Origin of the sequence: Nocardia anaemiae NBRC 100462 (assembly GCF_001612725.1) — a bacterium.
In the GTDB taxonomy this organism is placed as follows: Bacteria; Actinomycetota; Actinomycetes; order Mycobacteriales; family Mycobacteriaceae; genus Nocardia; species Nocardia anaemiae.
Genome location: NZ_BDAZ01000006.1, coordinates 57,672 through 109,550, shown reverse-complemented (window position 1 = coordinate 109,550; position 51,879 = coordinate 57,672). Strand labels below are relative to the sequence as shown.

The 51,879-nt window shown below is 65.9% G+C and carries 32 protein-coding genes and 3 pseudogenes (1 of these 35 cut by a window edge); 10 read left to right on the top strand and 25 right to left on the bottom strand.

The genetic code is table 11. The features are described 5' to 3' along the window. Positions 1–317 (bottom strand): annotated as a pseudogene (locus NA5_RS05495) (DUF3887 domain-containing protein); the annotation flags it as partial. Between the two features lie 58 nt (positions 318–375). On the opposite strand from NA5_RS05495, the gene NA5_RS05490 reads away from it, so the two are divergent. Further along, positions 376–915, top strand: a complete 540-nt coding sequence (locus NA5_RS05490) for a helix-turn-helix domain-containing protein (RefSeq protein WP_062982568.1) — start codon at positions 376–378, stop codon at positions 913–915. 89 nt (positions 916–1,004) lie between these two features. Here NA5_RS05490 and NA5_RS05485 read toward each other — a convergent pair whose 3' ends face one another. The 5 genes from NA5_RS05485 to NA5_RS41230 all read right to left on the bottom strand — a co-directional run bounded on the left by NA5_RS05485 (position 1,005) and on the right by NA5_RS41230 (position 3,727). Beyond that, on the bottom strand, positions 1,005–1,619 hold the full coding sequence (locus NA5_RS05485; RefSeq protein ID WP_062982589.1) for a maleylpyruvate isomerase N-terminal domain-containing protein: 615 nt from the start codon (positions 1,617–1,619) through the stop codon (positions 1,005–1,007). A 322-nt stretch (positions 1,620–1,941) separates the two neighbouring features. Beyond that, complete coding sequence (locus NA5_RS05480; RefSeq protein ID WP_062982562.1) at positions 1,942–2,175, bottom strand: hypothetical protein; 234 nt, start codon at positions 2,173–2,175, stop codon at positions 1,942–1,944. A gap of 159 nt (positions 2,176–2,334) precedes the next feature. Beyond that, a complete protein-coding gene (locus NA5_RS05475) occupies positions 2,335–3,099 on the bottom strand; it encodes a hypothetical protein (RefSeq protein ID WP_062982560.1) in 765 nt (254 codons plus the stop codon). Further along, positions 3,096–3,332 carry a LuxR C-terminal-related transcriptional regulator gene (locus tag NA5_RS43120; protein ID WP_157110246.1) on the bottom strand — a complete coding sequence of 79 codons (237 nt, stop codon included), beginning with the start codon at positions 3,330–3,332 and terminating at the stop codon, positions 3,096–3,098. The genes NA5_RS05475 and NA5_RS43120 overlap by 4 nt, the downstream gene beginning before the upstream one ends. A gap of 227 nt (positions 3,333–3,559) precedes the next feature. Next, complete coding sequence (locus NA5_RS41230) at positions 3,560–3,727, bottom strand: hypothetical protein (RefSeq protein WP_169811266.1); 168 nt, start codon at positions 3,725–3,727, stop codon at positions 3,560–3,562. 189 nt (positions 3,728–3,916) lie between these two features. Between NA5_RS41230 and NA5_RS05470 the strand changes: the two genes are divergently transcribed. Further along, positions 3,917–4,120, top strand: a complete 204-nt coding sequence (locus NA5_RS05470; RefSeq protein ID WP_062982558.1) for a hypothetical protein — start codon at positions 3,917–3,919, stop codon at positions 4,118–4,120. 76 nt (positions 4,121–4,196) lie between these two features. Here NA5_RS05470 and NA5_RS41225 read toward each other — a convergent pair whose 3' ends face one another. The 9 genes from NA5_RS41225 to tal all read right to left on the bottom strand — a co-directional run bounded on the left by NA5_RS41225 (position 4,197) and on the right by tal (position 14,966). Further along, entirely contained in the window at positions 4,197–6,356 is a 2,160-nt protein-coding gene (locus tag NA5_RS41225; protein ID WP_062982556.1) for a hypothetical protein, read from the bottom strand. 931 nt (positions 6,357–7,287) lie between these two features. Beyond that, the gene (locus NA5_RS05460) at positions 7,288–8,568 is read right to left on the bottom strand and encodes a family 2 encapsulin nanocompartment cargo protein terpene cyclase (RefSeq protein ID WP_218020056.1); all 1,281 of its coding nucleotides are present in this window, start codon (positions 8,566–8,568) and stop codon (positions 7,288–7,290) included. A 175-nt stretch (positions 8,569–8,743) separates the two neighbouring features. Next, the gene (locus NA5_RS40150; RefSeq protein ID WP_062982554.1) at positions 8,744–8,995 is read right to left on the bottom strand and encodes a DUF418 domain-containing protein; all 252 of its coding nucleotides are present in this window, start codon (positions 8,993–8,995) and stop codon (positions 8,744–8,746) included. Positions 8,996–9,503: 508 nt separating this feature from the next. Further along, positions 9,504–9,935 (bottom strand): TraR/DksA family transcriptional regulator, encoded by a 432-nt coding sequence (locus tag NA5_RS05450; RefSeq protein WP_062982552.1) that lies wholly within the window; start codon positions 9,933–9,935, stop codon positions 9,504–9,506. 305 nt (positions 9,936–10,240) lie between these two features. Continuing rightward, positions 10,241–10,828, bottom strand: a complete 588-nt coding sequence (locus NA5_RS05445) for a CBS domain-containing protein (RefSeq protein WP_062982585.1) — start codon at positions 10,826–10,828, stop codon at positions 10,241–10,243. Between the two features lie 15 nt (positions 10,829–10,843). Beyond that, positions 10,844–11,368 carry a GreA/GreB family elongation factor gene (locus tag NA5_RS05440; protein ID WP_063813210.1) on the bottom strand — a complete coding sequence of 175 codons (525 nt, stop codon included), beginning with the start codon at positions 11,366–11,368 and terminating at the stop codon, positions 10,844–10,846. Positions 11,369–11,732: 364 nt separating this feature from the next. Further along, positions 11,733–13,256, bottom strand: a complete 1,524-nt coding sequence (locus NA5_RS05435; protein ID WP_062982550.1) for a PucR family transcriptional regulator — start codon at positions 13,254–13,256, stop codon at positions 11,733–11,735. 86 nt (positions 13,257–13,342) lie between these two features. After that, on the bottom strand, positions 13,343–13,627 hold the full coding sequence (locus tag NA5_RS05430) for a hypothetical protein (RefSeq protein WP_063813212.1): 285 nt from the start codon (positions 13,625–13,627) through the stop codon (positions 13,343–13,345). A 223-nt stretch (positions 13,628–13,850) separates the two neighbouring features. Continuing rightward, positions 13,851–14,966 carry a transaldolase gene (gene tal, locus NA5_RS05425; RefSeq protein WP_218020055.1) on the bottom strand — a complete coding sequence of 372 codons (1,116 nt, stop codon included), beginning with the start codon at positions 14,964–14,966 and terminating at the stop codon, positions 13,851–13,853. A 607-nt stretch (positions 14,967–15,573) separates the two neighbouring features. On the opposite strand from tal, the gene NA5_RS05415 reads away from it, so the two are divergent. The 5 genes from NA5_RS05415 to NA5_RS05395 all read left to right on the top strand — a co-directional run bounded on the left by NA5_RS05415 (position 15,574) and on the right by NA5_RS05395 (position 20,533). Beyond that, on the top strand, positions 15,574–16,056 hold the full coding sequence (locus NA5_RS05415; RefSeq protein ID WP_084483905.1) for a cation:proton antiporter regulatory subunit: 483 nt from the start codon (positions 15,574–15,576) through the stop codon (positions 16,054–16,056). Positions 16,057–16,060: 4 nt separating this feature from the next. Beyond that, complete coding sequence (locus NA5_RS05410; protein WP_084483904.1) at positions 16,061–17,350, top strand: cation:proton antiporter; 1,290 nt, start codon at positions 16,061–16,063, stop codon at positions 17,348–17,350. A gap of 700 nt (positions 17,351–18,050) precedes the next feature. Then, a complete protein-coding gene (locus tag NA5_RS05405; RefSeq protein WP_062982541.1) occupies positions 18,051–19,028 on the top strand; it encodes a hypothetical protein in 978 nt (325 codons plus the stop codon). Between the two features lie 150 nt (positions 19,029–19,178). Beyond that, positions 19,179–20,231 carry an endonuclease/exonuclease/phosphatase family protein gene (locus tag NA5_RS05400; protein ID WP_157110240.1) on the top strand — a complete coding sequence of 351 codons (1,053 nt, stop codon included), beginning with the start codon at positions 19,179–19,181 and terminating at the stop codon, positions 20,229–20,231. Between the two features lie 65 nt (positions 20,232–20,296). Next, complete coding sequence (locus NA5_RS05395; RefSeq protein ID WP_062982540.1) at positions 20,297–20,533, top strand: helix-turn-helix domain-containing protein; 237 nt, start codon at positions 20,297–20,299, stop codon at positions 20,531–20,533. Between the two features lie 52 nt (positions 20,534–20,585). Here the strand turns inward: NA5_RS05395 and NA5_RS05390 are convergent, their stop codons facing one another. Beyond that, entirely contained in the window at positions 20,586–20,852 is a 267-nt protein-coding gene (locus tag NA5_RS05390; protein ID WP_062982537.1) for a hypothetical protein, read from the bottom strand. 66 nt (positions 20,853–20,918) lie between these two features. On the opposite strand from NA5_RS05390, the gene NA5_RS43450 reads away from it, so the two are divergent. Beyond that, positions 20,919–21,044 (top strand): Rv1535 domain-containing protein, encoded by a 126-nt coding sequence (locus NA5_RS43450; protein WP_443093734.1) that lies wholly within the window; start codon positions 20,919–20,921, stop codon positions 21,042–21,044. Positions 21,045–21,067: 23 nt separating this feature from the next. Here NA5_RS43450 and NA5_RS05385 read toward each other — a convergent pair. The 3 genes and pseudogenes from NA5_RS05385 to NA5_RS05375 form a co-directional block, all read right to left on the bottom strand. Beyond that, a pseudogene (locus NA5_RS05385) lies at positions 21,068–25,345 on the bottom strand (cation-translocating P-type ATPase); the annotation flags it as partial. A 9-nt stretch (positions 25,346–25,354) separates the two neighbouring features. Further along, a complete protein-coding gene (locus NA5_RS40145; protein WP_062982532.1) occupies positions 25,355–25,783 on the bottom strand; it encodes a hypothetical protein in 429 nt (142 codons plus the stop codon). 358 nt (positions 25,784–26,141) lie between these two features. After that, positions 26,142–27,107 carry a hypothetical protein gene (locus NA5_RS05375; protein WP_245672105.1) on the bottom strand — a complete coding sequence of 322 codons (966 nt, stop codon included), beginning with the start codon at positions 27,105–27,107 and terminating at the stop codon, positions 26,142–26,144. Positions 27,108–27,181: 74 nt separating this feature from the next. On the opposite strand from NA5_RS05375, the gene NA5_RS42810 reads away from it, so the two are divergent. Next, positions 27,182–27,310, top strand: coding sequence for a hypothetical protein (locus tag NA5_RS42810; RefSeq protein ID WP_281201693.1), 129 nt, complete (start codon positions 27,182–27,184; stop codon positions 27,308–27,310). A gap of 98 nt (positions 27,311–27,408) precedes the next feature. Here the strand turns inward: NA5_RS42810 and NA5_RS05370 are convergent, their stop codons facing one another. The 4 genes and pseudogenes from NA5_RS05370 to NA5_RS05360 form a co-directional block, all read right to left on the bottom strand. Then, the gene (locus NA5_RS05370) at positions 27,409–29,355 is read right to left on the bottom strand and encodes a glycoside hydrolase family 15 protein (RefSeq protein ID WP_174555197.1); all 1,947 of its coding nucleotides are present in this window, start codon (positions 29,353–29,355) and stop codon (positions 27,409–27,411) included. Between the two features lie 46 nt (positions 29,356–29,401). Continuing rightward, positions 29,402–29,549: pseudogene (locus NA5_RS40140) on the bottom strand (helix-turn-helix domain-containing protein); the annotation flags it as partial. 134 nt (positions 29,550–29,683) lie between these two features. After that, a complete protein-coding gene (locus tag NA5_RS41750) occupies positions 29,684–46,189 on the bottom strand; it encodes a non-ribosomal peptide synthetase (RefSeq protein WP_084483903.1) in 16,506 nt (5,501 codons plus the stop codon). Between the two features lie 232 nt (positions 46,190–46,421). Beyond that, positions 46,422–46,832, bottom strand: coding sequence for a hypothetical protein (locus NA5_RS05360; protein WP_062982524.1), 411 nt, complete (start codon positions 46,830–46,832; stop codon positions 46,422–46,424). Positions 46,833–47,461: 629 nt separating this feature from the next. Here NA5_RS05360 and NA5_RS05355 point away from each other — a divergent pair. Next, entirely contained in the window at positions 47,462–49,564 is a 2,103-nt protein-coding gene (locus NA5_RS05355) for an acyltransferase family protein (protein ID WP_245672106.1), read from the top strand. Positions 49,565–49,576: 12 nt separating this feature from the next. Here the strand turns inward: NA5_RS05355 and NA5_RS05350 are convergent, their stop codons facing one another. Both NA5_RS05350 and NA5_RS05345 read right to left on the bottom strand, forming a co-directional pair. Continuing rightward, positions 49,577–50,479, bottom strand: a complete 903-nt coding sequence (locus NA5_RS05350; protein ID WP_062982575.1) for a class I SAM-dependent methyltransferase — start codon at positions 50,477–50,479, stop codon at positions 49,577–49,579. A 48-nt stretch (positions 50,480–50,527) separates the two neighbouring features. Next, positions 50,528–51,879: the 3' portion of a serine/threonine-protein kinase gene (locus NA5_RS05345; protein WP_062982522.1), read on the bottom strand. 904 nt of this gene lie beyond the right edge of the window; 1,352 of the gene's 2,256 nt are visible here — the last part of the coding sequence; the start codon falls outside the window, past its right edge — the gene reads right to left on this strand; its stop codon occupies positions 50,528–50,530.

Sequence of the window (51,879 nt, the reverse complement as noted above, 5' to 3'; positions counted from 1 at the left end):
GGCGGCGCGAGCCGCAGGCCGTGCAGCCTGCCGGTCGAATCGACCGCGAGCCGCACCTCCAGTCCGCCGTTTTCGCAGTGCACCGGCAGGACTACCCGGGTGAGGTCGCCGTCGAGTGGCGCGGTAGTCACCTCGCCTAGCGTGCGGATCGCACCGGTCTTCGCGATCTCACCGGCCCAGCCAGTCCGGACGGTGTCACCGGATACCGCCGCCGCCAGTGCCGGTGCGAACAGCTTCTCGAGTTCGTCGAAGCGCCCCTCGCGCAGCATCGCCACCACGGTCGTCGCCACTGTTGCCGGGTCGGTATGTGTCGCCATCACGTTACAACCTTTCTCGTTTTGTGAGAACGGTAGCAGGATATGAGAACATTGAGTAGTGGATATTTTGGAACTAGTGGCACACCCCGCCCGGATGCGGATCGTGCATGCCTTGCGCGGTGGCCGAACCCTCACTACGGCCGAGCTGTGTGCCCTGGTGCCCGGGGTTTCGAAGGCGATGGTGTACCGACATGTCGAGGCGCTGGCCGGGGTCGGAATCCTGGAGGTCGCGCGGGAACAGCGGGTGCGCGGCGCGGTCGAACGGCACTATCGGCTGCGTGCGGACCGGGCCGCGATCGGCGCCGAAGAGGCCGCGGCGGCCACGGTGGAGGATCATCGGCGGATCTTCGTCACGGCGATGGCCGTGCTGATCTCGGAGTTCAATTCCTACCTCGACCGCGAGAATGCCAACCCGACAGAGGATCTCGTTGGCTACCGGCAGCACGCGCTATGGCTGGACCACGAGGAGCTGCAACAGCTCATTCTGGAACTGCGCCAGGTGATCGTGCCCCGCATGACCAACGAACCCTCCCCCGGACGCGGGCGATATCTGCTCAGCCCCATCCTTTTTCCGGTCGAGGAGGCGCCGGAGGAGTAGCAGTGCTGGTGGTGCTACACGCGAAAACGTAGTGAACTCCAGCACCAGTCGCGCCACGACGATCACCAGCGACCAGGGCGATGCCCGGCTTACACCACAGAGAACGACCGCGTCAACGCGGTCCTACCGGTCAATGACATCAGCATAGTTGTGCCACTGCCGATCGCCACCGCGATCCGAGCCGCCAACACTGCCGCCTCGTCGAGGACATCACGAGGAAGCTCGAAGTCGACATCCGCGGCAGCGGCAATGTCGAGACTGTGAACGGCAAGCTCGAAGCTCCGCGTCGGCAGATACGAATGCAGCCGCATACCCAGACCTCCGATCACCCGAATCAACCGATCTTCACCAGCACCGAGCCGATCGAGCACAGCGGCCACCATGGCCTCGACCGAGGCGGCCGGGTCGGCGCCGAGGTCGATACCGGCCTGGCGGCCACGATCGATCACCCCGGCCGGATCGACAGCCGACGCAGCGGCCTTCGCGCGAGCGTAATACTGCTCTGGACTAGCGATGTCTTCGTTCTCCGCTGCGCTGCCCAGATACGTCCCAACCGTGGTCAGAGCTCGCGACGCATGGCCCACGAGAGATCGAAGATCCCACTCACCCAAACCAGGTCCGTCCCAACAGCCGCCCGAGACATCACGAACCAATCGCGCAAAACTAGACGCTGCGGACATATACGTTGCCACCGTTGTCACCATCAACACTCCTGATGCGCTCGCTACCCGACCAGACGTCGATCTCTGCCAGGTTCCTACGTGCGAAAACATAGGGACACCCCCCAGATCAACCGCATCACAAGACAAGCGACGGGCGGATCAGTGCTCACCCGAGCCAGCCAGTTGGACATCACGATCTACTGCGGGAGTGCCAACAATGGAGCATGTTGCCGCACTTCGAGAATCAGCGAACCTTGGCAGAAACGTTTCTCAGCACCAAGAGATTTTTCATAGGTCATGCGTTAGCTTCTTGACCGGGCGTCGCGCAATCGTCGACCGGCCGAGAACTCGGCGATTGGTTTCGTCAGAAGCTGGACGAACCGGTGACGACGCAAATCAGGGCCGTGCCCGGGTTGGCCAGTACTCCAGGAAGATCACACGCACTCGCGTGGTCCCCGATCGGGTCATCGGCACGGCTATCGACGGTGGGCGAAACGATGGCACCCGTCGCCGCGACGCCCTCGGTGTGACTTGGTGCAGCGCCGAAATTCATTGCTGCGGCGATTGCGACGGCGGCGGAGACGTTAGCGATATGCATACTGAATCTCCTTTTGTCCTAACGAAATAGCGGTATCTCCTAAGCTAACGCTGCACTAGGTGACGGTCGAGCTATGTTGCCAGCAGTGGTAAAGCGGTGCATAGCGGCTTGGCCGAGTGGTCCGATGAGCCCAAGTGGTTGGGGCCCAGACACGCTCACTCAGATCGGTTCCGACGGGCCGTCGCCGCGGAGCGCTTCGGCGAGGGCTTGGGCCTGATTCGGGGTGATCCCAAGCGCGATAGGGATCTGGCGCGGGCTGTAGCGCGAGGAGCAGATGGGCACTGGATTGTTCCCGGCTACCATCCACGACGGTTCGGCATGCCCATCGCCCGTGTCGGTCCCGAGCAGCTCGCGTGCGAACCGGGGCGCTACGTCGGCTGGTGTACCGCAGCGAACGAGGGCGTGCGCGACTAACTTCCAAACGTCGTCTGGCGTGGCGGCGTCCCCGAGCATGGGCAAGAGAAGCAGGAGGCGCTGTGCCGGGTCGACGAGGCCCTTGGCGTCAGACGCGTTCGCTGGCACGCTCGCGGCGATGGCTGTCAACTCCGTCCAGGAAAGCCCCGGCCCTGCCGACTCGGGCCCGCACTGCCCCAGATGCCCGAGACGGTCCCACGTAGGGTGGCGTACCACGAACTCGACGGTATTCGTGTCCTCGAAGTTGGCATAGATGGCGAAGACCGTGTGACCGCCGCCGAAGGCGACACGGAACACAGGCCACGGCTGCCCGGCGTCGCTGAGACGTTCCAGCATCAGCTCGAATGCGGACGCCGCGACGCCGTATTCATCTGTGTCGGCTGAGAGATCGCCCATCGTCACCAGCAGGTGAGTAATCCAGAAGGCCGGTTCGCGGGCGAGCTTCTCACCTTCGACCAACTCGGCGTCGGCGTACTCCGGGACGTCAACGCTCTTCGTGATGTCGCTCATATCGCGAGAGTATCGGTCTCCTGGTGCCAGGCTGCGGACTCGTGAGGACTCCTGCGAATTGTATGTGAGAGTCGGAGTTCGACTTTGGCCAGGATCTTCGAAACATGCTGGTTGACAGTGTATTTCGATACGGAGACGCGATTCGCGATCGCCCCGTTGTTGCATCCGTCGGCGACGAGATCGGCGACGGCGTCGAGCCGCCGTTTCTCGAATGTGAACCGACCGAGCCGAATTGCGTCATGCCGTCATGGTCGTTCGATGGTTCTGTAGTCAGCATCATGCGTACGGAAGGCTATTGCGAGTACTGCGGATGCGTTACACCTGCGCGACGTACTCGATCCGCAGACCCCGCGTCGACACCGTTCGCCGCCACGTCACCGCAACCTGAGAACGCTTTCTGTGACCGCGCGGATGGTTATGTCAGGGTCGCCGATGACACTGAGCGTTGATACAACGACTCTCAGGTGGATCTGTGGCTCAACGCGTCGTTGGCTTCCACTTCTATTGCGGCGAAGATGGATTCGCCAGACGCCTCATCGTCGGGAAGCGACGCCAATGCGGCGAAGCCGGGGAAAGCAGCGGGCAATCGTTGGAGCGTTCCGGGCACGAGCGTCGTGTTGCCGTACATCTCGAGACGCACCGGATGGTGCGGTGCGGTGCGTCGGCGTGGTGGACGATGGCCGTGCAGGTGGCGAAGCATGGCGTGCAGCGACTTTCGCCGGATCGCGGTACCGCGTCGAGATGAACGACCGCAGTAGATTCGTGGTCGTCCATCCTTGTTCGGCAATCAGGCGGCGAGATCCGCGATCGCGGCGAATTGGGCGTCGCGGTCAGTGCCGAATTCGCGGTGCTGCGAACCGGTTTCGGTGACGTAGCGGATTCCCGGGTGAGCTGCTCGCGGCCGCCGATCAGGCTCACCTCGAAAGGAATGCCGGAGTTGGTCAGCGCGCTGGCCTGGGATCCGCTGGGCCAGGCGCGCTTTCAGATATCGGCCGCAGGCGCGTTCCAGCACAGCACGTAGGGGAACCGGGTCGCTGCTGAGTGCCAGTAGGTGGCCACATCGACCAGGAATTCGCCTGCGGCCGCCGCCATCGTCCTCAGGCCTGCTCTGAGGGAGCCGTGCTGGTCACCGCGGGTGTTCCCGAGCCTGGGGTCGACGGTGGAGTCACCGCCGGCGGATTCGGCGGCTGCGTGGGCTGTGCCGATTGCTGGGTATTAGTGGTCAGATCGGTTCCGGTGGGGTGGAAGAACCCCTGGAACTCGCCGTAATCGCCGTTGCCGCCATCGGGTGGGTTGTTCGGGTCCAGCGGCACGAGCTGGCCGTTGATGATGACCTCCAGGCCCGAGGGTTCCACCACGACAATCGCACTGCGATTCGCCCACTGCACCACGTCACCGGTCTGCAGGTGCGCACTGTCCACCGAAACCCACGGACTACCCGCCGACGGCTGTCCGGTGGTGCCCGAGTAAGCCGACCTGGCATCACTGCCATTCGGGTTGTTGAGCTCCTTGTTCACCGCCTGCGAGACCGCCGAGGACACCTTCTGCGTCGTACCGTCGGGCAGCTTCATATCGACCATCGACCGCCCACCGGCGCCCACCGGAGGCGGTGTCGCACTGGCGTCCGCCTGAACGACATTGGTCGGCTGGTTCGAGGCGACGGCGGGCTGGGCCTGCGCCTGCGCCGCAGCCTGCTGCTGTTCCTCCCTGCGCCGCCGACGCCGCTCCTCGCGCTCCTCTTCCTCGCGCTGTTTCTGGGCGTCCTGGCCGTGGTTGCCCATCATCTGCTGCATCATCTGCGACATCATCAGCGGCAGCATCATCGAGCTCATATCCATACCGCCGGACCCCGAGGAACCCCCGCCGGAGTTGTATCCCGCCTGCGTCGCCTGGTTTCCACTCTTTCCGTTCGCACTGTTCTCGAGTGCACTGATCGCCGAATTGACCGCCGCCATGATGCCGCTGTTCGAGCCGGTGCCGGTACTCGTGGTGCCGTCGGTACTGGTCGTGCCGTCGGCGTTGGTTTTAGTCGAACCGTCGCCGAGGAGATCGTCGAAGGTGTCGCTGTAGTCGTCGGTCGGATTCGGATTCGGATTCAGGTTTGGGTTCAGGTTGGGGTTCGGATTCGGATTCGGATTCGGGTTGGGATTCGGGTTCGGGTTCGGGTTGGGATTCGGGTCGTCGACCTTTGCGGCCAGCGTCTGGTACTTCTCGGTCGCTGCCTCGTATGCCTTATCCCAGTCCTCGACAGCCGTCTCGATACTGGAGACGTAATATCTCTGCTCCGCATCGGGGGTCAGAATGTAATCGCCTTTAGTCGGACTGTTCTCGCCTGTGTCCTTCTCATAGAGAGGAACCTGCATGTCGGAATTGACCGGCCCCCCGGAGTGTTCCGTGATCGTGTTTCCGGTATGCGTCGTGCTCGACGGCTCGAACTTGAGTTGTTCGTTGAGATGGTCCTTAATTCGTACGAGCTGCTTGAAGATGTCGGAGCCCGTTATCTTGGAGTCGTATGTGGCCTCCGAAACTTCTTTATGCTTGTCGGTGTACTCTTTCTCCCTATTGTCCAGCTGCTTCTTCAGTTCATCGGCCGCGTCTCGGATGCCCGACCAGCCGGACGCGTTCTTGACCTGGTCACCGGTGAGCACCTGGGTGAAGTCGGGAGCTTCTTTCGGATTACCGATACCGAGAGTGTCGAGATCCCACTGCATGGTGAACTCGGTGTCCGCGATCAGGCTCCTCAGCTGCGCGCTGGCACCCTTCGGTACATACAGGTCGACATATTCCGCATGTTTATTCTCTTTCTTGAAATTCTCGAACCCATAATCCTCGAACTTCGGATTTTCGGCAGTCTGCTCCTTGACCTGCAGTTTCTTGATGTAATCCGACGGGTCGTTCTTGCTGAGGGCATCGAGCAGATCTTTATACTGGGGGTCCTTGTTGATGTCGGCGACAAGGTTCTCGAATCGGCCATCAGGATGATTCTCGATAAGTATTGACTTATCGTAGAGTGATGAAACTAAATGTTTGTCGACGCTCTTGTTATCGGCAAGAAGGCCGTCGTCGGCTTTGACCGTGGCGAGCCCGTCCCATATCTGCTGGAACTCCGTTGAATTCAGGTCGTGCAGCTTTTTCAAAGCGTCTGCTGCGTCGCCTTTCGAGAAGCCATCATCATTCCACGCGCCTCCTTTGTAATTAGAGGCGATGTCGTGGTAGAGCTTCTTCACCTTTTCGCTGGCGTTGTCCGGTACTGACATCAGCCCGTCCTCCGCTCTGCGGCGAACCCGATGCGGGACCGACCATCGAGTAACTCGTCAATCGGCGCGGGGCGAGTCTCATGGCCTTCGCGACCAGATCCTGGATGGCATGGTGCCCGGCAAACTTTAAACACGATATTGCTCTCCTACGGTCGGCACGGAGATCGGGTCCGTGGCGGTCACAGGCAGTGCGGCGACCCGCGTCGTCGTGCTGCAGGTCCTCGCCAGTGCACACGGCTGAGCGTAACCGCGCGGTCCTGGCCGAATATCCGCCAAAGTGCTTATGTATTCGGCGTTTGCATGGAACCGGTCGTCGTCTCTTCCACCAATTCGCGAGCGCCGACGAAGGGGCGGTTTCACTATCGGGTGAGATCCCAGAGTTGAAGATGCGGATGGTGTTATCCCTGCATGGCTCTGCGCATGGATGGGGATTGACATGTCGGTGACGATGTTGCCGACCTTGGCGAGTTCGTTCGCCAGAGCGGCTCGGTTCGCGATCCCGTCGACGAGTCCGGGAACAAGATGAGCGACGCCCCGCAGTCTCGTGAGATTCACGGCGTTCGTTACACATTCGGCGAACGCAGGATCGAGGACAACATCCCCCTGCTAACCGGCCGCGTATTGATGGATTACCTCCGGTGAGAGGCAAGCCATTAGCGAGCCACACCAAATACCAACGGGGGCAGCCGATTAGGGAGCTTTTGTCGGGTATCTGGATCCGATCCTGGCCGGGATCGAGCCCTGCCGCCAGTCTCGAGTAGCCGGTGACAGTTCGGCCAATCCCTGGTGGAAGACCAGTCCCACCGGTCCGCTCGGCGCGTCCGGAACCATTGCCCAGGACCACCGAAGTGAGGCGATGGCGGACTCGGTGGGTTGGTCGATATGTGCCGCCCGGGCGATGTCAGGAGGATACCGCCAGGGCATGGCCCACCTAGCGGTAGCGCGGGTTCGTGTTGTGCCATTCGAACGAGCCGCCCATCCAATCGCGAACGCCGCGCATGAACAGCTGGAGCTCCGGGGAGGGGATGGCGCGCAGGGCGCGATGGTCGGCTTCGAACTGGTGCACCATCCGGTTGTGCAGGTCGACGGTGACCTCGGTCGCTTCGGCCAGCGAGCACCCACGATCGGCGGCGATCTGCAGCACCATATTGCTGACGGGCACTTCGTCGGCGGCATCCTTCTTGATCGAGAACAGGTCGTTGACCAGGACGGCGGCGGTGCCCGCGCGGAACACGGCCTGCCGGACCCGATCGTCGTAGAAGAGGTTCGCGGGCAGCTCGTACCCGGCGACGGGGTCGATCAGGGTCATCGAGGTGTAGAAGGTGTCGTGCTGGCGGGCAGCGAGATATTCCCAGGCGGAAGGTGATTCGCCGGTGTGTCGCCACGCGGCGTAGGCGGTCCAGGACACGAACATCGTGAATGTCGCGTAGCAGGCGCGCTGCACCTGCCCTGGGGTGGCGTGGGCGCGCAGATTCGCGATCGCGGAACCGAAAGCTCGCAGCACCTTGTCTTCCCGCAGCACCTCCTCCAGCGGAGTGGTGAACTCGCCCGCGTCGGGCAACGGATCCAAGGCCGCCATCGCCAAGGTGAGTCGTTGCGGCAGCCGGGTCGGGTCCGCGCCGAGCGCCGAATCGTCGGCGTAGTAGTCGTCGGCCATCCACCATGCGGTGTTCATCTGGGCCGGGACCAGGAGTCGGTCGGGGTCGTCGGAGTCGGTGTGGGTCAGCATGACCAGCCGTCCGTAGCCGGTCCGGCGCAGCTTTTCGAGCTCCTCGTCGGTGAACCCGATCGACTCCGCCCACGTGGTGAGGCGGTCGTCGATCCGGTCGGCGAGATTGTCGTCGATCCGGTTGGCGGGCGGGCAGTACAGTGGCGCCGCGGAACCATCACCCCAGGCAAGTTCTCGGTAGGGCTCGATCTCGGCCGTCGCGTTCCGCAACGGTATCCGAAACGCGCTCTCGCCCAGGGGAATTCCAGTGTCGCGAAGGTGCCGTAAGCCAGCGCTGGGCAGTGTGGGGGCCGACATCGCGCCGAACGCGGGCGGTGCCGCCGGTTCGGGCTCGACCCGGGGCACCGTCGAGAAGCGTGCGGCGAGTTCGGTGCCGAGGCCGTGCGGCCCATTCAGAAGGTGGGTGAGTCGTTCGCCGGGTGGTTCCGGCTTGTCGGTAACCGTGTCGCGATGGCTGATCTGGTCATTGTCGAGACTTGTCACAGCACTTCTCCCGTCGCAGGGGTCCATAGATAGAGACAGCACGATGCACTCAAACGACTATCGGGCCCTCTGGCCCAGTGCCGCAGGCGATTGCGTGATTCCGGTGGATTCGACACGCTGATCTCGGACATCGGCCTTCGCGCCGAGGTGAGAGCGTTCGACCGCCGCTCAGCGATCAATGCAGTGGCGTCCAGGAGGTCTGGGACGGGCCGCCGGACCCGTCGGGCATCAGGGTCCGCGCGGACATGATGACGAAGTGGCCGACGTAGGCGGTCAGGGACATGGTGCCCACGGCGATGACCGGCGTCGCCAGGCGGTGCAGCCGCGGCAGGTGCTCCATCGCCGCTGTCGCGCCCACGATCACCAGGATTGCGAATCCGACGCTGCCGACGATGTCGAAGGTTGTGCCGCTGTGCGGTCCGGCCATCAGCAGCGACGAGGCTGGCCCCTGGGGTGGCGAAAACCTCGCGGCCGGGGGCGGCATCGCTCCGCTGCCCATGGGGGGCGGCCCGGATTCCGCCGTCTTTGCAGCGCGTCCGGCCCGCCCAGCAGCCGGAAAGACCATATCCGAGCACGGTGAGGGCGGCGCCGAGTGCGGCCACGCGCGCCTGCACCACGGCAGCGGCTGCAAGGTCGAGGCGGGCCAGTGCCATACCGGCGATGACGAACGGCATCCACGTGATCGTCCACCGACTTCGGACACACGCTGCCCTGGCGTTACTCGCGGTGATGCATCGGCGGCGAGTACCCGGGCGAGGGAATGGGAAGCTGGTACTCAGCCGATGCTGAACGGCTGACGCCCCAGACACCACGGAAGTGAGGGTGGTGGTCGGCCTTGGCTTGGCCGGGTGCCCAGGTAGAGGTGCCACCGGCCTTGCCGCGGACGTTATCCCTGAATGCTGCGGAGAAGGTCCGATGGGGGGTCGGCGGTCACGTCAACGGCACGCGAGGATTTCACGTTCCGCCGACACGTCCGGTCGTGGTGTGCGGAAGACTGTGCGACGCATCGGGCGAGGCCTGTCGGGTGGGCGATGCTGCTGGCAGTCCAGGCACCATTGTGAAGTGGGAATGGTCTGCAATAGGTGGATCGGTATCTCGGCGTGACAGCGGCGGCAGCGGCCGTAACGTCCTGTGGTGATGAGCGTGAGGGTTTCGTCGATGTCGGCCAATGCTTGTCGTGCTGCGTCGGCCAATTTGACGGTGACCTCACGCCTGGCCGTGGCGGCCGTGTTGGCAGGGGCTACGGTGGCGTCGAGTTCTGCGTCGAGTTCGAGCAGCTGCTGCAGGCGGAAGCGGCGTTGCTGGTTGAGCGTCGCTCGCAGGTGGTCGATCAAGCGGTCGCCGGAGGCGATGTGCGCGTGGGCCATTCTGATCTCCTGGGTTGGGCTTGCGATGCGGTCCAGTGAGGAGGGATTGGTCGCCCTAGTAGCGATCCCTGTATGACCACCTCCACGCCATTCGAATATTCGCTGACAAGGCCAGGATCGTTTACATGGAACGGCCGCGCTTGTCCGTCCGCGACAACTGCGGGGCGCCACTTGTCCGATTTCTCCACTCGCGTCCCTGCGGTTTTCGACAGCGGACCTGGGGCTGACATGTGCGCACGGTCGACGGTGTGGTCGAGCCGGGCTGTGGTCGTCGCGCCGCTTACGTCGACTGTTGCGGTTGCGGGTTAGTATCCCGCTGCGCCCACAGCGGCTGGTATGCGCGCGATGGTCACGGTGCGGATACCGGGCACTGTCCAGGTGAGGGCGATGGCGATTCGACGTTCGGATTCGTCGGCGAACCGGCCGGAGATGGTGGCGTGGCCCTCATCGGCGGTGACATGCCAGCGCCGTGCTCCGGTGTATTGATCGAGGAGGTTCTGTGCGTCGGCGGCGAGTGCGTCGTCGGGGGTGAGCATGAGTCGCAACGCGTCGCCGCGGCTGAACATGCCGATCACGAAGCCGTCGGTGTCGACGACCGGCAGACTACGCAGTCCACGCGTTACCAGCCTGCTCAGGGCCTCGGCCAATGCCGCATTGTCGGCGACCGAGACCGCCGGAGTGGTCATTACCGCACTGACCGGGTCGTCGAGTTCACCTGCCCGAAGGAGGTCACCGCTGGTGATTACTCCGATGAGGCGATCGTCCTGGTCGAGAACCGGAATTGCCGCGTAGCCCAGTTCGGCGAGCATCAGCGCCGCCTCCCGCGCCGTGTTGTTGTGCCGCACCGCGATGATCGGCCGTTGCATAACCTCGCATACCCGCATGTTCTTCATTCCGTTCAACTCCGTTCAGCTAGTTACCGGCCGGGCACGAACGGGCAGATCCCGGCTGGACTGTCCTCGTGCTTTTCCGGGGGCCGTCAGCGCGTAGGGGACCGCGTCTAGCAGCGTCACTGCCATGATCGCGCCGCTGGGTGTGTGATAGATACGGCGTTCGCCGGGTCGCGCGCCGGTGATGGCGCTGCCCAGTGGAGATTGCGTGGAGTAGACCTCCATCTCATGGTCTTCGGCTTCCCGTGCTGCGAGCAGGAAGGTCTCGACCTGTTCGGTGTCGTCGTAGCGGACGGTCAAGACCATGCCGGGCTCAGCGATTCCGTCGTCGGGCGGGTTCTGGCCGATGAGTGCGTTGCTGAGCAGATGATGGATCCTGCGGATACGCTCCTGGCGCGCGGAATGCAGAGCCTGGCTACGTGCGTAATCGGCACTGTCCTCATCGGGCATTTCGATATGGCGTTGCGCGAGCAGTTCCTGCAATTCGGTCTGAAGCCGATCATGGGCTTGTGATGTCATCCAGATGCCTGCGCTGCTGGTCATGCTTTGTGTCCTTCCTTTGAGGCCGGGGGTGGAGAGTGTCGTCAGGGGCGGGCCAAGGCGGCGGTGCCGCCCCTGACAACGCGCAAGCCCTGATGTCGGGCCGGGTCCGAGTCGCCGGGACCTACGGGTATCGCGGCGCTCGTGCCGAATCGGATTGGGTTCGCGCGGCGCGTCAGGTCCGTGGCTGGCTGTGTTTTTGGGAGCGCTGGCGGGCTATGGTCGGTGATCAGGCCTATCGATCCTCACCATTTCGCTCCTGCCACCTGCGGCGTTTGTCGACTCCATACTGGCGGGCTGTAGAGGCGATTGGTTGCGCTGATCCGACAATCGAGGCGTGGAGATTTGTGGCGATGGCACAGCACAATCAGTCGTCGTCGGTGACGGTGAGTTCGATCATCATTGCCAGTCGTTTACGGGGGTCGTCCAAGCCGAGGTTGGTCACTTCTGCCATCTTGCGCAGCCGGTTGCGGATGGTGTTCTCGTGCACGCCCAGCTGTGCGGCTGCCTCGACGGGGTCGCCTTGGGCCTGTAACCAGGCACGCAGCGTCGCCACATAATGAGTAGAGTTCGCGCGGTCGTGGCTTCGCAACGCCGACACCGGGCCGCGTGCCGGGATGCGTCCGGAGAGCCCTGCGATGCGCAAACGTTGCAGCAGGATCTCGTCCCACGACTCGTCATAGGCGGGCGGCGCTGCATTCGCTGAGCGGGTCTCGTGCAGAGCTAGGCATTCGTCGGCCTCTCGGCGCGCCAACGACAATTCCGTGGCCTGGGCTACACCGCTGATCCCAGCCAAAACCGTCATCTGGGCCGGTAATGCCGCCTGTAGCTCGGTTATCCAGCGACGTGCCGTCGCCGCCTGATCGGCTGGCAGCACGGTGTAAATGGTGTCCCCGACCAGGGCGCTGCGGCTCGACCGGGACCAGCCGAATCCGGTTGTCGCCCGCTCGAATACCTGGAGCAGCGCGGCGTGCGGCTCGTCAGCGATCCGTGCGCGCAGCGCGATCGCCCGCAAACTCTGCAGCGCCAACCCGAGCCTGCTGGCCACCGTCGCCGCGTCCGCGGCGCCCTCCAACAAGCCGATGACCTGTTCGGATTCCACCTGACGTTCGAGATCCGCGCTGGCCCTCGACCGCAACAGATGCAGGGCCACCGTGCGCGCGCCGTCGGCCAAGGCCACGCGTTGAGTTCCCTGTAGCGGTGCCGGGCACGATACCCACACCGAGCCCAGCAGTTGCCGACCCACCCGTATGGCCACCACCATCCGTCCCGTCACACCGGGTTCTTCCTGCGCAGGAACGAACAACGGTTCATCCGAGACCGCCAAATGTGCGAAGACACCGCGGGCATCGAACACATCCCGCAACCACTGAGGCATCTCCCGGCCGAGGATTGTCTCGACCCGTGCGGGGTCGAGGTGCTGCTGGGGCCTCGAATACGCCAGCACCCGAGACCGGCGGTCCTCGATCGTCACAGCACCCCCGACCGCGTCGGCCAGACTGTCGGCCAATGCGAACAGGTCGGTCGGGCCGCGACCGGCCTCGGTCTCGCGTCCTTCCAGCACCAACCCGTAGACCACTGCGGCCACCTCGCTCCAGGCCACCTCAGGGTCGACCACCATTACCGCAACACCCTCGATCTCCGGCTCCTCCGCGGTCTCCTCGCCCCCACGGATGAGTGCGACGACAGCCCGCGCCGACGCCGCCCAGTCCAGCAGCTCCGACACCGAGCGTGCCCCGATACCCAATAGCACGTCACCGATTTCCGTGGGGTCCTCATCGGCGCCGTGGATCACTACGGTGCGCAATGGGGTAGAACGGGGAACCGAACACAACCGCAGGCGGATCCCGTAGCCGCCGAGTACGTTCGCCAACCGGTCCAATGTCACCATCAGCGGCTCCTGTGTCGAATCGACGGTGCAGCGGGTCCGGTGGCGTGCAGAGTTCGAGTTCGCAGAAGTCGGGGTAGGCAGGATTCTTAGTAGATGCCGAGTCTGCGGCGTAGGTCGTCGGGGTAGTCGCGGTAGGCGGCGGCGACTTCGTCGAGGTAAACAAGGGTAGGGAAGTCGATGACGGGTTGGTGGTCGGCGAGGAATCGCGCGGTGTGTTCGACGATACGTTGTTCGTCGGCGGGGTCGAAGCCGAGTTCTGCGAGGACGTCGGCGTCGACGACGAATTGGGACTCTATGGTGTCGCCGTGGTCGTCGATGCGGACGCGGTATTCGTGGTCGATCACGGGTTCGACGCTGAGGTGCTCGGGCATCGGATCGCACTCCATATCGGTGTCGGTGCGGGTGTCGCGGCTGTTGGGTTCGTACCGAGTGGTCCGCCAGGTCGGTCAGGTGAGCGGGGCTCGATCAGGGCGTTGATGGTGGGGTCGTCGCGGAAGCGACCTCGGCGAAGGGGCGTTCGCGCATGCTTGTGCGGTTTCCGCCCGGCCCGCGCGGCGCCGGTGATCATTGCCTTACCGAGTGCGGGCGTGGCGATCAACGTAGCGACGCGGTCAGAAGGGGCGACAGCTCAGTGGCGAGGTGGTCCCAGCTGGCGTCGAACTTGGCGACCCCGTCGCCTTCCAGGGTGGTGACGATGTCGTCGTAGTCGATGCCGAGCGCGGCGAGCTCGTCGAGCACCTGCCGGGACCGCGGGTAGGTGCCGTGGATGCTGTCGCGGGGGATGTGGCCGTGGTCAGCGACCGCGCGCAGGGTGGCTTCGGGCATGGTGTTGACCACGCCGGGCGCGACGAGGTCGGTGACGTAGCGGGTGTCGTCGTATCGGGGATCCTTCACCCCGGTCGATGCCCACAAGGGGCGTTGCGGGCGTGCGCCCGAGCGTGCCAGCGCCCGCCAGCGTTCGCTGTCGAGGTATTGCTCGTAGAGCTGATACGCCAGCCGCGCGTTGGCGATCGCCGCGGCGCCGCGCAGGGCCGCGGCCTGATGGGTGCCGAGCTTGTCGAGCCGCTGGTCGACCTCGATGTCCACGCGGGACACGAAAAACGATGCCACCGAATGGACTCGCGCGATGTCATGGCCGTTCGCTTGGGCGAGTTCGAGCCCGTCCAGGAATGCCTCGATCACTTGCCGGTAGCGGTGCAGCGAGAACATCAAGGTGATGTTGATGTCGATGCCCTCGGCTAGGCACGCGGTGATCGCCGGTAGTCCTTGCTTGGCGGCGGGGATCTTGACGAACAGGTTGGGCCGGTCCACCAGCCACCACAGTGCGTGGGCTTCGGCGACGGTGCGTTCGGTGTCGTGTGCCAGCCGTGGGTCGACCTCGATCGACACCCGCCCGTCGACCCCGTCGGTGGCGTCGTAGACCGGGCGCAACACATCACACGCCCAGCGCACGTCATAGGTGGTCAGCTCCCGTAACGCCGTGTCGAGATCGACACGGCGCAGCGCCAAGCGTCGTATCTGGTCGGTGTAGGTGTCGCTGCCGGTGATGGCCTTGGCGAAGATGGCCGGATTGGTCGTCACCCCGGTCACATGCTGGTCACCGACCAGGCGAGCCAGGCCGCCGTCGGTCAGCCGCTCTCGGCTGAGGTCGTCGAGCCAGATCGACACCCCAGCCTCGGTCAATGCGGTCAACGGGTCGGACATGAGCATCTCCTTCCAAAGGGTTGTCGACTACGCAGGTGGCCAGATCATCACCAGGGTGGCGGTTTCGTTCGCGATCCTCCGAGCAGGTCTCCTGTATTTCGTGAGCGTCTGTGGTTGCGACAGAGCCATCGAGAGCGGGTGGTCCGGGCGCTGGCGGGGCGGGGATTCGGATCATGAATGTGCTGTACCGCTTGCGTTCACTACCTTCGGTGGTCCATGTGAATTTCTCGGCGGGAAAGCGGACCAGGCCATGACCGGGGCGCCTCCCAAGCATTGGCAGTGCGGGCACGAGAACGCTTTCGGTCTTACCATCGCGGCGGCTGCCGGAATCCCATAATGACGGATACAGAATTTTCGGAGTGCTTAAGAAGGTGTCACCTCCGGCCCATCCTCGACCCACTCTGATCTGCCTGGTCTCCTCGTCATCATGTACACCATGTCCCGCCTGACCGGGACCCGCACCACCCGGCCGGGTGCCAGCCTCTCGCGCCTCCGCCGTGGTGTTCGGTAAACCGATCATCGGCCATCGAGCCGAGCACCAGCCCGCATCCCAGCTCGCGAAGAGGTCACCGACACCGAGTGCCTGCCCGTTTTGTCCGGTTATGGTGGTCGGGTGAATGTTGAGGTGACGCCTTTGCCGGGTATCGGTGTACGCAAGGACTTCCCCTTGAGGGGATCTCGTCGGCGGGTGGGGGTGATCGACCATCGGGACGGCACGATCGATTTGATCGTCAGCAAACCGGACAACCCGGATGTGACCGATCAGATCTCGTTGTCGCCGCGGGAGGCGGCCTTGCTGGCCAACCTGCTTGGTGCCCCGCAGTTGGTGGCGCAGTTGGAGGAAGAGCACCGCGACCTGGACGGGGTCACGACCAAGCAGATGACCGTGCGCAGCGGATCGGTGTATGACGGGCGGCTGTTGGGTGAGACCCAGATGCGTACCCGCACGAAGACATCCATTGTTGCGGTGATGCGGGCAGGGCATGCGTTCGCCTCGCCCGGGCCGGACTTCGTGTTCACGGCCGGTGATGTGCTGGTTGTTGTCGGCACCGCCGACGGTCTAGCGGCTGCCACCAGAGTGCTCACGGACGGCTGAGGCGATGGTGGCTCACGAGACCGCGCTCGCGTTGATTCAGCTGGGCGCGGTGCTTTTCGGGTTGGGTTTGTTGGGGCGGGTCGCGGCGCGGATCGGGTTGTCGCCGATCCCGTTGTATCTGATCGGCGGGTTGGTTTTCGGCACCGGCGGGTTGGTCGAGTTGGACCAGGTGGACGAGTTCATCCATTTGGCCAGCGAGATCGGTGTGGTGTTGCTGTTGCTGCTGCTCGGGCTGGAATACAGCGCCAGTGAGTTGGTGACCGGTATGCGCAGGTCCTGGGCGGCGGGTGTGCTGGACATAGTCCTCAACGCGACTCCAGGGGTGCTGGTCGCACTCGCTTTGGGCTGGGGTTTCACCGGGGCGGTCGCGATGGCCGGAGTGACCTATATCTCCTCCTCGGGCATTGTGGCGAAGGTATTGAACGATCTCGGCAGGCTGGGCAACCGGGAGACGCCGACGATTCTGTCGATTCTGGTGTTCGAGGATCTGGTCATGGCCGGGTATCTGCCGGTGTTGACCGCGGTGCTGGCCGGTGTCGGGTTCGTGGCCGGATTGAAGACGTTGGGGATCGCGTTGGCGGCGGTCACCGTCGTCCTCGTGGTGGCACTGCGATACGGCAAATATGTGTCGATGGTCGTCGACAGTGCGGATCGGGAGATCCTCCTGTTGAAGCTGCTGGGGTCGGCGTTGCTGGTGGCTGGTGTGGCCTCGGCGGTGCAGGTGTCGGCGGCGGTGGGGGCGTTCCTGCTCGGTATCGCGATCTCGGACTCGACCGCGCACAATGCCACCAAGCTGCTCGAGCCGTTGCGGGATCTGTTCGCGGCGTTGTTCTTCGTGCTGTTCGGGTTGAGCACCGACCCGGCCAGTATTCCCCCCGTGCTGGGGTGGGCGTGTCTGCTGGCGGTGGTGACGACAGCGACGAAGGTGGCCACCGGTTGGTGGGCGGCCAAACGTGCCGGGGCGTCGCGCTATGGGCGGGCGCGGGCGGGGACGGCGCTGGTCGCGCACGGTGAGTTCTCCATCGTCATTGCCGGGTTGGCGGTTACCGCGGGCGCGGTCCCGGCCGAGTTCGCCGCGATGGCAACGACCTACGTGCTGCTGATGGCGGTGCTGGGGCCCATCGCCGCGCGCGTCGTGGAACCGATCATGGCCTGGCGTAGCAACAAACCCGCTCGCATGCCCGACACCAGCGGTGCTGCGCCTGATACCGGTGCCGCGGTGGAAGGATCACGGTTCGATGAGGCGGGCGCGAATGGCGTAGCGGGTCAACCGAGTCCAGACCGAAGTCGTTGAAGTACTGGTCCACGTCGCTCTCAGCCGGTCCAACACCCAGCCGACGGGCAGGCATCCAGGGTTACGAATGGCACGCCATGCATTCTTGCGAGTTCCATACATGCGGACCAACGCGGTAGCGAAGATCGTGCTGGAGTCCAGCGTGACCGCGCGGATGGCCGGGGCGGACGCCGATGGTGAGACAGTGATCTGCTGTCAGACGGGCGTAGCGACTATGTCAGCGCAGGGCCCAAAAGCTTTGTGCCAGAGTCCATCCGGCGCTGACTACCACTCCGCCGCAATTGCTGTGGTGTTATTTACGAGGACAGTAGGCCCAGCCTCGCGAGGGTGATGCGGCCGGTGTCGGCCAGTCTGGCACCGGCGCTGGATAGAGCGGTTGCCGCAATCACCTGGCGCAGGCACGTCTCCTCGCGTCGGCGAGGATGCATCAGGGTAAATTCTATACGGAATGCGTTGGGGGAGAGGCAATTGCGACAGGGGGTGCGGCGCAGTGGGCGGTACTTATCGGTGGCCGGGCGGTGCCGCGAGACTCGGCTGCTCGGGATTCGGCGAGCCCATCACGATGGCCGCCTGGATTGATGTGAACCCCGGCTGCTCTGACACTTCATCCTGTAGTCAGACCCGGCTGACTCAGTCGAACACGAAAAACGCAGCTACACAACTGATTCCGATGCGAGCAGGAAGAGGCCGCCGTCTCCTCATGACTGAATCCGTCACCGCCGCTTTCGCCGCCCGCCGCGACCTGGTCGGGCAGCTGCGTGAGCAGGCTGTCGCCGTCTTCTACGACCCGTCCGCCGCACACTCTCCGGCCGAGACCACCGCGCTCATGTGGAGCCTGGCCGGTGAGCTCACCAGCGGAGATATCCTCGCCCAGCGCCAGATCTACTGGGCCGCGCTGGTGTGGGGGATACGGCAGGTGCCCGCCGACATCGACGAGATTCTCTCCGGCGCGCCCGCCGCACCGTTGGGTGAGGCGGTCGCCGCGCTCGTCGCCGCCGAGGCCTGCGCGGTCACCGAACCGTCCGACGCCGAGCAGTGGATCCTGGCCCGCGACCATGCCCGAGTTCTCGTCATGGACCCTGATGCCAGAACTGGATTCGCCGGTGCTGCATTGTTGTTCGGCGCGCTGGGACGTGCGCGCCGACGCATACTTGCCGAGGGGGCATTCCCGCACCATTGCGCACTTGTGTTGTGGCTTGCCGCGGCGATATACCGCAGTCGCGACGCGCGTTGGACCGCTACGGAGCTGGGGTCGGGCAACGGATGGGTCCTGACCGACCACCACGACCGCGTCGATGGCCCCGGCAAGCGCACCTATCACTTCGATTTGCCCGGCGCGCAGGAGTACGTGTTCACCGAGCGGTACGCAACCTGCAGGCGGGTGCTGGCGCCGCGGATCGCGGCGGGGCAGAACCTCGAGCCGGTTACCGGCGCGTACCTGCGGTATCTGATCGCGGTGGACACCGACACCCGCACCGGGATCTTTTTCGTGCCAGGGGAATTCACCGAAGTCGAGTACAAGGCGTGCGCCTTCGAAGCCCTAGGGGCCAATCTTGGGTCGACGCTGCACGTGCACTCCGACTGTCAGGTGTTCCGCGCCGCGGACGTGGTGTGGCAGGAGCTGGCCGCGCAAGATCCGCACGACCCCGATGCTGAACCGAAAGCGGGTTTTCAGTGAAATTATCTATACGCCAAATCATTTCGGCTTCAGTGGGGTGAAGATCACGCTGTCCCCGATAGCGCGACAGGCGGCACTGTCGACCGCCGACCACGGCGTCGAAACACCGCTCGCAATCGTTGGCCTGTAGATGGAGGCCATGATGGGTTGATGAGGCGAAGCGACGATGACTTGGGGGCGGCGAGGGCGAGCGGGGCGCTGGAGGCTCGTTCGGAGATTTCCTCCGCCGCATCCGCTACACGCGAGATCAGGGTGCTTGCACTGAATACGTGGCACAGCGGCAGCAAAGTCTCCAATGGTACTCAGCTGATCACCGATCTCATTATCTCGACACAGGCCTCGATCGTGCTGCTCTCGGAGGCAACCGAAGCGACCACAACCGTCGCGGCCGAACTGGCGCGGCGGGGGCACGAGTTCAACGCCGTCCCCTCGCACGACACCGGAATTCTGTCGGTGTTTCCGGTCGAGGACAGCGCCGATCTGCGATGGATGGTCAAGGCGCGGTTGAACATCGACGGAAAGCGCCTCACCGCCTACTCCGCGCATCTGGAGTATCGCTGGTATGCCTGCAACCTGCCCCGAGGGTACGGGCCCGGGGTTCCGGCGCCGGGGGAATTCGCCGAGCACGAATGGAACATGCTGCCGCACGGCCCAGTGACCGACCCCGCCGCGATCCAGCGCATCAACGCGGCCTCGGGTCGCCCCGAGGTCATCAGCGACTTTCTCGCCGACGCGAAAGCCGAGATCGCCGACGGGTCTTCGGTCATCATGGGTGGCGACCTGAACGAGCCGTCCCTACTGGATTGGACTCCCGCCACGGCGAAGTTGTTCGACCACAACGGCGTGGTGCTGGCATGGGAGACCACTCGACGTCTACGAGAAGCCGGTTTTATCGACGCCTATCGATCGATGTATCCGGACCCGGTCACCCATCCCGGGCTGACCTGGCCCTCGGACAACGTCGATGTGGATGTCTCCGAGCTCGCCTGGGCACCTGAGGCCGACGAACGCGACCGCGTCGACTACATCTTCGCTCATGGCGCCGCGCTGCGGCTGTCTGCCGTCGGCATCATCGGCCCCCGCGGGTCCATCGTGCGCGGTACCCGACTGCAGGAACCAAGCCAGGACAATTTCCTCGCCACGCCAGCACGGTGGGGCAGCGACCACAAAGGCATCTTCGCGACATACCACCTCAGCGACTGACTGTTGAGGAGGATCACGGGGCGTGACACGGGCTAGCTTCCCCCGATGCCGAGCGCGCCAGCAGCATGATGCAGGCATGCTCGCCGGGCACCGGCTTCGAACCCAGCCGCGAAGCCGCGAACTGTGTGCGACTGCGCAACTGCCCGTTCCACCCGCTGGCAACCACCGCCCCCGACTTGGTGTGCGGTCTCAACCATGGCTTCTGCTCGGGCATGCTCACCGGTCTGGGCACCGACAGGGTGCACGCGGTACTCGCCCCACGCGACGGCGAATGCTGCGTCGAAGTGCGCGCGAAAACCTGAACCACGCATCACCGATGCACGATCCGACCGATCACCGCGCACGCTGGCTGATCTAAGCGTCTTCGAGGGCTTCGCCGATTTCGTGGGCGACGCGGTTGTGCTGATCCTGCACCAGCCAATGACCGGCCGCGAGGGCAACCGCGACGGGCCATTCGATGATCTCGGCCGCGGCCAGCGCGCTGAGCGCACCGTAGTAGGCCAGGTGCTCGGGCCGAGGGAGGCGGACTCGGCCGATCACCGGCAGGTCCACCGCGAAACCCTGCGCCGCAAGCACCCGATCCACGGCGTTTCCGTGGCTTGTCGGCGAATTTTCGGCCATTTGTTGCCTCCCGGTCATGTTGTCTTCGCGAATGCGACGCCTGGGTTCCGCACGGTGGATGGTGTGATGAGAACTGCTGCAGGTGTCGGCTCGGAGCCGTTGACAGGCGCGTTGACGCAGGTGCTGACCGTGCCGTTGCGCGAGTTGTATGCGGTGCTGTGGCGCTTGGGCGTCATCGAGATCGTCGACTGATCAACGCGTGGCCGACCGCCCGAGGTGAACAGACGCGGAGCTACGGCTGCGACGGCGGTCGCGACGGCGGCGGTCGACAATGCCTGGAACCAGCCGACCGGACCGAGCGGCGTGCTGCCGAGCACTTGGCTAACTCCCGGCGTGCTGATCAGCGCGCCGAGCGCCAACAGTGAGCCGACCGCGGTGCCTACCACCAGCGGGCTGTGCGAGTCGATGAGCGTCTGTCCCAATTGTGTCGCGACCAACGCCACCAGCGCGACCGTCGACGCGCGCCGCCGTCGTCCGGTCAATCTGGCCAACACCCATGCGCTCATCGCGGCGGAGGCGGTCGTCGCACCGCGCACCGCCACCGTCCGCCACAACGCGGCCCGGTCGGGCCCCCGGCCGGAATATCGCAGCGCGGCACTCGGCGGGCTGACCGCGAGGGCGGCGGCTGGCAGCGCATCGGTGAGGATATTGACCAGCAGCAATTGGCGAGTATTCAGCGGCGTCCGGCCGGTGAGTGCAGTACCAGCGATCGCGAAAGCCACCTCGCCCGCATTGCCCCCGAGCAGCACGGCTACCGCCGCCTGCACCCGCCGCCACAGTTGGCGGCCCTCATCGATGGCGTCCAACAGCGAACGGATCCGTCCGTCCAGCAGCATGACGTCCGCCGCGCCGCGGGCGGGTTCGCTGCCACGCGCTACGACGCCGATGCCGACGGTCGCGGTGCGGATTGCCGCCGCGTCGTTGGAGCCGTCACCGACCATCGCGCACACGTGACCCAGCCGCTGGATTGTCTCGACGATCTGCACCTTGTGCTCGGGTGACATCCGGGCGAACACCCGTCGGCTCTGCACCGCCTGCTCCTGTTCGCGCCGAGACAGCGACTCCCATTCCGGCCCGTCGATCACCTGATCGTCGTCGAGGGGCATGCCAACTTCGGCGGCGATCGCGGTGGCCGTTATGGGGTGGTCACCGGTGATCAGTCGCACCCCGATGCCGCGGTCGGCCAACTCGGCCAGTACCTCGGTCGCGTCCGCGCGTGGTGTGTCCGATAGGCCGAGCAATCCGACGAACCGCAGTCCACCGCTGGACAATTCGGCGAAGAAGTCGGCCTCGTCACGTACCGATTGTGCCCGCGATGCCGAAAGCTGCCGGGTGGCAACGGCAATTACCCGCAGCCCTTCGGCGGCCATCTTGCGTACCTGCCGCTGTACCTCGTCATCGGCGTCCGCGCATGCCGCGAGCACCACCTCCGGTGCCCCTTTCACCGACAACTGTTCGCCGCACACGGATGCCGAGAACGGGCGACCCGACCGGAACGGCAAATACGCCGTCGACCCGCCGCGGTCCAGGTGTTGCGCGGCCTCGGCCACCGCGCGGTCGGTCGCGTGTTCGTGCGGCTCGCCGTTGACCAGTGGCGTAGCCCGGACGGCGTGGACGAGCACATCGTCGTCGGACCATCCGCTCGCCGCATGCACCCTGGTCACACGCAGCCGGTTCTCGCTGAGCGTCCCGGTCTTGTCGAAGCACACCACATCGACACGGCCGAGCGCCTCGACCGAGCGCGGACTGCGCACCAGCGCGCCCGCACGGGTGAGTCGCCGCGCCGATGCTTGTTGAGCCAGTGTCGCGACCAGCGGCAGCCCTTCCGGAACGGCGGCCACGCTCACGGCCACACCGCTGCTGACGGCCTGCCGCAGACCGGTGCGCCGCAACAGTCCGAGCGCGGTGACCAAACCGCCGCCGACGAGGCTGAACGGCCACGCCTTGTTCGTCAGATCTTTGAGCTGGGTCTGCAGGCCCGCGGCCGAGCCGTCCGTGTGCGGGGCCGCTGCGGCGCCACCCGCCTGCGTCTGCTGACCGACGGCGGTGACGATCGCGACCGCGGTTCCCGCGACCACTGTCGTGGTGGCGAACAGCATGCAGGCCCGCTCGGCGACGGGCGCTGCCGGTGTGGCCTCGACCTGCTTGGCCACCGGCAGCGACTCCCCGGTCAATGACGACTCGTCGACTTCCATGTCGAGGGCTTGGATGAGCCGCGCGTCGGCGGGCACCACTTCACCGGGCCGCACCTCGATGACGTCGCCGGGGCGCAAGTCGACGGCATGGACCGTCGTATAGCGATCGGCGCCGACCACCTTGCGGGCCGGAGGGTCCTGCGCGGCCAGCAGGTGTCGCAGTAGCCGTTCGGCCCGGATCCGCTGGGTCGCGGCCAGGACCGCGTTCCCAGCGAGCACCGACCCGACCAGGATCGCGTCGACGGGCGAGCCGAGCACCGCGCTGGCCGCCGATCCCACCGCCAGTACCGGGATCAGCGGGTCGGACAGCTCGTCGCGCATCGCGACGGCGAAATCCGACACCGCCCGGCGTACCGGATCGATGACCGAGCGTGCGGGTCGGGCAGTCGATGCCAGCCGCGACAGCTTGCGTGCTCGGTCGGATTGCGGCGGCGGCAGCACACGACGCACCTGGTCGACAGACATGGCGTGCCACTCGTGCACGCTCGCGGCGGGCGGTGGTGGCACCCTCAGCGCTCGGCTGGCGAGCCGGTAGCCCGTCCATGCGCCTGCGGCGGCCCCGGCGGTGACCGGAGCCAAGCCTCGGCTCCGCACTCCGGGAATCATCAGCAGTGCACCCAAAAGAGAAGCGCCGGTGGCGATTTCGACGCCGCGTTCACTGGCTTGGCGGGCTGCGGGCAACGCGTGCACGATCCGCCATACGCTGTCCAGGTCGTCGACGAGCACGTCGGCGTGCCACGGCGGTGGCCCGCCCGCGGTGACGCCGATCGCGACATCGGCGTCGGCCAGTGCCTGTGCCGCGGAACGCGACACCACCGCGACCGTGCGGCCTTCCCGCTGCAACCGGTGCACCGCGCTGGTGAGCGCTTCGTCGACGGAGTCGTGCACCGGATCGAGGTCGTCGAACGACGGGCGCAGATCGTCGAGCGTATCGACGTCGACCGACACCGCCTCGGCACCGCTGCGGCGCACTTCGCCGAGCACCGCCGAAGCGAGCGGGTGATGCGCGTACCGCACCAGCACCGCGCTACCGCTGCCGGTCACCGCCCGTGCCACCGGCTGCCATCCGGGTTGCCATGCGCCGCAGTCCAATTGGTCCTGTGCCCACTGCCATACCGCCGTACGCTCGTGCTCGGGCACGTCGCGGATGCGCGCAACCCGCAGTTCGTCGCAGCACAGTGCCCGAGGGTCGAAGACCACGGCATCGACCCGGTCCAGGCGCCGGAACACGCGAGGCCGCAAGGGCAGCACGCCATGTCGTTCGGCCAGCCCGCGGGCGAGTGTCGCGGCGAACGATTCCCGGCTGGTGCGGGTTGCTTTGGGCGCCCCGACCGTGACGGCGGTGGCGGCCGCGGCGAGGTCGGCGGTGATAAGACCGATCGCCGGTGCGGCAGCCGCCTGCACCAGTCCGCTGCGGTCCCCATGGCGCTCGACCGGTCCCGGCGGCAGCGGCATCGGCCGGTCACCGGGCCGGACACGGTCGATACACGTCGCATGCGGCGCGAACCCGGGTTCGCGGCGTTGCCAGATGGTGGCGGCGGCGCGGGTCTCGGCGGCCTTCGACAGGTGGATGAACAAATCGACGCCCAGCGACGCCGGTAATTGGGTGAGCGTGTATATGGCCGCCGTGGCAAGCGCGATCGCGGTATCGGCGGCGTTGGTGCCGAGGCGCTGTTCCACGGCGCGACGCAGCCGTGGCTGGTAATCGACCAGCGCGACAATGGCATTGAGACTTGTTGGCAATCGCCGCAGACCGACCACCCGGCCGGCCAGCGCGACGCCGATGCCAGCGGTGTTCATCGCCGCCGCGACCATGCTGCATGCCAGCACGATGCCGTCGGCGGGCAGGTCTACCGGCGGGTGTCCGGAATCGGGGTGTCGGTTCTCGGCCGCGGTCACCACGTCGCACAGCTCGTCGACGGTTGTCGTTTCGTCCACCTCGACGATGACGCGCGACAGCGGGTAGTTGAGGGTCGCCGAGCGCACACCACGATGCGCGCGCAGTGCGGCGAGGACCGCGGAGCCGACATCGTCGTCCGGCTCGCGCTCGGAGAGGCCGTGTACTTCGATCCAGCAGCGGTTGTCGCCGCACCAACGGCGCCGGGAGGGCTTACCGCCGAGCAGTTCCGTCGCGGCTTCGGTGATCGCACCGACCACGCGGTCGGAGGCCATCGTGCGCACCGGCGAGGTCGCGAGTTCCACGCCAGCGGCAGTGACGACCACAGTGGACCGCACACCCGCGCCGAGAGCGCGCAGAGGCAATGCGACGGAGGTCCGTACCAGTCGGCTGAGGTCCACCGTCGCCAGCTAACGCTTGCTCGGCGAGCGCCGCGACCGCGCCGCGCTCTGGGGCGTGGGGACAACGTCTTCGTCGCCTCGGCCGGGCGTTGGACCGCCGTCCGGCGGCGGCTCGAGCTGACCGGCACGACCGGCAGCATCGGGCTCCGAGTACCTGCCGGGCTGGCGACCGAGCTGCCGGACCACCAGGGCGGCGCCTCCCACGCCCAGCAGCACCGGCCAGTCCACCAAACCAGTGGCGCCGATCGCCGCCAAGGTCAGGGCGGCTGCCGGTGTCGAGTGGCTGCCTCTGCTCAGCCCGTTCTTCACACCGACCGCGGCGCCCTGTACGCCGCCCATCACGCCGTTGACGGCGGCGCCGCCCACCGCCCCGGCCGCAGCCGCTGTCGCGTCGGCCGTCCAGGTGATCATGTGTATCGCGCCTTCGGAAATGTTCATAGATTCACTCCGTCGCGTTCACCGAATAGGCACTAACGAGCAAACCGGAGTTTACTCCCCGAGAAGTTGACAGAGAGCGACGGTAGGCTCCATATCTCCAAATCCGCCGCCAAGGGAATGGCGCCTGCCAATGCGCGACGGCAACCTCACCGCATTCGCGTGGGCGGAAATGTACCCGCCCGCATAAGTGTCTCCGGGCTGGAGTCGTGGATCGCCTGGCTACCCTTCGCAATCGGTTTCTCCTGATCGATTCGAAATCCCGTGAAATCGTGAAAGTTCCAGTTGCGGAACCGGTCGGAGCGACGGACGTCACAGAGAACCAGCGATCGTTGTCGCGAGTAGGACGAAGCGGATCCGCTCAACGGTTGGGCGTGAACGGTTCGGTGCCGAGAACCAGGCGCAGCCCCGAGATACCGGAATGTGCTCGGGCGTAGGCCAGTTCGCGGCTGATGTCACCGATGTTGTTGACGATGGGAAGCGAAATGGTGAGCGTTGACAGCGTGCCGAGCGCATAGCCGTCGTGGTCGAGGAAGGCGCTGCCGCTGTCGCCCGGAATGCCGGGGATGGGCGCGAGAAATGCGTGGGTCCAGCCACCGGCAGCGACATCATCGATCTTGCTTTCCGCGACCTGAGGGGACAGGCTGGCGATCCCGCCACGCAGAATGGAGTTCCAATAGCTGTAGAGGTGGTCCCCGGCATTCGTTCCGCTGGAGTTGATGCCGACCGGTCCGCCCCAGTGCGGCAGGCTCGGATTGACTTGAACGGCGTCCTCCGGCGCGAGCCGCACCAGCGCGAAGTCGTTGTAGGCGCAGGTATTGCGGTCCTGCTCGCGTGTTTCCTGCATGGTCAGCCAACTGCTGTACGCGAGCTGACCGGTGGCGGTCCTCGCCCCGAACATCGGTGACCCGTTGGGCTTGAAACTCACGGGGGTTCCCAGCGGCAGGCTACCGGCGGTGCAGCCATTGGTATCGATGACCTGTCCAGCGGTGGCGCAGTGGGCAGCCTGGCCGATGTACACGTGGCCGGTGTCATCGACGAAGACGTAGTTCGCCGTGCATGGCGCCGCGCCGTGGGTATAGGTCTGTGTCCCGGGGGTGATCGCGGCGGAAGTGGCGGGTGCCCATTGATGTCCGGCCTGGTCGGCGGCAACGGTCGTCTCGTAGCTGGTGAAGGCGAAGTCCGACCGTCGCGGCGAAGCATGGTTGTCCGCTGTGCTGTCGGTGCCGGGCTGGCTGCCCCAGCCGGTGGCCAGGTACATGCCCGTCACGGCAAGGACGCAGGTCGCCGGAATGGCGAATGCGCGGCGAAAACTGGACAGCAGCATGGATGGTCTCCTAACGGTTGTGAGGTTGACGATCTAGTGCCGGGTGCGATCGGCCATTGCGCAAACTTGTGGCGATGCTCGAACCTGTTTCAGGGCCCGACAGGCGGCTGCTGTATAAAACCCCGGACTATCAGCTAATTGAAATTGATTCGTTTGCCATGGCGATGTTGTCGATCATTGCCCAGAAGTCGATCAAACACTGAGGGGAAAGCTAGCAAATTCTCGGCATCGCTAGCTGAACCGGCTCGTCGGAGAGCACGTCGAACGCATCCGTAGATCAGCCAGATGGACGGCACGAGGGTCAGCGGTGCATGTATCCGAGGGTGAACGAGGCATCGTCCAGCCGTGGGGCGATCGATTCCCCGCCGAGTGCCTGCCGCAGGATGGCTTGTTCGTCCTGGATGACGTGCATTACGGCGTTGATCAAGGCGAGGTGGGTGAACGCCTGGGGATAGTTGCCCCAGTGCCGCCCGGTTCGGGGGTCGATCTCCTCGGCATAGAGGCCGAGGGGGCTGGCGTAGGCAAGCAGTTTCTCGCACAGCTGTTTGGCTCGTGTCTTCTCGCCGATCTCCGACAGCGCCGACACCAGCCAGAACGAGCAGATCGTGAAGGCCCCTTCTTCCCCTGGGCATCCGTCGTCGGTTTCACTGACGCGGTACCGCAATACGAGGCCGTCCTCGGTCAGCTCGTCGGCGATGGCCAACACCGTGTTGCGCACCCGCTCGTCGTCCGGCGGCAGGAAACGAACCAGCGGGATGAGCAGAGTCGAAGCATCCAGCGCCGTGCTGCCGTAGTACTGGGTGAACACCTTCCGCGAGTCGACCGCGTGAGTGCAGATGTCGGCGTGTATGTCGTCCGCGGCCTGTTGCCAGCGATGCGCGCGTTCGAAGTCCTGGTGGATCCGGGCCAGTCGGGCGCCGCGATCGGCGGCAACCCAACACATCACCTTGCTGGAGGTGAAATGTTGGGGCTCTCCCCGTACTTCCCAGATGCCATGGTCGGGCTCGCGCCAATAGGTGAGTGCGCTTTTGACCGCGCGCCCCAGCACCAGCCATGCTCGCGCGTCGATCTGGTCTTGGTTGCGGGCGTAGAGATAGACCGCGTCCAGGGCAGCGCCCCACACATCGTGCTGGCGTTGCCGGTAGGCGTCGTTGCCGATACGTACGGGGCTGGCATTTTCGTAGCCGCGTAGGTGGGTGAGAGTCTGCTCGGTGAGATCGCTTTCGCCACTGATGCCGTAGACGATCTGCATGTCCCGGACGTCTTCGGTCAAGCTGATGATGTAGGAGAAGAAGTCGTTCGCCTCCCAACTGAAGCCCAGTGTGTACAGGCCCCACAGCGCGAAGGCGGAGTCGCGTATCCACGAGTAGCGGTAGTCCCAATTACGTTCTCCGCCTGGGGTTTCGGGCAATGACGTGGTAGCGGCGGCACTGATGGCGCCGGTGGGTGCGAAGGTCAGCCCCTTGAGGGTCAGCGCGCTGCGGGTGAGCTGGGCAGCCCACGGGTGGTCCGGAAACCGCCCACCCGCCAGCCAGTGCCGCCAATGGTGGATTGTCCGCAGCAGCCGTTCATCGGCTTCGTCGGCGGTGCCAGGCGCGTCGCAACTACCCCAGGACAGCGCGCAAAAGCGTGTGTCGCCCGCCTGCAGCAGGGTGCGCGCGAGCGCGTGCGTCCCTTCCAGCCCCAAGCGCATGTCGGTGGTCAGCGTCAGCCGCAGATCGATCCCATCTGCGCTGGCCTGTGCGACGTGATAGCTGTCGAGGTATTCCCAATGAGCGCGATACCTGCCGTAGTCGAACGACGGCTGGCAGTCGAGCATGAACTGGATTTGCCCGGTCTCACAGTGCACCGTCCGCAGCAGAATGTGCTCGGCATCGTAGTCGGTGGGGGTTCGACGATGGGCGCTGCGTCCGGGTGTCTGGTGCCGCCATGGCCCGACCAGCAGCACATCGCGGACCGTCGCCCATCCTTCGCCGCTGCGCCAACTCGTCTCCATGACCATCGTGCCGGGGACATAGCGGCGATCGGTGGGCACCATGAAGTCGGCGGGGCCGAACCGGAACGAACCGGCGGAACGATCGAGTATGGCCGCGAAGACACTGGGGGAGTCGATGCGGGGCAGACACATCCACTCGATGGCTCCGCTGGGCGCGATCAGTGCGGTGACCTCACAGTCGGAGATGAAACCGTAGTCGTCGATGCGCGGGTACGCCGTGAGTTGCGGCGTGCGTTCGCTGTCGTCGTCCATGCGGTGCTCCATCGTCATCTCGGCGCTGAAAAATCCGGCCGGGCGCGCGGGTGGACAGTGGGCCGTCGAGTTCCTTGCGCAGCTGAGCGATGTGCGTCGGGACGCCCGCGTCGGACATCCCCAGCTCTGGCCGCCGCATGGACGGATCCGAGCCGCACCACAGTCGAGTAGGCCCGAAGCTGGGCGGGCGTCACAGCCCGAGTCTACTTTGGTCTGCCGACCCCGGGTATCGATAGTGGGTTGTCCAGCGACATCGCGACTTCCGTGTCATTACCTGATCAGACCGGGATCCCTCCCTGAAGTGGCTGGTGAGCCTTGTGCAGTTGTGTCACAACCACTCGTGCAGGACCTCCGCGATGCGCCGGAGCGCCGCATCGGTGGTCATCCGCCAGTGTGTGGTGGCTATCGGGTGGTTGTGCACGGACCCTGCCACTGCGCCCGCCCAGGTCGCGGCGCCGACCGAACACGTCGGATCGTCGTGGGATGCGGTGAAGTAGACGAGGTCCCCGTCGAAGGAGCGCGCACGATATGCCGCGTCGAGAGTCGCCGAATCGATCGCTGCGGCGACCACCCTTTCGATCCGCGCGGCCCCGAAGGATGCGAACGGCTCGGGGAGCGTGCTCAGCCGCTGGGCCAGCCGAGACAATTCTACCGTTTCGTCCAGGCCTAATTCCGCGGCTTTATCGCCGAGCAGTCCACCGAGCAGTTCGGGCACCGCGACCTCGATCCCCGCGAGGGGCGATCCGGCGGCGGTCTCGAGTAGTCGACTGTCCATCATGCCCAGCAGCGCCACCTGCGCCCCTTCGTCCTGGAGCTGGACGGCCATGGCATGCGCGAGCACACCGCCGAGTGACCAGCCGAGCAGGTGGTAGGGGCCTTCCGGTTGCAGCGCACGAACGTGTTTGACGTAGTGCCGGGCCCAGTCCTCGATCGAATCCGGCAGCGGGTCCGCCGAACTCAGCGCGGGTGACTGGAGTCCGTAAATCGGCCGATCCGCGTCGAGATGAGCGGCCAGCCCGGCGAACGACCAGGCGATGCCGCCGATCGGATGGATGCAGAACAGCGGCTCGGCGGTGCCGGAGGTCCGTATTGGGAGCATTACATCGAATGCCGCGTCGGTACCGGCACCCTCGGTGCCGCGCGCACGCAACTCCGCGACGATTCCCGCAGGAGTGGGGGCGGTGAACGCCCACATCACCGGAATCGTTTCGGCCATCGCCTCGCTCAACCGAGCCGTCAGCTTGGTCGCGATCAGTGAATTGCCGCCGAGTTCGAAGAAGTTGTCATCCAATCCGATGCGATCCAGACACAGGACATCCGCGAAAATCTCGCAGACCATGGTCTCGAGCGCTGTCGTCGGCGCGCGGTAGGCGCGGGTGCCGAGCTCGGGTTGGGGCAGCGCCGCGCGGTCGAGTTTGCCGACCTGGGTCAACGGGACACTGTCGAGGACAACGATCGCCGTCGGAACCATATGCGACGGCAAAGTCCGTGCGGCCCAGTGGATCAGCCGATCCGGATCGATCACCCGGTCCATGGCGGCCACCACGTACGACACCAGAACCGTTGCCCCAGTGGGATTCTCCCTGCCGACCGTGACGGCGAAATCCACGTCCGCATGCGCGGCAAGTACCGCATCGATCTCGCCGAGTTCGATGCGGAAGCCACGGATCTTCACCTGGAAATCGGTACGGCCCCGATAGTCGAGCTCGCCGTCGCCGTTCCATGCCACCAGATCACCGGTGCGATACATCCGGGCACCCGGCTGGAACGGGTTGGCGACGAAACGTTCGGCCGTCAGGTCAGCGCGACCGAAGTAGCCCCGCGCCAATTGTTCTCCGGCCAAATACAATTCACCCGCAACGCCGACCGGCACCGGGCGCAACCACGAATCCAGTACGAATACCCGACTGTTCCACGCCGGTCCGCCGATCGGCACGGTCGGTTCATCGGCCCTGTCCACCTGATGGCTGGTGATCGACACCGCCGCCTCGGTCGGGCCGTACAGGTTGTACAGCGACGTATCGGGCGCCGCCGCCGCGAATCGGCGCGCCAGCGCGGCAGGCAGGGTCTCACCGATCGCCAGTACCCGGCGCAACGAATCCGGCAGCCGACCGGTCAGCAATGCGTCCAGCATCGATGGCACCGCGTGCAGCGTGGTCACGCCTTCACGGGTGATCAGTTCGTTCAGGTATGCCGGGTCGCGGTGGCCGTCCGGTGCGGCGATTACCAGGCGGCCCCCGCAGACGGCGGCCGACCAGAATTCCCACACCGACAGATCGAACGTCGCCGCCGTCTTCAACAACACCGCGTCATCGGCGGTCAATCCGAATCGCGCTGTCTTCCAGAGCAACTGATTGACTATCGCACCGTGTGAGACCGCGACCCCCTTCGGGCGACCCGTGGAACCCGACGTGAAGATCACATAGGCCGCGTGCTCGGGGCGCAACGGCGCGATTCGCTCCGCGTCGGTGATCGGGGCCGCGTCCATCGAGGACAGGTCCAGTCGATCCATCAGCACCACCGGCGCAGCGGAGGTCTCGAAACCGGCATCGGCATTCGTCAGCACACAAACCGGTGCCGCCGTCTCCAGCATGTACTCGGTTCGCTGCGCGGGCTGATCGGGATCGATCGGCACGTACACACCACCGGCCTTGCTCACCGCATACATCGCGACGACCAGATCCACCGAACGCCGAATGGCCAACGCCACCAGCGACTCCGGGCGCACTCCTAACGAAATCAAGTACCGCGCAACCTTGTTCACGCGTCGATCCAGCTCGACGTAACTGATCCGAACACCATCGGCAGTGACGAGCGCCGTCGATTCCGGTGTGGCAGCGACAGTCTCGTCGAGCAGTGACACCAACGTGGTGGCCGTATTCACCTGGTGCGCGGTGTCGTTCCACAGGGTGAGGATCCGGGTACTTTCGTCGGTCGCGAGCAGATCGATAGCACCGACCGGCCGGTGCGGGTCCGCGATGACGGCATCGAGGACGCGCACGAACCGGTCCACGAAACTGCGCACTGTCGACTCGTCGAACAGCTCCGCGGCGTAGGTGAAGAAGCCGCCGATACCCGTCGGCGCACCGTCCTCGTCGTAGCTGTCGGCCATGATCACATGCAGATCGAACTGCGACACCTGTCGATCCGTTGCCAACTCCGTGAGCGTCAAGCCCGGCAACTCCATCCTGGCCGGGGCCAGATTCTGGAACGAGAGCCCCACCTGGAACAGCGGATGCCGCGCCGTCGAGCGCACCGGATTCAGCACTTCGACCAATTGCTCGAACGGCACATCGGCATGGGCGAACGCTTGGACGTCGATATCGCGTTGCCGCGCAAGCAACTCCGTGAAACCCGCACTCGGATCCACCCGGGTACGGAATACCAGGGTGTTGACGAACATGCCGATCAGATCGTCCAGCACCGCCTCACCCCGGCCAGCTATCGGTGTACCGATCGCGATGTCGTCGGTGCCCGACAAGCGAGCCAGCAGCACCGCCAAGGCGGTATGCACAACCATGAACAGCGTGGCGTCCTCGGCCCGCGCCAACCGCGCCAGCGCCGCATGCGCACGCGCATCGATGCGCAACCGCACTCGGCCGCCGACGAACGACTGCACCGCCGGACGCGGCCGGTCTCTCGGCAATCGCAGCTCATCGGGTAGGTCGGCAAGGGCCCGCCGCCAGTAGGCGATCTGCTCGGCCGCCATCGACCCAGGCTGGTCGGCCCTACCGAGCAACGCACGTTGCCACAGTGTGTAATCCGCGTACTGCACGGCCAGCGGCGACCGATCCGGGGTCCGTCCGACCGCACGAGCCACGTATGCCGAGGCAAGATCACGAGTAAGCGGGCCACCGGAGTAGCCGTCACCCGCGATGTGAGCGACGACCATGCCGAGTACGAATTCACCGTCCGCGACCCGGAACAGCACCGCCCGGACGGGCACCTCGGCAGTAACGTCGAAGGTCGTCGAAACCAGTTCCAGTACAGCCGATTCCACCTCGGCGGCATCGACGGTCCGGACCTCCAGGCGCGGCACGTCGCAGTGTTCGGGAGGCAGGATGACCTGCACCGGATCCGATACATCCGAGTCGCCCACCGCTGGCTGCGGATAAACGGTTCGCAGGATCTCATGGCGCACAACCACATCTGTGAAGGCCTGCCCCAGCGCGGCGATATCCAGATCGCCGGTCAGACGGATCGCGACGGGAATGTTGTATGCGGTCGACTCGGTATCGAACTGGTTGAGAAACCACATCCGTTGCTGTGCGGGCGAGAGCGGAATACGTTCCGGCCGTGGGCCCGCGACCAGGGCGCGGCGACTGCCGGTGCCGGAGAGCTTCGCGACCTCTCGCGCACAACTCGCGACGGTGGGTGCGGCGAACAGCACACGCACCGGAACGCGGGCATCGATCGCCATGCCGAGGCGGGCTGTCACCCGCGTGGCGAGCAGTGAATTGCCGCCGAGCTCGAAGAAATTATCGTCGGCGCCGATGCGCTCGATGCCGAGCACATCGGCGAAGACACCGGCCACGGTCCGTTCCGTCACCGTCGATGGTTCGCGGTAGGTGCGCACCGTGAATCGTGGTTCGGGGAGGGCATTTCGGTCCAGCTTGCCGACCGGGGTCAACGGAATCTCGTCGAGCACCACGACCGACGCGGGAACCATATGCGACGGCAGGCTACGCGCCGCCCACCGCACCAGCTGATCCGGATCCGACGACCGCCCCATCACATACGACACCAGAATCGTGGTCCCGCTGGGGTTTTCGCGCCCGACGGTCACCGCGTACTCGACGTCGGGATGCGCGGCGAGCACCGCGTCGATCTCCCCGAGCTCGATGCGGAAGCCACGGATCTTCACCTGGAAGTCCGTGCGGCCCAGGTACTCCAACTCCCAACCATTCGGTACCTCGACCCAGCGGACCAGATCGCCGGTCCGGTACATCCGGTCGCCCGGCGCACCCCACGGATTCGCGACGAAACGTTCCGACGTCGAGCCGGACCGCCCGTGATAGCCGCGGGCCAGTGCCGGGCCCGCCAGATACAGCTCACCGGTGACGCCCGCGGGCACCGGGTGCAACCGCTCGTCGAGCACCGCCGCCCACCCGCCCGGTACCGTACGGCCGATCGTTATCCGTTGTCCCGCAAGCAGAGTCGTATAGGTGGCGCCGATCGTCGCCTCGGTCGGACCGTATCCGTTGATGAAGCGGCGAGCGGGCTGCCACCTGGCCAGCAGGTCGGCAGTGGTGGCCTCGCCACCTGCGGACACAACCTGCAAATCATCCAGGCCGGAGGGATCGACGGTGCCGAGCAGCGCCGGGGTGATGATCGTATGCGTCACCCGTTCGTCGCGCAGCAGGTCATGCAGTTCGGTGCCGCCGACGATATCCGGTGCGGCGATCACCAGGGTGGCGCCGCTGTAGAAGGTGCTGGACCACTCCTCGACCGATTGGTCGAAACTCGGCGAACACACATGCAGCATCCGATGTTGCGGCCCGAGTCCGAGCAGGTCGACGGTGTGGCCGACGAGTCCACCGAGCCCGGCGTGGGTGACGGTGACCCCCTTGGGCAATCCCGTGGACCCCGACGTGTAGATCACATAGGCCGGATGCGACATGCGCAGCGGCGCACGCCGGTCCGCGTCGGTCACCACGGCCGCCGAGTGGGCGGCGCAGCGTGCGAGCAGCGCGGGATCGTCGAAGACCAGCCAGTCCACCGTGTCGGGCAGACCGGACTGCGCGGAAACCGTAATGCCCAGCACCGCACCGGAATCGGCCACCATGTGCCGCACCCGGTCCACCGGATAGCTCGGATCGACCGGCAGATACGCGCCGCCCGCCTTGGCGACCGCCCATACCGCGGCGATCATCTCGTACGAACGCCGCATCGCCAGCGCCACCACCGTTTCCGGCGCGACACCTCGATCGATCAGTACCCGCGCCAGCCGCGACGACAGCTCGTCGAGCTCACCGTAGGTGTAGGCACGCCCCGCGTCGCGCACCGCGACTCGAGCACGCCCGAAACCGACTCCCCGGGTCAGCAGATCCGGCAGCATCCCGACGGTAACCGGGGCGCCGCCGCCCATCCGGGTCAGTCGCTCATATTCGTCGTCGACCAATAGCGGCAGATCGCTTACCCGCGCGGTGGGTTCGTGCACGACCGCGGCCAGCAGCCGAATGAACCGCCGGGCAAACATCTGCGCCGTATCGTCATCGAAAAGATCACGCGCGAAAGATATTTCGCCGCGCAGCCGATCCGAGCCGCCATCCGCGGCCGAGATCGCCAGTGCCAGATCCCCGACCGCATCCGGCGGACTCTGGAACGACAGAGCCACCTGGAATAGCGGATGCCGACCCGCCGCCCGCCGCGCTCCCACCAGATCGATCAACTCGTCGAACGGGATACCCGCGTGCGCGAATCCTTGGAGTTCACGCTGGTGGGCCTGCGGTAGGAGGTCGGCGAAGCGCGCGGCCCGATCCACGCGGGTACGCAGCACCAGTTCGGCACGGCGGCCGCCTGGCGTCGGAGTGCCGATCGCGATGTCGTCGGAGCCGGATAGCCGCGCGAGCAGTACCGCCAATGCCGTGCGCACCACCGCGGTCCATGTCACGCCCGCCGTGTGCGCAAGCTGTCGTAGGCCCAGGTGTACCTCGTCCGGTACCGAGAACTCCACCTGCCCACGGACATCGGACCGCACTGCCGTGCGCGGGCGGTCGGATGGCAGCTCCAGCCGATCGGGCAGCCCCGCCAACGCCGTGCGCCAGTATCGAGATCTGGTGATCGGGTCGTCCGATTCGGTGTCGCAGAGTCGCGCGATCTCGGCCGCGGTACGGTCCGGGCCCGTCGGCAGATCGTCGAGCACGCGGCGAAGCCGATCGGCCACGGCCCGCGCTGTCTCGTCGGCGACCATATCCCGCCGGTATTTGACCTGCACCAGCGTCCGGGTATCGAGGAAGACCACAACGGTGATCGGATAGTGCGTGAAGTCGGCCCCGCGCATTTGCTCGATCCGCAACCCGTCGATGGCGCCACTGGCCTGCTGAAGCCCGTCGGCGTCGATGGGGTAGGACTCGAAGACCAGCATGGTGTCGAAAAGCTCGTCATGGGTGATCGTGGGAGCTTGTGTAGTCGGCGGGGTGGGCGAGCACAGCGGGATGGCGGCCGACAGAGCTTGCGTAGTGGATATGGACGAACCGACCGCGCGTTGGATCGCGGCCAATCCGAGGTGGTGATGATCCAACAGCGACGCCTGCTCGGCCTGTAAATCGGCCAGCAGGGCAGGCGCCGTCGTGCCGCGATCGAATCGGATCCGTACCGGGACGGCATCCACGAACAGGCCGATCATGTCGCCGATACCGTCGAGTTGCGGCGGTCTGCCGGAGACCGTCGCGCCGAAGACGACATCGTCGCGTCCGGTGCTACCGGCGACGACCAGACCCCACGCCGCCTGGACCACCGTATTGGCGGTGACCTCGGCGGTAGCCGCGAAGGCGGTGAGCGCCGAGGTCTGTGCGGGCGACAGATCGAATTCACAGACGCCGAACCCGTCGCCGACCGCCGCTGGCCACGCCAGTTCGGGGGCGAGCATGGTCGCGCTGGCGCCGGTCAATACGTCCGACCAGGCGCGCACCGCGGCCTCCCGGTCTTGTCGCGCGAGCCACCGGAGGTAGTCGCGGTAGGGCCGGACCGGTGCGAGCCGTGCCGTGTCGCCGCCGGTCGCGTACAGGACCAGGAGCTCCTTCATCAACAGCGGCATCGACCAGCCGTCGAGCAGGATGTGGTGTCCGGTCAACACGAGGTGGTTGCGCTTTTGCTGGCCGGAGTCGTTGGTGTACACCGTGAATCGCAGCAGCGGCGCCACGGCAGGATCGAATCCGCGTCGCCGCTCGGCGCGCAGCAGTTCCGGCAGCTCGGCCTCGGACACGCCGTCGACAACCTGCCACGGCACCTGGACCCCGTCCACCACCAGCTGCACCGGCGTCCCGTCGGCCGTGGCGACGAAGGCCGACCGCAGGTTCGCGTGCCGGTCCAGAATCGTCTGCGCGGCTCGGCGTAACCGGCCCATATCCAGCTCGCCGGTCAGCTGGGCGGCCAGCTGGATGATGTAGGACTCGACCGAATCGTCCAGTAGCTCGATGAGTACCCGCAACGAGCCCTGCAGCGGTGACAGCGGCAGCACATCCGAGAGCCCGGGATAGCCCCGCCGCCACTGGTCCAACTCGACCTGAGAGACCCGTACCAGCGGCACATCCGATGGGGTCAGACCCCCGGCGGCCGGATCCTTCGAGTGGTCGGCAATCGCGGTGAGCGCGGCCAGCCAGTCCTCGGCCAACTCCCGCACCGCCGCCTCGTCGACAATCGCGGCGGCGAAGGCGAACGACGCCACCGTTCGCGGGCCATCGGCGGTATCGCTGACGATTGTGTTGATGTCGATCACCGCGGACAGCGGCAGGTCCGGATTCGGCTCTGCGGCAATGGGTCCCAGGTCCGCGGTCGGCAGCCAGCCCGCATCCGACCCGCGCTCGGGCACCGCACTCGCGGCGACGCGGCCGAGGTAGTTGAAGCTGATCTGTCCGAGATCACCGGCCAGCGCGTCGGCGGTATCCGGATTCAGATGCCGGAGCAGACCGAAGCCGATGCCTCGATCCGGCACCGAAAGCAATTGCTCCTTCACCGATTTCAGCACCGCGGCGGTCGGCTCGCCACCGGAGAGGGCGGCCGCGGTGTCGATTCCGGACAGGTCGATGGCCACCGGACTGATGCTGGTGAACCAGCCGACAGTGCGGGTCAGGTCAGCGCCGGGCACCGCGTCTTCCTCGCGACCGTGCCCCTCGAGCCGCAGTCGAGTGACCGGAGCGTCGATACCGCGCCGCGCCCGCCAGGAACGCACCGCCAGCGCGAGCGCGGCCAGCAGGCTGTCGTTGGGACCGCCCTGGTACAGCGCGGGAACTTTGGCGAGCACCGCATCGGCGACCTCGACCGGAACCCGGATATCGAACGCACCCCTGGTCTGGAAGGTATCGGCGACCGGGTCCAGGGCACGCGCGCCGAGCAGCGGATCCGGGGTGGCCAACACCCGGCACCAATAACCGAGTTCCTGCGCACGCTCCGGTGTGGCGGCCGCTTCCACCAAGGCGTGCGCCCAGCGTCGGAAGGAGGTGCCGACGGTGGGCAATGCCACCGGCTGCCCGGCGCTGTGTTGTGCCCACGCGAGTATCAGATCCGGGATCAGGATGCGCCATGACACACCATCGGTCACATAGTGATGGACCGCGACGGCGATCGCATCGCGCGCGTCGGGCCTGCGCAGCCACGTGCAGGTGATCATCCGGCCCGCGGCCGGATCCAGCCTGGCCAGCGCGGAATCCATGGCCGCGTTGGCGATTCGGTTCAGCTCGGCCTCGTCGGCACCCGTGGGCACCTCGACCTCGGCGACCAGCGCGTCGACCTCGACGGCGCCGCGAGCCGACACCTCGAACCGCCACTGCCCGTCCACCCGCCACACTCGCGAGCGCAGCACATCATGATGATCGAGCACCGCGCCGACGGTGGCCACCACACCCGCGCGATCGATTTCCTCCGGCAAACCGAGCACCATGCTCTGGGCGAACCGACCGAATGAACCGTTGGCGAGGAACCAAGCAAGTATCGGCGTGAGCGGAACCGTGCCGACTCCACCGCCGGGCAGCTCGGCCAAGACCGTCGCCGACTCCGCACCGACCACGGCAACACGAGCCAACCCCGCGACTGTCTTGTGCTCGAATACATCTCGCGTTGTGAATACCAGCCCGGCCGACTTGGCCCGCGACACCAATTGGATCGACATGATGCTGTCACCACCCAGGGCGAAGAACGAATCGTCCACCCCGACCCGCCGCACACCCAGCACCTGCGCGAAGAGCTCGGCAAGCCGGTTCTCGACCGTGCCGACCGGCGCACGTGAAACAGCCGTCTGGAACACCGGCTCCGGCAGCGCTGCACGGTCCAGCTTTCCATTCGAAGTCAAGGGAACCCGGTCCAGCACCACAATCGCCGTTGGCACCATATGCGACGGCAGGAACCCGGCCGCATACTCCCGCAGCTCGGCCGGTTCCACGACCCGCCCCGGCGTCGCCAGCACATACGACACCAATGCGGTTGTACCACCGGGCATTTCACGACCCAGCGTGACCACGAAATCGATATCGGCATGTCGGCCGAGCACGGTATCGATCTCGCCGAGCTCGATACGGAAACCCCGAACCTTCACCTGGAAATCAGCGCGACCGACATAGTCGAGCTGCCAATCCGGCGCCGCGAGATTCCCCGCTCGCTGCTCGGGTGCCGCGTACCAGCGCACCAGGTCGCCGGTGCGATACATCCGTGAACCGGGCCCACCCCAGGGATTGGCGACAAACCGCTGCGCGGACAACCCGGCACGATGCCAATAGCCACGGGCCAACCCGGCACCCGCCAGATACAGCTCACCCGTGACACCGGGCGGTACCGGATTCAACCGCGAATCCAGCACGAACGCGGAGCTACCCAGAATCGGCTTGCCGACCGTGATATGTTGCCCCGCAACCAGTTCCACATTCGACGACATGACGGTCGCCTCGGTCGGACCGTACGCGTTGAACAACCGGCGGCCGGGCTGCCATTTGGCCAACAGGTCCGGGGTCAGCACATCCCCACCCACGAACAGCACTTCCATCCGGTCCACACCGGCCGGATCGACCGTGCCGAGCACCGCCGGAGTGATGATCGTGTGCGTCACCTCCTCGGTCCGCAGCAACTCGCCGAGTTCCGGTCCGCCCATGACATCCGACGGCACGACCACCAATGTCGCCCCCACCGAGAACGCGCACATCCATTCCATCACCGACGGATCGAAACTCGGCGAACAGATATGCAGGTACCGGTGGTGCGGTTCGAGGCCGTATTGGGCGACCGAATGATCGACCAAATCGCTCAACCCGCCATGGGTTACCGCGACCCCCTTGGGCAGGCCCGTCGAGCCCGAGGTGTAGATCACGTAGGCCGGATGTTGGATCCGTAACGGCACGATCCGCTCGGCGTCGGTGACCGTGGCGGCTGACTGGTCGGCGCACAACATCGCCGTCTCCGGTGCATCCAGCACCAGCCAATCCACCTCATCCGGTAGCCGGTCGACATAGTCGGATCCGGTAATGCCAAGGGCCGCACCGGAATCGGTCAACATGTGCCGCACCCGATGCGCGGGATGAGCCGGGTCGACCGGCAGATGCGCACCACCGGCCTTGGCGATCGCGATGGCCGCCAACACCATCTCGTAGGAACGGGGCAGTGCCACTGCGACCGGCAGTTCTGGGCCGACACCTCGATCGATCAGAAGCCTCGCCAACCGCGACGACTGGTCGTCGAGTTCGCCATAACTGATCGACCGACCCCGGTATCGCACCGCGACCCGGTCCCGGCCCAACGCGACCCCACCAGTCAGCAGCTCAGGCAGCGACCGAGGCGTGCGCATGTCATCGTGGTGGACTCGGGTCAGCAGCGCGAGTTCGTCGTCGCCGAGCAACGGCAGGTCACCGATCGGGTCGCATGGGCGATGCACCGCGGCCGCCAGTAGGCGACGGAATCGCTCGGCGAAAATCTCTACTGTGCGGCGGTCGAACAAATCGGGCGCGAAGTAGAGGGTCGCGACGATGCCCGCGCTGTCTCGGTTCTCCCGAATGTGCAGGGACAGATCGAACGGCCCGCGTGCGACGGGAGTCCGATCACCGGTGGACATCATCACCTGCACCGGCGACCGGACCGGATCCAGTAATGCCGCCAACCCGTCGAACGCCAGGTCTGCTCGTGTGAATGCCTGTAGCGCAATGTCTTTCGCCTTCGCGAGCAGATCGTCGAAGGAGATTTCACCCGGAACGCTGGTACGCAGTACCACAGTGTTGACCGAGTCACCCGTTTCCACGGGTGTGCCGATCGCGATGTCGTCGGTACCCGATAGTCGCGCGAGCAGTACCGCGAATGCCGCGTGTACGACGGTGAACACCGTCGTATCGCGTGTCCGCGCGACCTGGTGTAACCGCAGATCCGCACCGATCTCGAACTCGACGCAGGCTTCCGCACGGGTGGGCACGGCGGGCCGTGGGCGATCCATGGGGAGGTTCAGCTCATTCGGCAGCCCCTGGAGCGCGGTGCGCCAGTAGCGCGTCTGCGCGATCAGATCGCCGCGATCGTCGAGGATCTGATTGATGTGCGCCGGTGTGTGCTCCGGCGTCGCGACGAATTCACCGATCAGCGCCCGCAACCGGTCGGCGAGTGCCTGCGCGGCCGTAGGGGTGATCAGCTCGCGCCGGTACTGCACCTGTACCTGGAGTCGGGTGCCCAACTCGACCACGACAGCCACCGGATAGTGGGTGAAGTTGCGACCTTGGAGATCGACGACTTCCAGCCCGTCGATCGTTCCGTGGGCCTGCCGTAAACCATCGGTGTCGACCGGATACGACTCGAAGGCCACCAGCGAATCGAACAACTCACCGGCGTCAGCGGCGCGCTGAATATCGGCCAACCCGAGGTAGTGACAGTCGAGCAACGAAACCTGTTCGGACTGAAGCCGAATCAGCAGTTGCCGCACCGGCGCATCGGAGTCGAACCGAACCCGCACGGGGACGGTATTCGCGAACAGGCCGACCATCTCGTCGACCCCGTCGACCTGTGGCGGCCGTCCGGAAACCACCGCACCGAATACGACGTCATCGCCACCGGCACAGGCCGCGAGCACCAGCCCCCACGCCGCCTGGACCACCGTATTGACGGTGACTTCCGTTGCGGCGGCGAACCTCAGCAGCTCCGCTGTTTCGGCAGGTGGCAGCTCGGCGGCGCAAACCCCGTGGCCGTCGGCGGCCGTCGTGGGCGGCGGCAGCGTCGTGGCCAGCCGAGTGGGTAGCAGACCGGCCAGCGCCGCGCGCCACCTCTGCCCGGTGGTGTCCCGGTCGTAGCGCGCCAACCAGGCGAGATAGTCCCGATACGGCCTGACCGGCGGCAGCGCCGTCGAAACACCGTCGGCCGCATAGGAAACCAGTAGTTCCTTCATCAGCAACGGCATCGACCAGCCATCCAACAGGATGTGATGCGCGGTCAACACCAGATGTACGCGTCCGGAGTTCGTGCGATACACCGTGAATCGCAGCAGCGGTGCCACCGTCGGATCGAACCCGCGGCGTGCTTCGGCGGCCAGCAGCGCCGCCGGATCGGTGTCCGATGTGTCGACGATGTGCCACGGGACCGCAAGGCCGTCGGCGACGATTTGGACGGGGTTGCCCTCGACCGAAGTTCTGAACGCGGCCCGCAGGATCGCCTGCCGATCCAACACCGCTTGCGCCGCCCGCCGTAGGCGATCCAGATCGATCACGCCGGACAACTCCACCGCCAACTGCAGCAGGTAGGGGTCTGCCGAATCGTCGGAAAGCTGTGTCAGGAAAAGCAATCCGAGCTGCAGGGGCGACAGCGGCAGAACATCGACCAGCCCCGGGTGCTCCCGCTGCCAGATATCGAGTTCGCTTTGGCTGACCCGCACGAGCGCGACATCCGCCGGAGTCAGGCCACCGGCCGCCGGATCATGGACGTGTCCGGCGAGCATGGTCAGTGCGGCCACCCAGTACTCGGCCAGCTCCCGCGCCGAGTCCTCGTCGATGACCTCGGACGCGTACGCGAACGACGCGTTCAGCTGCGCGCCCGCGTCGGTATCGGTAGCGATCGCGTTGATATCCACCACGGCGGCCGCGGGCATCGCCCGATCCTGGTCGGCTTCCGGGGTACCCCAGTCGGCGGTCGGCAGCCAACTGCGATCGGTCAGCACATCCGGCACGTCGCTCGCGGAAATCCGACCGAGATAGTTGAAGCCGATCTGGCCCAGCGCACCGCCGAGCTCACCCGCGGTTTCGGCGTCGAGATAACGCAGCATGCCGAAACCGATGCCCTTATCCGGCACCGCGAGCAACTGCTCCTTCACCGTCTTGAGCATTGCCGCGGTCGCGTCGGCGGTATTCCACGCGGCATCGGCGTCGATGCCGGACAGATCGAGCACCACCGGATACATGCTGGTGAACCAGCCGACAGTGCGGTTCAGGTCGGCACCGGCAACGGCGTTTTCTTCACGACCGTGTCCCTCCAGCCGGATTCGCGTGGCCGCGGCATCGACCCCTCTCTTCGCCCGCCACGAACGCACCGCCAGCGCCAACGCCGCGAGCAGACCGTCGTTGACCCCGCTCCGATACAGCGTCGGCAACTCGGTCAATACCGCATGGGTGACTTCGGTAGGCACTGTGACGGTGAACCGCCGCACCGTCGCCGCGGTATCGATGACCGGGTCGAGTGCCCGCGCGCCCAACAATGGGTCAGCGACGGTCAGTACCCGCCGCCAGTACGGCAGTTCGCCTTTGCGGTCCGTCGCCGCCTCGACCAGACCGTGCGCCCACCGCCGGAAGGACGTGCCGACGCCGGGCAGGGCGATCCGGTGTCCACCGTCGCGTTGCGCCCACGCGGTCACCAAATCCGAGATCAGAATGCGCCATGACACGCCGTCGATCACGTAGTGATGCGCGGCGATGATCAGCGCATCCCGGCCGTCCGGTCGGGACAGCCAGGTGCAGGCGATCATTCGGGCCGACGCCGGGTCTAGCGTGTCGAGGGCGGAATCCATTGCCGCACTGGCGGTTTCGTGCAGCTCATCGATGTCGAGTCCGGTGCGGACGTCGATCCGGGTGAGTAGCGCGTCCACGTCCACCGCACCCGGTGGCAGCGTGCGCAGTTGCCATCGCCCGTCGGCGGACCACACCTGTGCGCGCAACATGTCGTGGTGGTCCAGCACCGCGGTGAGCGTGGCCACCAGATCCGCCCGGTCGATGTGTTCGGGTAGGGCCAGCACCATGTGCTGGGTGAACCGGCCGAACAACCTTCCCCCGACGAGGTGTGCGGCCAGCACCGGTGTCAGCGGAATCTCCCCGACACCGCCGCCGGGCAACTCCGCGAGCCTCGGCACGGGATCGGCGCCGATCACCGCGACCCGCGCCAACCCGGCCACCGTGCGCTGCTCGAACACATCCTGGGGGGTGAACAGTATCCCTGCCGCGCGGGCCCGCGACACCAGCTGGATCGATAGGATGCTGTCGCCACCGACGGCGAAGAACGAGTCATCCGCCCCGACCCGCACACCGAGCACCTGCGCATACAATTCGGCGAGCCGGGATTCCACGGCGCCCACCGGGGCTCGCGACACCGCCGTCTCGAACACCGGCTCGGGCAACGCTTGCCGATCGAGCTTTCCATTGGGGGACAAGGGAATCGCGTCGAGTACAACGATCGCGGACGGCACCATATGGCCGGGCAATGCGGTTGCTGCGAAGCGTAGGAGTTCTCGGGTATCGATGGCAACGCCGTTGCGCGCCAGCACATAGGAAACCAGTACGGTCGCGCCCGAGGGGGCGACCTTGCCGAGAGTCGCTGCGTAGTCGATATCGGGGTGACCGGTCAGTGCGGCGTCGATTTCACCCAGCTCGATACGGAAGCCGCGGATCTTGACCTGGAAATCCGAGCGGCCCAAGTATTCGATTGCGCCATCGGCACGGCGCCGCACCAGATCGCCGGTGCGATACATCCGTACGCCAGGGGAACCGACTTCCCCGCCGAACGGATTCGCCACGAATCGCTCCGCCGTGAGCCCCGCCCGCCCCAGGTAGCCCTGCGCGAGCGCGGGACCGGAAAGGTAGAGTTCGCCGACCACGTCGGTGGGTACCGGGCGTAGCCGCGAATCGAGCAGTACCGCGCCGATACCTGGCAGGGCGGTGCCGATGGTGATCGGCTGTCCGGGCACCAACTCGGCGCTTTCAGTGGCGAGAATGGTGACCTCGGTCGGCCCGTAGGCGTTGTAGAGAGACCGCCCGTCGACCGCCCACCGCTCGACCAGCCCGGGGCCGAAGGCATCACCCGCGACGACAACCACCCGCAACGCGTCGAGTCCGCTCGGATCGACCGACTCCAGCGCCGCGGGCGTGATCAGCATGTGCGTGACACGTTCACGCCGGAGCAGGTCGGCGAGGTCGGCGCCGCCGAACACCGTCGGCGGGGACATCACCAGCGTCGCGCCGGAACTGAAGGCCAGCAGCAACTCGAGCACCGATACGTCGAAGTTCGGCGAACAAACGTGCAGCACCCGGGAATCGCCATCGACCGCATACCGCTCGCGCTGAGCGTTGACCAGCATCGCGAGACCGGCGTGCGTCACCACAACGCCCTTCGGGCGACCGGTGGAGCCGGAGGTGTAGATGAGGTAGGCCGGATGCTGTTCGGTCGGTGTGCCCACCCGGTCGACGTAGGAGATCGGATGTGCGGGTCGTGCCGCGATGCGCTCCTGGTGTAGCGGATCGTCGATGTCGAGCCAGTAGATCTCGGTGCCGAGCCGCGAGTGGTGCGTCGAATCGGTGAGCCCCAGCACCGCCCGGGAGTCGGCGACTATGAATGCGCTGCGCTCCGGCGGAAGGGTGGGGTCGACCGGCACGTAGGCCGCGCCGGTCTTGGCGATGGCCCATACCGCCAGCACCGATTCGATCGAGCGGGTGAAGCCGACGGCGACGACGTCGCCGGGGCCGACGCCCCGCTCGATCAGTTCCCGTGCCAATCGTGACGACGATTCGTCCAGCTCTGTGTAGGTGAGTTCGCGCTGATCAGCCGGTTCGCCGGTCGGGTTGTAGCGGATCGCGATCGAGTCGGGCGCGGATTCGACCGCTGCCCCCAACAACTGCGTGAAGAGCGGAATACTCGATCTGCGGCGAATTCGACCCCGAACAGTGCGACGAACCCTATCCATTCGAGTACTACAGTCCTCTCGCGCCGAACCCACAGCTCTAGCCGAAACCCACGAACTCGGCCGGATCCCGGCACACCGTTGGCGGACCAGTGTCGAACAAAGCGAGAAGGAATCGATTTTGGAGCAATCGTGCCCTATCAAATCACAGGCACCGACTTCATGACGTCACATGGGTTGCATTCGCGGCCGAACACTCACCCCGGTCGACGAGCGGGTTATCGAGTAACCGACATCAGAGCGCCGCGAGAGCTACTGCGGCGGCCCACAGTTCTCGATCGATCGGATCGTCGGGTACACCATGATCGGCCGACCGGAAGGTTTGCACGACATCGGCACCGGGGCGGTCACGCGATGCCGTCCAGACATTGCCTCGCGCGTCGACGGTCCGCATCAGGGTCGCTTCCGAATGGAATCCGAATCCCCACAGGGTCTGGCGGGGGGCACGTGAGAAAGCCAGTACCGCTAAATCCTGGAAAGGCGGATCAGCGGATGTCGGCAGCGTGAGGACGCCGATCTGATCCGGACCCGCCAGGGTGAGGCCGAAAAAGAGGGGAGTCGAGTCCGACTGCGCGTTGCTTCCGAGCAAGGTGGCGGTCACGGTTCGGATCAACTCGTCGGATGGGTAGAGAATCGTTCGAGGCATAGCTGCTTTTCACCTTTCCGGAATGGACCGCGCTTCCCCGCCGCGGTCGTCGCCTTGATTTCCTCGATCGCGCGTGCGCTGGTAGTGATTTCGTAATGAGCCGAGGCCATATCGCACCGGCCGCGGCCACCCGAGCGCGCTGTGAAGCGTAGCCCACGGCGAGGTGCGGATCAGCCATGGACAGTGAGCATTTCGCGGCGCGCATGCACGCGGTGCCGCGCGATCGTCGGCCCGAGCGCGGCAGCGTCGAAGACGGCCGCGAGTCTCCAAGGCACTCGACATGGCGTTACGGCGCCCGAGGTCGATCCGGCCTGATATTTCACTCCGACTTCAGTAGTCGATAAACCTCGATGAATCTAGGGAACCCTTGCTCTGCAAGCACTCTCGGTATCGATTGAATTCCTCGCGTTGAATTATCCGGGGTTTTGGATTGTCCGCAGACCGAGCCGCTCGACGTATAGTGAAATACCGACACCGAACTCCGTCGCCTGCCGAAGATCGAGGTCGGGCGGCCTGATACGCGGTGAGTTGCCGTGACATAGCTGGTGCGATCGGCAACAATGCCGCGCATGACGGTGGCGGCGAGCGGCGGATTGATAGATCAGCGGGCTGATCAGGCGACCGAGGCGATGCCGCGCGGGACATTTCGGCCCGATATCGAGGGGTTACGAGCGGTCGCCGTACTGGCCGTTGTGCTGTTTCATGCGAACATGCCCGGGTTCGGGGGCGGATTCGTCGGTGTCGATGTGTTTTTCGTTATTTCCGGCTTCCTCGTCACCGGAATCCTTTGGCGGGAGGCGGCTTTCGCCGACGCTGTCGGGCTGGTCCGGTTCTACGGCGCGCGGGCCCGGCGTCTGCTGCCCGCGGCGGGTGTCGTGGTGGTAGCCACCGCGATCGGCGCGGCCGTACTGTTGCCGCCGCTGCAGGCTCGCCAGGTCCTCGGTGATGGGATAGCCAGCGCCTTGTATGCCGGGAACTATCGGCTCGCGCTGCGCGGCACCGACTATCTTGCCGCCGACACGCCTCCGTCGCCGTTTCAGCACTTCTGGTCGCTCGGTGTGGAGGAGCAGTTCTATCTGTTGTGGCCCGTACTGATCGCCGCCACTGCCTGGTTCGCGCGGCGGCGCGGAATCGGATCGGCCACTGTTTTCCCGTACCTGATCGTTCTCGCGGTCATCGCCGCGCTCTCCTTCGCGATCTCGCTGTTCTGGACCCGCATGCTGCCACCGTTGGCGTTCTTCTCGCTGCCGACGCGGGCCTGGGAACTGGGCGCGGGCGGCATGATCGCGCTCTCGGTCACTGTGTGGTCCCGGCTGCCGAAATCTGTTGCCGCCCCTGCCGGATGGATCGGGCTGGCCCTGGTCGTCGCGGCGTGTACCCAGCTGAACGGGAAGACGCCGTATCCGGGCACCGCGGCCATGCTGCCCGTTCTCGGTACCGGCCTGGTGATCCTATCCGGTTGTGTGCGAACACGATTCGGGGTCGGTCGCGCACTGGCGCTGCCGGTCATGCGGGCGATCGGCCGCGTGTCGTATTCGTGGTATCTGTGGCACTGGCCGGTATTGCTGCTGGCGCCGCGCGTGCTGGGGCACGAGCTCGGACGGGGTGGCTCGGTGGGCGCGGTGATGGTGGCAGGTGGACTCGCCATGCTCACGTTGTGGCTGGTCGAGAATCCGGTCCGCTTCGCCGCCGCTTTGCGCGAGTCGGGTGCACGCAGCCTGGCCTGTGGTGGTGCGATCACCGCGGTCGCCGCTGGGCTGGCACTGGTGCTGCTCATGCTCATTCCCGTTCCGGTCGGTCGCGGTGCGGCAGCCGCGGCTCTCACCCTTGCCACCCCAGCCGCACCCACCCGCAGCGCCGACGCGCACGAAGCGGCGGTCCAACAGCTGACCGCGCAGACGCAGGCCGCGGTCGCCGCCTCGGCCGAAATCCACGCCGTCCCTTCGAATCTCACTCCAACGCTGGCCGACGCACCCGGCGACAAGGCGGGCGTGTTCGTCGACGGCTGCGTGCGATCGTGGCGTGAGGTGGGACAGGCCGAATGCGCCTCGGGCGATCCGGACTCGGCCACCACCGTGGCCCTGGTCGGCGATTCACATGCCGCGATGTGGCATCCGGCGTTCGAACCGATCGCCGCGCAGCGGCACTGGCGGCTCGAAACCATGGCCAAGGTCACCTGCCCGTTGCTCGACCTGCCCATCACCAGCCCCTATCTGGGCCGGGAATACACCGAATGCGAGCAGTGGCGCGGCCAGATCCTGACCCGATTGCGGGCCGAACGCCCCCGGCTGATCGTGGTGAGCATGTCCCGGCGCTACGGCGCCGACTTCGGCTTCGTCTCCTACGACCAGGCCTGGGTCGATAGCCTCAACCGCCTGGTCGGCGAGCTGCGCGCGACCGGAGCGGCGGTCCTCGTTCTCGGGTCGATTCCCGATCCGCAAACCACCGTTCCGGTGTGCCTGTCCGAACATCTCGACGACGCAGCGGCATGCACGCCAGCACGGCCGGTCGCGGTCGACGACGCCGGTACCGCGGCCGAGCAGGCCGCGGCCACCGCCGGTGGCGGCCAGTACGCCGATCTCACCTCGCTGTTCTGCAGCGCCGCCCGCTGTCCCCTCATCATCGGTGACAACCTGGTGTACCGCGACGACAATCACCTGACCGTCAGTTATGCCAGAACCCTGGGACCGGTGATCGCCGCATTGGCGGACCGTGCGCTGACCAGTGGGTGAGTCGTAGGTCGTTCACTGCGGCTTCTCGGCGGATATGTAGGACGCCTGCCGCAATCGGTCGAGCAGCTCGGCGGGCACGTCGGCGGGCAGATCGGTGATCGGGCGGCCGTAGGCGGCGGCCAAGTCGAAGGGGGTGGCGCGGTGGACCGACCAGTCGTGCTTGGACAGCCAGTCGCCGGGATCGGCGCGGGCGTCGCTGTACCAGAGGTCGTGCACGTTCAGATTGCCGAACGGGTTGGAGCCGAAGAACCTTTCCGCCATGTCGAAGTGGTGCTGATCCATGCCGCGGCCGAAGTCGTCGGCGGCCATGTGGCTGCCCGTTGCGGACAGGGCGTCGATGCGTTCGAACAATGCGTCGTGTGCCGAACCCGGCAGGAATGGCAACAGTCCTTCGGCCGACCACGCCGCGGCCTGTCGCGGATCGAAACCCGTGGCAGTGAGCGCGGCGGGCCAGTCGTCGCGCAGATCGACCGCGAGCGCTCGCCGATCGGCCGTAGCGACGGCACCGTGCTCGGCGAGCACCTGATCCTTGAACTCCAGGACGCGGGGCTGATCGATCTCGAAGACGACCGTGCCAGCGGGCCAATCCAGCCGATACGCCCGCGCGTCCAGACCTGCTGCCAGGATCACCGCCTGCCGCACACCCTGCTGGCACGCCGCGGCGAAGAACTCGTCGAAGAACTTGGTCCGAATCCCCATGAACCGCCCGAACAGTCCGATATTGTCCGCCGAGGCCGGGGCGTCCAGTGTCTGCAGAAAGTGCGGTTCACCCGCCGCCTCGACGAACCACGCCGCGTACTCGTCGTGGATCATCGGCTCGGGATCGCGCGTTTCGAGTGCGCGAAATGTGGCGACGCCAAGGGCGGTCAGGCCGACGCTTGTCACGATGTCCCAGCTGTCTCCCTCTGTTCGCATGAATATCACCTCATGGTGGTCGGCGATCGATGGCAGGTTGTTCAGCGGTCATGTATGCGGCCGGGAATGTGGGTTCACGATGCGAGCGAGGGCCGCCAGATCCGATTGCAGGGCGTAGAAGGTGCGCAGCGCAACCGCGAAGGCGACCAGCCCACCGATACAGAGGGCGACTATCGAGCCGATCACCGTGTGCTGCTGATGCGGCGTCAGGAATATCAGCCCCAATGACACGCCGATCAGCGGAACCGATGCCGCCACACCGAGATACACGCGGGTGCGCTGGACCAGCCGGTGCAGCCGGGGGGCGTCGTCGGGGGAGATGTGACCGGCGGCGACCAAACCCGGGTAGTACCAGCGCAAGACGAAGAAGGTGGCCGGAAAGTACGTGTACACGACCGCTACCGCGGCCGCGACGAGGCTCGAGACAATGAGATTCGCGAGCAGCCCGCCCGGGATCGGCCCCAGTGACAGCAGCTTCACCGTGAAGATGCCCATGGCCAGGACCCATCCGATTAACGCGACCGCTGCGATCCGATCGCCACAGGCCAGGGTGTCGGCGCGGGCCCGGGCGAGGGTGGTCTCGTCGAAATGTTTGCCTCGGCGCAGGCCGTCGGGCACCAGGAAGACGTTGCGGCACCAGTACAGCAGCCCGGCGATGGCGACCGGATAGGAGATCGCGATCACCACGTAGCCCAGGTGGGTCAGCCGCCCGGCGGCCTCGGAGCCCAGTTGGAGTTGGATCAGCCGGACATTGTGCGCCGACAGGTACAGCCCGGCCGCGACTTGGCCGAACATGCTTGCCGGAATCACCACCGGTATCGGCCGCCCGCGCAGCCGTGCCCGCAGGCTGTGTGCGGGCGGGTCGACCAGGTCGCGGGCGGCCCGATCCTGGCTCAATTCCAGCTGCTGGGCCAGTTCGGCGCCGCCGGGGTAGCGGTCGGCGGGGTCGGGCGCCAGGCAGGTGAGTAGCGCATGACGCAGTAAGGCCGGGCAGTCCGGGGGCAGGTCGGCCTCCAGGTTCGCTTCGACGAGCCCGCGGCGTCGATCGATCATCGCCTGCAACGATTGCTCCGATTCGCCCGCTCCGATGCCGTCGTCGAACGGTCGTCGTCCGGTGAGCAGTTCCCACAGGACCACAGCCAGCGAGTACAGGTCGCTGCGGGTATCGAGATCGGCGGCGGTGGTGGCCAGGCCGGGGTGGCAGGCCTGGAGTTGTTCGGGGGACATGTAGGCCAGCGAGCCGCCGAAATAGGCGACGGGGTTCGCGCCGGGCAGGTGGCGGCTGAAGCTGATGTTGAAGTCGGCCAGTTTGGGCTGGCCGTCGGCGGTCAGCAGCACATTCGCGGGTTTGATGTCGCGGTGCAGCACACCGTGGTGATTGGCATAATCGAGCGCGGTGG

Excerpts from the sequence above, each read along its gene's own strand:
- NA5_RS05485 (WP_062982589.1), bottom strand. The coding sequence starts at position 1,619 with ATGGTGACAACGGTGGCAACGTATATGTCCGCAGCGTCTAGTTTTGCG.
- NA5_RS05480 (WP_062982562.1), bottom strand. The coding sequence starts at position 2,175 with ATGCATATCGCTAACGTCTCCGCCGCCGTCGCAATCGCCGCAGCAATG.
- NA5_RS05475 (WP_062982560.1), bottom strand. The coding sequence starts at position 3,099 with ATGAGCGACATCACGAAGAGCGTTGACGTCCCGGAGTACGCCGACGCC.
- NA5_RS41230 (WP_169811266.1), bottom strand. The coding sequence starts at position 3,727 with ATGTACGGCAACACGACGCTCGTGCCCGGAACGCTCCAACGATTGCCC.
- NA5_RS41225 (WP_062982556.1), bottom strand. The coding sequence starts at position 6,356 with ATGTCAGTACCGGACAACGCCAGCGAAAAGGTGAAGAAGCTCTACCAC.
- NA5_RS40150 (WP_062982554.1), bottom strand. The coding sequence starts at position 8,995 with ATGGCCGGACCGCACAGCGGCACAACCTTCGACATCGTCGGCAGCGTC.
- NA5_RS05450 (WP_062982552.1), bottom strand. The coding sequence starts at position 9,935 with ATGGCCCACGCGCACATCGCCTCCGGCGACCGCTTGATCGACCACCTG.
- NA5_RS05445 (WP_062982585.1), bottom strand. The coding sequence starts at position 10,828 with ATGAAGAACATGCGGGTATGCGAGGTTATGCAACGGCCGATCATCGCG.
- NA5_RS05440 (WP_063813210.1), bottom strand. The coding sequence starts at position 11,368 with ATGACCAGCAGCGCAGGCATCTGGATGACATCACAAGCCCATGATCGG.
- NA5_RS05435 (WP_062982550.1), bottom strand. The coding sequence starts at position 13,256 with ATGGTGACATTGGACCGGTTGGCGAACGTACTCGGCGGCTACGGGATC.
- NA5_RS05430 (WP_063813212.1), bottom strand. The coding sequence starts at position 13,627 with ATGCCCGAGCACCTCAGCGTCGAACCCGTGATCGACCACGAATACCGC.
- tal (WP_218020055.1), bottom strand. The coding sequence starts at position 14,966 with ATGCTCATGTCCGACCCGTTGACCGCATTGACCGAGGCTGGGGTGTCG.
- NA5_RS05410 (WP_084483904.1), top strand. The coding sequence starts at position 16,061 with ATGGTGGCTCACGAGACCGCGCTCGCGTTGATTCAGCTGGGCGCGGTG.
- NA5_RS05405 (WP_062982541.1), top strand. The coding sequence starts at position 18,051 with ATGACTGAATCCGTCACCGCCGCTTTCGCCGCCCGCCGCGACCTGGTC.
- NA5_RS05400 (WP_157110240.1), top strand. The coding sequence starts at position 19,179 with ATGAGGCGAAGCGACGATGACTTGGGGGCGGCGAGGGCGAGCGGGGCG.
- NA5_RS05395 (WP_062982540.1), top strand. The coding sequence starts at position 20,297 with ATGATGCAGGCATGCTCGCCGGGCACCGGCTTCGAACCCAGCCGCGAA.
- NA5_RS05390 (WP_062982537.1), bottom strand. The coding sequence starts at position 20,852 with ATGGCCGAAAATTCGCCGACAAGCCACGGAAACGCCGTGGATCGGGTG.
- NA5_RS43450 (WP_443093734.1), top strand. The coding sequence starts at position 20,919 with ATGAGAACTGCTGCAGGTGTCGGCTCGGAGCCGTTGACAGGCGCGTTG.
- NA5_RS40145 (WP_062982532.1), bottom strand. The coding sequence starts at position 25,783 with ATGAACATTTCCGAAGGCGCGATACACATGATCACCTGGACGGCCGAC.
- NA5_RS05375 (WP_245672105.1), bottom strand. The coding sequence starts at position 27,107 with ATGCTGCTGTCCAGTTTTCGCCGCGCATTCGCCATTCCGGCGACCTGC.
- NA5_RS42810 (WP_281201693.1), top strand. The coding sequence starts at position 27,182 with ATGCTCGAACCTGTTTCAGGGCCCGACAGGCGGCTGCTGTATAAAACC.
- NA5_RS05370 (WP_174555197.1), bottom strand. The coding sequence starts at position 29,355 with ATGGACGACGACAGCGAACGCACGCCGCAACTCACGGCGTACCCGCGC.
- NA5_RS41750 (WP_084483903.1), bottom strand. The coding sequence starts at position 46,189 with ATGGATAGGGTTCGTCGCACTGTTCGGGGTCGAATTCGCCGCAGATCG.
- NA5_RS05360 (WP_062982524.1), bottom strand. The coding sequence starts at position 46,832 with ATGCCTCGAACGATTCTCTACCCATCCGACGAGTTGATCCGAACCGTG.
- NA5_RS05355 (WP_245672106.1), top strand. The coding sequence starts at position 47,462 with ATGCCGCGCGGGACATTTCGGCCCGATATCGAGGGGTTACGAGCGGTC.
- NA5_RS05350 (WP_062982575.1), bottom strand. The coding sequence starts at position 50,479 with ATGCGAACAGAGGGAGACAGCTGGGACATCGTGACAAGCGTCGGCCTG.